The organism is Sediminihaliea albiluteola, from assembly GCF_014077625.1.
GTDB lineage: Bacteria > Pseudomonadota > Gammaproteobacteria > Pseudomonadales > Halieaceae > Sediminihaliea > Sediminihaliea albiluteola.
On record NZ_JACFXU010000013.1, the window covers coordinates 1,038,085 to 1,095,755 of the forward strand.

At 52.9% G+C, this 57,671-nt stretch carries 56 protein-coding genes and 1 riboswitch (2 of these 57 only partly in view); of the genes, 31 read left to right on the top strand and 25 right to left on the bottom strand.

Going from position 1 to position 57,671, the window contains the following annotated elements:
* The 3 genes in view from H2508_RS05680 to H2508_RS05690 are tightly spaced (at most 35 nt apart) and all read right to left on the bottom strand, a layout consistent with a single transcriptional unit that may run on beyond the window.
* Positions 1-777: the 5' portion of an enoyl-CoA hydratase/isomerase family protein gene (locus H2508_RS05680; RefSeq protein WP_182169915.1), read on the bottom strand. The gene continues 6 nt to the left of window position 1, outside the view; the window shows 777 of its 783 coding nt (coding positions 1-777); its start codon is at positions 775-777; its stop codon lies off the left edge, out of view.
* A 35-nt stretch (positions 778-812) separates the two neighbouring features.
* The gene (locus H2508_RS05685) at positions 813-1,943 is read right to left on the bottom strand and encodes a CaiB/BaiF CoA transferase family protein (protein WP_182169917.1); all 1,131 of its coding nucleotides are present in this window, start codon (positions 1,941-1,943) and stop codon (positions 813-815) included.
* 20 nt (positions 1,944-1,963) lie between these two features.
* Positions 1,964-2,737, bottom strand: coding sequence for a 3-hydroxyacyl-CoA dehydrogenase (locus H2508_RS05690; protein ID WP_182169920.1), 774 nt, complete (start codon positions 2,735-2,737; stop codon positions 1,964-1,966).
* Between the two features lie 321 nt (positions 2,738-3,058).
* Here H2508_RS05690 and H2508_RS05695 point away from each other — a divergent pair, with 321 nt between their 5' ends.
* Both H2508_RS05695 and H2508_RS05700 read left to right on the top strand, forming a co-directional pair.
* Positions 3,059-4,060, top strand: a complete 1,002-nt coding sequence (locus tag H2508_RS05695; RefSeq protein ID WP_182169923.1) for an AraC family transcriptional regulator — start codon at positions 3,059-3,061, stop codon at positions 4,058-4,060.
* A 75-nt stretch (positions 4,061-4,135) separates the two neighbouring features.
* On the top strand, positions 4,136-7,015 hold the full coding sequence (locus H2508_RS05700; protein ID WP_182169925.1) for a DUF748 domain-containing protein: 2,880 nt from the start codon (positions 4,136-4,138) through the stop codon (positions 7,013-7,015).
* A gap of 11 nt (positions 7,016-7,026) precedes the next feature.
* Here H2508_RS05700 and H2508_RS05705 read toward each other — a convergent pair whose 3' ends face one another.
* Positions 7,027-7,554 (bottom strand): SprT family zinc-dependent metalloprotease, encoded by a 528-nt coding sequence (locus H2508_RS05705; protein WP_182169928.1) that lies wholly within the window; start codon positions 7,552-7,554, stop codon positions 7,027-7,029.
* Between the two features lie 9 nt (positions 7,555-7,563).
* The gene (locus H2508_RS05710) at positions 7,564-8,478 is read right to left on the bottom strand and encodes a LysR family transcriptional regulator (protein ID WP_182169931.1); all 915 of its coding nucleotides are present in this window, start codon (positions 8,476-8,478) and stop codon (positions 7,564-7,566) included.
* Positions 8,479-8,589: 111 nt separating this feature from the next.
* Here H2508_RS05710 and H2508_RS05715 point away from each other — a divergent pair, with 111 nt between their 5' ends.
* Positions 8,590-9,363, top strand: a complete 774-nt coding sequence (locus H2508_RS05715) for a ferredoxin--NADP reductase (protein WP_182169934.1) — start codon at positions 8,590-8,592, stop codon at positions 9,361-9,363.
* A gap of 15 nt (positions 9,364-9,378) precedes the next feature.
* Here the strand turns inward: H2508_RS05715 and H2508_RS05720 are convergent, their stop codons facing one another.
* On the bottom strand, positions 9,379-11,076 hold the full coding sequence (locus H2508_RS05720) for a class I adenylate-forming enzyme family protein (protein ID WP_328799321.1): 1,698 nt from the start codon (positions 11,074-11,076) through the stop codon (positions 9,379-9,381).
* A gap of 192 nt (positions 11,077-11,268) precedes the next feature.
* Here H2508_RS05720 and H2508_RS05725 point away from each other — a divergent pair, with 192 nt between their 5' ends.
* Together H2508_RS05725 and H2508_RS05730 are read left to right on the top strand one after the other, a co-directional pair.
* Positions 11,269-12,285 (top strand): phosphotransferase, encoded by a 1,017-nt coding sequence (locus H2508_RS05725; protein WP_182169937.1) that lies wholly within the window; start codon positions 11,269-11,271, stop codon positions 12,283-12,285.
* A gap of 32 nt (positions 12,286-12,317) precedes the next feature.
* Positions 12,318-13,091: a crotonase/enoyl-CoA hydratase family protein gene (locus H2508_RS05730; RefSeq protein WP_182169940.1), complete on the top strand. Its 774-nt coding sequence runs from the start codon at positions 12,318-12,320 to the stop codon at positions 13,089-13,091.
* A gap of 221 nt (positions 13,092-13,312) precedes the next feature.
* Here the strand turns inward: H2508_RS05730 and H2508_RS05735 are convergent, their stop codons facing one another.
* From H2508_RS05735 to H2508_RS05745, 3 genes are all read right to left on the bottom strand, one after another.
* On the bottom strand, positions 13,313-14,959 hold the full coding sequence (locus H2508_RS05735; RefSeq protein ID WP_182169943.1) for a DUF3336 domain-containing protein: 1,647 nt from the start codon (positions 14,957-14,959) through the stop codon (positions 13,313-13,315).
* Positions 14,960-15,068: 109 nt separating this feature from the next.
* Positions 15,069-16,610 carry an acyl-CoA synthetase gene (locus tag H2508_RS05740; protein ID WP_182169946.1) on the bottom strand — a complete coding sequence of 514 codons (1,542 nt, stop codon included), beginning with the start codon at positions 16,608-16,610 and terminating at the stop codon, positions 15,069-15,071.
* 101 nt (positions 16,611-16,711) lie between these two features.
* On the bottom strand, positions 16,712-17,551 hold the full coding sequence (locus H2508_RS05745; protein WP_182169949.1) for an acyl-CoA thioesterase: 840 nt from the start codon (positions 17,549-17,551) through the stop codon (positions 16,712-16,714).
* A 138-nt stretch (positions 17,552-17,689) separates the two neighbouring features.
* Between H2508_RS05745 and H2508_RS05750 the strand changes: the two genes are divergently transcribed.
* The 9 genes from H2508_RS05750 to H2508_RS05790 all read left to right on the top strand — a co-directional run bounded on the left by H2508_RS05750 (position 17,690) and on the right by H2508_RS05790 (position 25,677).
* Positions 17,690-18,475 (top strand): putative hydro-lyase, encoded by a 786-nt coding sequence (locus H2508_RS05750; RefSeq protein ID WP_182169952.1) that lies wholly within the window; start codon positions 17,690-17,692, stop codon positions 18,473-18,475.
* 26 nt (positions 18,476-18,501) lie between these two features.
* Entirely contained in the window at positions 18,502-19,236 is a 735-nt protein-coding gene (locus tag H2508_RS05755; RefSeq protein ID WP_182169955.1) for a 5-oxoprolinase subunit PxpA, read from the top strand.
* Positions 19,237-19,240: 4 nt separating this feature from the next.
* The gene (gene pxpB, locus H2508_RS05760) at positions 19,241-19,921 is read left to right on the top strand and encodes a 5-oxoprolinase subunit PxpB (RefSeq protein WP_182169972.1); all 681 of its coding nucleotides are present in this window, start codon (positions 19,241-19,243) and stop codon (positions 19,919-19,921) included.
* Entirely contained in the window at positions 19,918-20,856 is a 939-nt protein-coding gene (locus tag H2508_RS05765; RefSeq protein ID WP_182169975.1) for a 5-oxoprolinase subunit C family protein, read from the top strand. The genes pxpB and H2508_RS05765 overlap by 4 nt, the downstream gene beginning before the upstream one ends.
* Positions 20,853-21,695 carry a glutamate cyclase domain-containing protein gene (locus H2508_RS05770; protein WP_182169978.1) on the top strand — a complete coding sequence of 281 codons (843 nt, stop codon included), beginning with the start codon at positions 20,853-20,855 and terminating at the stop codon, positions 21,693-21,695. Before H2508_RS05765 ends, H2508_RS05770 begins: the two co-directional genes overlap by 4 nt.
* A gap of 58 nt (positions 21,696-21,753) precedes the next feature.
* Positions 21,754-22,611: an aminotransferase class IV gene (locus H2508_RS05775; RefSeq protein ID WP_182169981.1), complete on the top strand. Its 858-nt coding sequence runs from the start codon at positions 21,754-21,756 to the stop codon at positions 22,609-22,611.
* On the top strand, positions 22,563-23,723 hold the full coding sequence (alr, locus tag H2508_RS05780) for an alanine racemase (RefSeq protein WP_235964883.1): 1,161 nt from the start codon (positions 22,563-22,565) through the stop codon (positions 23,721-23,723). The genes H2508_RS05775 and alr overlap by 49 nt, the downstream gene beginning before the upstream one ends.
* Positions 23,724-23,773: 50 nt before the next feature.
* Positions 23,774-23,959 (top strand): hypothetical protein, encoded by a 186-nt coding sequence (locus H2508_RS05785; protein ID WP_182169984.1) that lies wholly within the window; start codon positions 23,774-23,776, stop codon positions 23,957-23,959.
* A gap of 209 nt (positions 23,960-24,168) precedes the next feature.
* A complete protein-coding gene (locus H2508_RS05790; RefSeq protein ID WP_182169988.1) occupies positions 24,169-25,677 on the top strand; it encodes a Ppx/GppA phosphatase family protein in 1,509 nt (502 codons plus the stop codon).
* A 1-nt stretch (position 25,678) separates the two neighbouring features.
* On the opposite strand, the gene H2508_RS05795 is transcribed toward H2508_RS05790, so the two are convergent.
* A complete protein-coding gene (locus H2508_RS05795; RefSeq protein WP_182169991.1) occupies positions 25,679-26,665 on the bottom strand; it encodes an alpha/beta fold hydrolase in 987 nt (328 codons plus the stop codon).
* Positions 26,666-26,838: 173 nt separating this feature from the next.
* Between H2508_RS05795 and H2508_RS05800 the strand changes: the two genes are divergently transcribed.
* On the top strand, positions 26,839-28,236 hold the full coding sequence (locus H2508_RS05800) for an alkaline phosphatase (protein WP_182169994.1): 1,398 nt from the start codon (positions 26,839-26,841) through the stop codon (positions 28,234-28,236).
* On the opposite strand, the gene H2508_RS05805 is transcribed toward H2508_RS05800, so the two are convergent.
* The 3 genes from H2508_RS05805 to H2508_RS05815 form a co-directional block, all read right to left on the bottom strand.
* Complete coding sequence (locus H2508_RS05805) at positions 28,226-29,074, bottom strand: general secretion pathway protein GspB (protein WP_182169997.1); 849 nt, start codon at positions 29,072-29,074, stop codon at positions 28,226-28,228. The two genes, H2508_RS05800 and H2508_RS05805, sit on opposite strands and share 11 nt — an antisense overlap.
* 48 nt (positions 29,075-29,122) lie before the next feature.
* The gene (locus H2508_RS05810; RefSeq protein WP_328799323.1) at positions 29,123-30,712 is read right to left on the bottom strand and encodes an ExeA family protein; all 1,590 of its coding nucleotides are present in this window, start codon (positions 30,710-30,712) and stop codon (positions 29,123-29,125) included.
* A 127-nt stretch (positions 30,713-30,839) separates the two neighbouring features.
* A complete protein-coding gene (locus tag H2508_RS05815; RefSeq protein ID WP_182170003.1) occupies positions 30,840-31,394 on the bottom strand; it encodes a PadR family transcriptional regulator in 555 nt (184 codons plus the stop codon).
* A gap of 142 nt (positions 31,395-31,536) precedes the next feature.
* Between H2508_RS05815 and H2508_RS05820 the strand changes: the two genes are divergently transcribed.
* On the top strand, positions 31,537-32,502 hold the full coding sequence (locus H2508_RS05820; RefSeq protein WP_182170006.1) for an NAD(P)H-dependent flavin oxidoreductase: 966 nt from the start codon (positions 31,537-31,539) through the stop codon (positions 32,500-32,502).
* A 65-nt stretch (positions 32,503-32,567) separates the two neighbouring features.
* Here the strand turns inward: H2508_RS05820 and H2508_RS05825 are convergent, their stop codons facing one another.
* From H2508_RS05825 to H2508_RS05845, 5 genes are all read right to left on the bottom strand, one after another.
* Positions 32,568-33,389 (bottom strand): sulfite exporter TauE/SafE family protein, encoded by an 822-nt coding sequence (locus H2508_RS05825; protein WP_182170009.1) that lies wholly within the window; start codon positions 33,387-33,389, stop codon positions 32,568-32,570.
* 14 nt (positions 33,390-33,403) lie between these two features.
* The gene (locus H2508_RS05830) at positions 33,404-34,504 is read right to left on the bottom strand and encodes a DUF1214 domain-containing protein (protein ID WP_182170011.1); all 1,101 of its coding nucleotides are present in this window, start codon (positions 34,502-34,504) and stop codon (positions 33,404-33,406) included.
* A 25-nt stretch (positions 34,505-34,529) separates the two neighbouring features.
* Positions 34,530-35,684 carry a sulfotransferase family protein gene (locus H2508_RS05835; protein WP_182170014.1) on the bottom strand — a complete coding sequence of 385 codons (1,155 nt, stop codon included), beginning with the start codon at positions 35,682-35,684 and terminating at the stop codon, positions 34,530-34,532.
* A gap of 270 nt (positions 35,685-35,954) precedes the next feature.
* A complete protein-coding gene (locus H2508_RS05840) occupies positions 35,955-36,815 on the bottom strand; it encodes an LLM class F420-dependent oxidoreductase (protein WP_182170017.1) in 861 nt (286 codons plus the stop codon).
* Positions 36,816-36,956: 141 nt separating this feature from the next.
* On the bottom strand, positions 36,957-38,009 hold the full coding sequence (locus H2508_RS05845) for a 3-deoxy-7-phosphoheptulonate synthase (protein ID WP_182170020.1): 1,053 nt from the start codon (positions 38,007-38,009) through the stop codon (positions 36,957-36,959).
* Positions 38,010-38,127: 118 nt separating this feature from the next.
* Between H2508_RS05845 and H2508_RS05850 the strand changes: the two genes are divergently transcribed.
* Positions 38,128-40,518, top strand: coding sequence for a S9 family peptidase (locus tag H2508_RS05850; protein WP_182170023.1), 2,391 nt, complete (start codon positions 38,128-38,130; stop codon positions 40,516-40,518).
* A gap of 14 nt (positions 40,519-40,532) precedes the next feature.
* Positions 40,533-40,937, top strand: coding sequence for a nuclear transport factor 2 family protein (locus H2508_RS05855; RefSeq protein WP_182170026.1), 405 nt, complete (start codon positions 40,533-40,535; stop codon positions 40,935-40,937).
* 17 nt (positions 40,938-40,954) lie between these two features.
* Here the strand turns inward: H2508_RS05855 and H2508_RS05860 are convergent, their stop codons facing one another.
* Entirely contained in the window at positions 40,955-41,554 is a 600-nt protein-coding gene (locus tag H2508_RS05860; RefSeq protein ID WP_182170029.1) for an IMPACT family protein, read from the bottom strand.
* 36 nt (positions 41,555-41,590) lie between these two features.
* The gene (locus H2508_RS05865) at positions 41,591-42,112 is read right to left on the bottom strand and encodes a DUF501 domain-containing protein (protein ID WP_235964885.1); all 522 of its coding nucleotides are present in this window, start codon (positions 42,110-42,112) and stop codon (positions 41,591-41,593) included.
* Positions 42,113-42,139: 27 nt separating this feature from the next.
* Between H2508_RS05865 and cobS the strand changes: the two genes are divergently transcribed.
* The 9 genes from cobS (at position 42,140) to H2508_RS05910 (ending at position 50,586) form a co-directional block, all read left to right on the top strand.
* Entirely contained in the window at positions 42,140-42,916 is a 777-nt protein-coding gene (cobS, locus tag H2508_RS05870) for an adenosylcobinamide-GDP ribazoletransferase (RefSeq protein ID WP_182170034.1), read from the top strand.
* Positions 42,913-43,488 (top strand): histidine phosphatase family protein, encoded by a 576-nt coding sequence (locus H2508_RS05875; protein ID WP_182170037.1) that lies wholly within the window; start codon positions 42,913-42,915, stop codon positions 43,486-43,488. Before cobS ends, H2508_RS05875 begins: the two co-directional genes overlap by 4 nt.
* Before the next feature lie 21 nt (positions 43,489-43,509).
* Positions 43,510-43,683, top strand: a riboswitch (cobalamin riboswitch).
* Between the two features lie 112 nt (positions 43,684-43,795).
* Positions 43,796-45,679: a TonB-dependent receptor plug domain-containing protein gene (locus tag H2508_RS05880; protein ID WP_182170040.1), complete on the top strand. Its 1,884-nt coding sequence runs from the start codon at positions 43,796-43,798 to the stop codon at positions 45,677-45,679.
* A 22-nt stretch (positions 45,680-45,701) separates the two neighbouring features.
* The gene (gene cobO, locus H2508_RS05885) at positions 45,702-46,325 is read left to right on the top strand and encodes a cob(I)yrinic acid a,c-diamide adenosyltransferase (RefSeq protein ID WP_182170043.1); all 624 of its coding nucleotides are present in this window, start codon (positions 45,702-45,704) and stop codon (positions 46,323-46,325) included.
* A 41-nt stretch (positions 46,326-46,366) separates the two neighbouring features.
* Positions 46,367-47,389 (top strand): FecCD family ABC transporter permease, encoded by a 1,023-nt coding sequence (locus H2508_RS05890; RefSeq protein WP_182170046.1) that lies wholly within the window; start codon positions 46,367-46,369, stop codon positions 47,387-47,389.
* Positions 47,390-48,169, top strand: a complete 780-nt coding sequence (locus H2508_RS05895; RefSeq protein WP_182170049.1) for a heme ABC transporter ATP-binding protein — start codon at positions 47,390-47,392, stop codon at positions 48,167-48,169.
* On the top strand, positions 48,166-48,681 hold the full coding sequence (gene cobU, locus H2508_RS05900) for a bifunctional adenosylcobinamide kinase/adenosylcobinamide-phosphate guanylyltransferase (protein ID WP_182170052.1): 516 nt from the start codon (positions 48,166-48,168) through the stop codon (positions 48,679-48,681). Before H2508_RS05895 ends, cobU begins: the two co-directional genes overlap by 4 nt.
* Positions 48,678-49,715, top strand: coding sequence for a nicotinate-nucleotide--dimethylbenzimidazole phosphoribosyltransferase (cobT, locus tag H2508_RS05905; protein WP_182170055.1), 1,038 nt, complete (start codon positions 48,678-48,680; stop codon positions 49,713-49,715). Before cobU ends, cobT begins: the two co-directional genes overlap by 4 nt.
* Positions 49,702-50,586, top strand: a complete 885-nt coding sequence (locus H2508_RS05910) for a cobalamin-binding protein (protein ID WP_328799324.1) — start codon at positions 49,702-49,704, stop codon at positions 50,584-50,586. Before cobT ends, H2508_RS05910 begins: the two co-directional genes overlap by 14 nt.
* A 72-nt stretch (positions 50,587-50,658) precedes the next feature.
* Here the strand turns inward: H2508_RS05910 and H2508_RS05915 are convergent, their stop codons facing one another.
* Positions 50,659-51,366: a YIP1 family protein gene (locus H2508_RS05915; RefSeq protein WP_182170058.1), complete on the bottom strand. Its 708-nt coding sequence runs from the start codon at positions 51,364-51,366 to the stop codon at positions 50,659-50,661.
* 227 nt (positions 51,367-51,593) lie between these two features.
* On the opposite strand from H2508_RS05915, the gene H2508_RS05920 reads away from it, so the two are divergent.
* Both H2508_RS05920 and H2508_RS05925 read left to right on the top strand, forming a co-directional pair.
* Positions 51,594-52,817 carry a hypothetical protein gene (locus tag H2508_RS05920; RefSeq protein ID WP_182170061.1) on the top strand — a complete coding sequence of 408 codons (1,224 nt, stop codon included), beginning with the start codon at positions 51,594-51,596 and terminating at the stop codon, positions 52,815-52,817.
* Between the two features lie 12 nt (positions 52,818-52,829).
* Positions 52,830-53,216, top strand: coding sequence for a SirB2 family protein (locus H2508_RS05925; RefSeq protein WP_182170064.1), 387 nt, complete (start codon positions 52,830-52,832; stop codon positions 53,214-53,216).
* On the opposite strand, the gene H2508_RS05930 is transcribed toward H2508_RS05925, so the two are convergent.
* The 3 genes from H2508_RS05930 to H2508_RS05940 all read right to left on the bottom strand — a co-directional run bounded on the left by H2508_RS05930 (position 53,206) and on the right by H2508_RS05940 (position 55,542).
* Positions 53,206-53,715 carry a thioesterase family protein gene (locus tag H2508_RS05930; RefSeq protein ID WP_182170067.1) on the bottom strand — a complete coding sequence of 170 codons (510 nt, stop codon included), beginning with the start codon at positions 53,713-53,715 and terminating at the stop codon, positions 53,206-53,208. The two genes, H2508_RS05925 and H2508_RS05930, sit on opposite strands and share 11 nt — an antisense overlap.
* Positions 53,715-54,917 carry a serine/threonine transporter SstT gene (gene sstT / locus H2508_RS05935; protein WP_182170070.1) on the bottom strand — a complete coding sequence of 401 codons (1,203 nt, stop codon included), beginning with the start codon at positions 54,915-54,917 and terminating at the stop codon, positions 53,715-53,717. Before sstT ends, H2508_RS05930 begins: the two co-directional genes overlap by 1 nt.
* 85 nt (positions 54,918-55,002) lie before the next feature.
* A complete protein-coding gene (locus H2508_RS05940; protein WP_182170073.1) occupies positions 55,003-55,542 on the bottom strand; it encodes a winged helix-turn-helix transcriptional regulator in 540 nt (179 codons plus the stop codon).
* A gap of 95 nt (positions 55,543-55,637) precedes the next feature.
* Here H2508_RS05940 and H2508_RS05945 point away from each other — a divergent pair, with 95 nt between their 5' ends.
* Positions 55,638-56,855: a M24 family metallopeptidase gene (locus H2508_RS05945; protein ID WP_182170076.1), complete on the top strand. Its 1,218-nt coding sequence runs from the start codon at positions 55,638-55,640 to the stop codon at positions 56,853-56,855.
* 201 nt (positions 56,856-57,056) lie between these two features.
* Positions 57,057-57,464 carry a nuclear transport factor 2 family protein gene (locus H2508_RS05950; protein ID WP_182170079.1) on the top strand — a complete coding sequence of 136 codons (408 nt, stop codon included), beginning with the start codon at positions 57,057-57,059 and terminating at the stop codon, positions 57,462-57,464.
* An 81-nt stretch (positions 57,465-57,545) separates the two neighbouring features.
* Here H2508_RS05950 and H2508_RS05955 read toward each other — a convergent pair whose 3' ends face one another.
* On the bottom strand, positions 57,546-57,671 hold the 3' end of the coding sequence (locus H2508_RS05955; protein ID WP_182170082.1) for an isocitrate lyase. It continues 1,473 nt past the right edge of the window; 126 of the gene's 1,599 nt are visible here — the last part of the coding sequence; its start codon lies beyond the right edge, outside the window — the gene reads right to left on this strand; it ends in the stop codon at positions 57,546-57,548.

Sequence of the window (57,671 nt, forward strand, 5' to 3'; positions counted from 1 at the left end):
ACCCTGCCACTTAGGCTCGCGCTTTTCGACGAAGGCAGTCACACCCTCTTTGGCATCTGCGCTATTAATGCAGATATGTTGTAGCTCTGCTTCACTGGAAATGGTATCGGCCACACTCTCTTCCATAGCGCTGTTAAGTGCCTGCTTAGCGTAGCGCAGGGACAAAGGCGCCTTGCCGGCTAACTCTTTCGCCCAGTCCATCGTGGCGCTAAGCAGCTCATCACTAGGGACCACTCGATTACATAAGCCCAGCTCCAAACACCTTTCGGCACGCAGCTTCTCCCCCGTTACAATCATCTCGTAAGCGCGTTTACGGCCGATTGTTCGAGCCAAGTGCCAAGTAGCCCCGCCATCTGGCACCAAGCCAATGGCAGTAAAGGCTTGATAAAGAAAAGCATTCTCCGCCATGACCGTCAAATCGCAGACCATAGCAAAAGCACTGCCAATACCCGCCGCAGCACCATTCACCGCACTGATCCAAGGCTTGCTGGACTCGTTGATAGCGCTCAATACGGGCTTGTACTCTTCCAGTAACTGGCGGCGCACATCAAAGTCATCACCCTGCACTTCCAAGAGGTCGGCACCGGCGCAAAAGGCTCGGCCACTACCTGTTAGAACTGCCACGCGCAGGCTGTCGTCGGCATTGACCTCAGCCACCGCCAAACCCAGATCACGGCGCAGCTCAGCACTGAATGCATTCAAGCTATCGGGGCGATTGAGGGTGAGCAGTGCCACGCCATCGCGGCGCTCCAGCAGCACGGTTTCATAGTCGGACATAGTTGTTTCCTTGTGAGTAAATAATCCCGAGCGACTCAGGCAATACTGCCAGCCGCTCGGAGCTGTTCGATTTCCTGCTCAGCAAAGCCCATTGCCGACAGTACTGCGTCGGTATCTTCACCGATGCCTCGAGCACCGTGACGCACCTCACTCGGCGTGCGACTAAAGCGCGGCGCAGGTGCCGGTTGGGTCACGCCATCGAGCTCAAAATAAGTTTTGCGAGCCACATTAGCTGGGTGCGAGGGAGCTTCGAGCATAGACAGCACCGGTGCAAAACATACATCACTGCCCTCCATCAGCTCACACCACTGGGCACGAGTTTTCTGCTTAAAGATCTCGGCCAGCTTAGTGGTCAGTGCCGGCCACTGGCTTTGGTCGTGCTGCTCGGCAAATTCTTCTGGAAGCTCCGCCAGCTCTCGCAGCTGCGCGTAGAACTGCGGCTCAATAGAACCGATCGAAATGTACTCGCCGTCAGCACACTCGTAAGTGTCGTAAAAATGTGCGGCGCCGTCCAATATATTCGCGCCACGCTGGCTCGCGTCCCACACCCCCAAAGCTTCAAAGCCATGGAACATCCACATCAACTGTGCCGCGCCATCGACCATCGCTGCATCGATAACCTGCCCCTTGCCGGAGCTTGCGGTCTCTAGCAGAGCGGCCAAGATGCCGTTGACTAGCAGCATACCGCCACCGCCCATATCGCCCACTAAGTTGAGCGGGGGCACCGGTTTTTCACCCGCACGACCAGTGGCATAAAGCGCCCCTGTCAGTGAAATATAGTTGATGTCGTGCCCCGCCGCGTGGGCCAGTGGGCCATCTTGGCCCCAGCCGGTCATACGTGAAAAAATCAGACGTGGATTGCGCGCCATACACTGCTCTGGGCCAATGCCGAGCTTTTCACAGACCCCAGGACGATAGGGGTCAATTAAGACATCGGCATTCTCCACCATCCTCAACAATGCCTCAACGCCCGCCGAGTCTTTGAGGTTCAATACCACAGACTTTTTACCGCGAAAGCTGACGTCTTTCATCTGACGCGGGTCGGGGGCATTAGCCCGCTCAATCCGAATCACTTCTGCCCCCATGTCAGCGAGAATCATGCCCGCCATCGGGGCGGGGCCAATACCCGCCAGTTCTATCACCGTAAAGCCGTTCAGTGGTCCCATACTATTATCTCCCTTAACTCTTAACGCGGCTGCATACGAATGGCGCCATCTAAGCGGATGCACTCGCCATTGAGGTAATCGTTTTCTGCTATAAATACGGACAGGTGAGCAATTTCTTCAGGCTGACCGAGCCGTCTGGGGTAGCACACGCTGTTTTTTAGTGAGTTATAAGCTTCTTCTGGGATCATATTGAACAGCGGCGTATGGATTAGACCCGGCACAATCGTATTGACGCGGATGCCATAGCTAGCCAAATCGCGGGCCATAGGCAATGTCATGCCAACCACCCCGCCCTTACTGGCACTGTAAGCCAACTGCCCGACCTGGCCTTCATAGGCCGCTACAGAAGATGTATTAATGATCACACCGCGACCACCATCATCATTGATCGGCTCGTTATTGGCCATTTGCTCAGCCGCATAGCGAGATACGTTAAAGGTACCAACCAAGTTGATATTGATCACTGCCATGTACTGGTCCAGCGGAAACACGCCTTTTTTACTGAGTGTTTTCACCGCATTGCCGATACCGGCATAGTTATTACAAATATGTAGTGCGCCAAATTTTGCAACTACCTCAGCCACCGCATTTTTAACCTGCTCTTCATCTGCTACGTTGACGCTCCAAAAAGCCACTTTATCTTGACCCAGCTGTCCGATGACCTCTTTGGCGTTACCTTCATTGAGGTCAAAGATGGCGACTTTGGCGCCTTTAGCTACGTAGGCTTCAACCGTCGCCCGCCCGAGCCCAGAAGCACCACCAGTAACAATTGCAACTTTTCCTGCTAGATCCATAATTATTCTCCAATATATTTTTAAAGCGTGCTTGTTGCTAAGTTCAATTCTCTGTAAGACCTGATGAGCACGATAAGTGCTCAAGCGATTGCCTCCTGCCTCACAGCGCCCATCTGTGGCACAATCTCTACCGCATAGAGCGCTGCAAGCTTGCCTTCTTCGCCACCACCGTTGCAGATCATGTGGCAGGAAGTGCTGCAGCCGAGCCCCAGCCTTAAGGGCAAACCAGTATGGTGAGTAAGTAAAAGTCCAGCAATGACCTGTGCCGACAATAAAATTGACTCAAACTGACAGCAAAAACAAGCTAGCGTCTTAAGCACTATGCGAAACCAATCGATCTCTGTACATTTTGCTCGGGCCGTATTGAAAAACACCGTCAAGGTCGGCCTGGACCCAGCTGAAATATTGCGTCGCAACCGCATATCTCCCCGTTTATTACAGGAAGAGAATGCCCGTATCTCTATCGAGCGTTTTGCCGATCTACAGGTTAGCACTATGCGCGACATGGACGATGAATCACTGGGCTATGCCAGTCGCCGCCTCCCTCTAGGCTGTTGGTCAATGATGTGCTATGCCCTTATCGGCAGTGACACCTTAGGGCAGGCCTTGCACCGTTATTGTCGCTTTTATCAAATGTTCGACCTTGAGCTAGAACCCGAGCTTGATGTGAGCCAAGACAGGGCCACTCTGCGTCTGCGACAACAGCGCCAAAGTGCAACAATCGAACCCTATATGGCCGAGCTGTTCCTATTTAATGCTCACCGCTTAGGTAGCTGGCTAGTGCAGGAACACCTATCAATTCAAACGGTCCACTTGAGCTATGCAATGGCAACGGCGGCCAGCGATTACCGCCATATGTTTCTGGGCCACCCCGTCGCTTTCAATCAGGACGAATGCGCGGTGGTAATGCCCAGCGCATTACTGGACAAAAGCATCGTCCAAAACGAGCAATCACTGCGGCACTTTTTACGCCACCCCGCATTACTGATGCTCACCCAGAACTACGCCCGAAGCAGTTGGACCAGCAAAGTCAAAACACTGCTGCTGCGCAATATGCTCAGTATGCCCGAGCTGCCCGAGGTCGCCGCTCAGCTAGAATTGCACCCCCAGACCTTGCGCCGGCGACTGTCTGGTGAAGGCACCACTTTTAAGGAACTTAAGAACCAACTGCGGCGCGACACAGCGCTACACTATCTCGGCAAACAGGGTTTAAGTATTGAGGAAATCGCTCACCGCGCGGGCTTTTCTGAATCGAGCGCCTTTATTCGCGCTTTCAAGAGCTGGACAGGAGTGACTCCTTACAGTTATCGCAAAGGCATTTAATCGAGCCCTTCGTAAAACTGCCAACTTAGCTATAGTGTAAGCAGTATATTTTATTTGATTATCGAGAGGTTGTTAGTGAAAACTGCGTTGCGCATTATCGCCGCTTTGTACCTAGTCTATCTTGCCTTGAGCATTTTACTCATCATGCCACTGCTCAACACTTTGCCGCATTGGTTTATCAAACAACAATACCAGCGCGACTTCAGCAGCGAACTCGTTATTTTCAACCCCTTTAAGCTGTCACTGGAAGTCCATAAAGCTAAGCTAGATGAAGCCGATGGCGGCGACTTCGCCAGTATCGATCGCCTCAGCCTTAACCTATCCACCAGTGGCTTATGGCGGGAAGGTTGGGTCTTAGATGAGCTCTCCCTACTCGGTCTCAATCTTCATCTGCAGCGCTATACCTCAGGTAAACTCAATATCGATGATTTTCTGCCCCAGCCAGCGGAGCAAGATGCCCCTTCCGCCCAACAAGAAGACCCCTCTGCCATACCTGGCCTTAGCATTGAGCTCTTAGAGCTATCCGCCGAGCGTATACGGCTTAGCGATGCCCAGCGGCAGACTCCCTACTCCACCTACTGGGATGCACTGCATATTCGAGCCAAACACTTGTCAACGGTCGCCGTAGCGGATGAGCCCTATCAAATAGAACTTCAAGATGAGAGCGGCGGTAGCCTCAAGTGGCATGGCGAGCTCTCACTACCAGCAGCCCACAGCAGCGGTCGCATCACACTCTCTGGGGTCGCTTTACAACCTTTCTGGCGCTATGTGCGCGAACAGCTCGACTTTGAACTGAACAGCGGCCAGCTCTATCTCAGTGCAGATTATGACTTGAACTGGTCCGAAGCACTGCGTTTCAACATCGATCAAGGCAGTCTCGAACTCAAGCAACTGAACTTAGAGCCCAAGGATGCAGCGCAACTGCCTGATACCGCAGTATCATTTAGCAGCCTAAAACTCGATGAGATCAGCGTCAACAGTAGCCAAGAGCTGCTCAATATCGCCCGGGCATCACTCAATGGCTTGAGCGTCTCAGGCTGGCTCGAAGAACAGCAGCTCAGCCTCATGACGATGTTTAATACTCGCTTCTTTGCAACTACGGAGAACGACAGCGATAGTGAGGATAGTCCCAGTACTTGGCAGTTCGCAGTGCAAACAGCCGCTATCGAAGAGGCAGAAATCTTCTGGCGCTCAGCCTACACCAGCCCCGAGCGACTTCATGTTGCGCCGCTCAACATCAAAGTTGATGCCATTCATTGGCCGGCTCAAGCCGACAGTCATCTGAGCCTAGATCTCCAGATCAACGAAGAATTTAGCAGCGAAGTACTCGGCAATATCAATTTAGCTAGTGGCGACGGCGAGCTAAGCTTTAATCTTAAGGATTTGCCAATACCTTGGTTTGCACCCAATATCCCCGCGCAATTTACCGCACGACTCAGCAGTGGCTCAGCAGCCCTGAATGGCGCACTGAGTTTGCAAGCCTTTACTCCCCAAAAAATCCAAGTCGATGGTCAGTTGCAAGACTTAGCCATTGCCATAGATGATGCAGAGCAGTCTGTGACCAGTTGGGACATGCTGGAATGGAAGGAGCTGGTGCTCGACCTGCCCTCGCAGCGGATTGATTTAGCGCAACTACATCTCGATGGCTATGCCGGCCGCATTCACATTCGTGAAGACGGCAGCCTAAATCTGCAGCATCTAATCAGTGAACAAGCCCAAGCCTCAAACACCGAGGAAGCGAGCGAGCAGCACACTGCCGCCTCAGCTGAACAGGCAGCAGATAGCGAAGCCAACTCCGGCTGGAGCTTCGCAGCCCCCGCAATTCATCTTAGTAACAGCGAAGTGGACTTTATGGATGAGTCACTTCCTATTCGTTTTCGCACTATCATTGGCGACCTAAGTGGCTCGATTATTGGCCTCGATAGCGACCCGGATAAAAGCCTGAGCGTGGACATCAAGGGCTCTGTGGACGGCTACGCCCCAGTAGTATTAAAAGGCAGCGCATCCCCGCTACACCAACCTCCTATACTGGATCTGGCGCTTAATTTTCAGGGTGTCGACTTAGCTCGTCTAACACCCTACTCCGGCACTTATGCCGGCTATGCTATCGACCGCGGTATCCTCAATCTGGATTTAAAATACAGCCTAGAAGATGAACGCCTACAGGGCGACAACAAGGTCCTGATCAAGCAGCTTAAGTTGGGCAAGAAAGTCGATAGTGACAAGGCGCTAAACATTCCCTTACAACTGGGCCTAGCACTACTGACTGATGCCAATGGGGTGATTGATCTAGATGTGCCTGTCAGTGGCAACGTCAAGGACCCCGAATTTGGCCTTGGCAGCGTGATCTTCGGCGCCTTTGCCAACCTGATCACTAAAGCCATTAGCTCGCCATTCACTCTATTAGCCAAGCTAGTCGGCACTAAGGATGATCTGCAGCAAATTCGCTACGCTGCTGGCAGCAAGGTACTCGATGAGCATTCTCAGGAAAAGCTCTTAGAGCTAGCTCAGGCACTACAACAACGACCGGCACTGAAATTGGTCATTAAAGGTCGTATTGAACCCCAGACCGATCGCGCCAAGTTACAGCAGGAGCTACTGCGTGCCGAACTAATCGCGGCGGGCCTGAGCGCAGCTGAGATCGACGGCAAAAGTGAAGCTTGGGCCGCCGCCATTGCCAAACGTTTCGCAGCCTTAGCCAGCAACTCTAACAGCGAAAGCGATCAGCAAGACGTCACCAGCCCCTCCGCCACGGTGCAAGCACGTAAAGTGCAAGAGCAGATCAACGTGCCAAGTGCAGCCCTGAAAGCTTTAGCTGAAGAGCGCGCTGCCAGCACTAAACGCTTTCTGGTCACCGAGGGCGGCATTGCTGCTGACCGGGCGGTCATTGAACCAAGCGACCCGATGAATCAAAACAATAGCTTCAGTGGGGTGGAAATGTCAGTTGATACCTGAGTTGCCCCTAGTTATTCGCTAGCTTGATAAACCAAGAGGCCTCGGCAGCGGCGACAGTGATAGCGCCCGAGGCCCTTGAGTACCCGGTGGTGTCGAGTGGTGGATAGGGCGTGGTCCTGGCAGCCACAGTGATAGTGGTGTCGCTGCTGACGGCGCTGGGGTACTCCACTCAGGTCTAGACTGAAGGTCACCTCTGGCTCCGCCCCAAAGACCCGCATCACCTCCCGCCACTGGGGACCATGGGGCCTAATGCGATGCCGAGTGTAGAGCACATCTACAATATAATGCGCCACTTCGTGAGGAACCGTGTTAGCGAGATTCTCCTCAAAGAATTTACTAAAAATCCAAGGGTTGTAGCGAATCCAGCGGCGCTGTCCGGCGACGCGAAACATACCAGCACTGCGACCACTGAGATCAAAGCTCACTGGAATGGTTTCAAAAGGGCGCTGCCAATGCTGCTCAGCAAGCGCAATATACTCTGCTGTCGCAGCAATGACCTGCTCACGCTGCTGCGCTCCAATTGGCTCAACTTCTTGCAACTCTAACCTCTAAGTGGCACTGCTTTGGGCGGGCAGTATATCGGACCAGCTCTCCTCACACAGCCGCAACCACTGCGACAAAGCCGCACTATGGAATTTTCGTCGGTGGATAATAAGGTTTAATTGCCGGCGAAAGTCCCGCCCCGGCACCTGCAGGGGCACCAAGGATCCGCGCTGAAAGGCCTCTACCAAACTAATTCGCGACAAACAGCCCACGCCCAAACCCGCCTCTACCGCGCGCTTAATCGCTTCTGTATGTTGCAACTCCATGGCGATGTGAATATCCGCCAGGATGCCGCGCAGTGCTCGATCGAAGGTTTGACGGGTGCCCGAACCCGGCTCTCGAAGGATCCACTGCATGGCCAATAAGTCGCTATCGTCCAGTAGCCCTTTAGCTGCCAGTGGGTGACTGGGCGCGACAAACACCTGCAGCTCATCAGAGCGCCAATGACGCGTTTCCAGATCTGGATGATTTAACTCACCTTCAATAAGTCCCATATCCAGGGTAAAACTCGCTACTCGCTCCGCAATATTTTCTGTGTTGGCCACAGAAAGAGCGACATCAGTCGCTGGATACTGGCGGCGGAAATCGGCAATCATTCTGACTGCCAGATAGTTACCGATGGTCAGTGTGGCGCCAATATTCAGTCGACCCGCAACCTCGCGCCCCGCTAGAGCCTCCTCCAGTTCCCGCGCTTGGGCCAAAAGATTTTCAGCCCGTGGCCGCAGCTGTGCTCCGAGCTCATTCAGATGAAGCCGCTTGCCGACACGATCAAAGAGCTGTACCGAAAACTGGCTTTCCAGTTGTTTCAAGGCTCCGCTAGCCGCCGACTGAGACATCGCTAAATCATCAGCTGCACGACTGATATTTTGATGACGAGCTGCGGCTAAAAAGACCTCTAACTGACGAAGACTATAGCGCATAGACAATACCTTATCGGTTTTTCCGATATAATATATCCATAATTACTGATTTACCAATATATAGATAGGGCATAAGCTGTCACTCATTCATTCCATCAGGAGATTAGTAATATGGCTAGGCTGCTTACCGAGCAGGTCACTGAAGTTCATCACTGGACTGATAGCTTGTTCAGCTTCAAAACTACTCGCGACCAAGGCTTTCGCTTTAAAAACGGTCATTTCACTATGATCGGTTTAGAGCGCGAGGGTAAGCCTTTGCTGCGTGCATACAGCTTGGTCAGCGCCAACTACGAAGATGAGCTGGAGTTCTTCAGCATCAAAGTACCCGATGGCCCACTGACCTCAGAGTTACAGAACATTGAAATTGGTGACCAGCTGTTGATCAACAGTAAGGCCACCGGCACTCTGGTGATGGACAACCTACTGCCTGGTCGCAACCTCTACCTCATAGCTACAGGCACCGGCCTGGCGCCCTTTATGAGCATTATCAAAGACCCGGAAATCTACGAAAACTTTGATCGCATCGTATTAACTCATGGCTGCCGTTTTATTGAAGAACTCGCCTACCAAGAGTTCATTACCGAGGAGCTCCCACAGCATGAATATCTCGGTGAAGATGTACGGGAAAAGCTAGTCTATTACCCCAGCGTTACGCGCGAGAAATTTCGCAACAATGGGCGCCTAACCGACTTGCTAGCCAGTGGCAAACTACCCAGTGATGTGGGTTTAGATGCAATAGATCCGGAACACGACCGCTTTATGATTTGCGGCAGCCCAAGCATGCTCAAAGATATCTGCACATTACTCGACGAGCGCGGCTTCAAAGAATCACGTCACGGCAAGCAAGCCCACTACGTTATAGAGCGGGCCTTTGTCGAGAGCTAAGCGGCCTCAACGTAATCAACAGGCCTCTGCCACGGCGAGTGACTCACGCAATTGGCGCTTGAGAAACTTGCCGCTGGCATTGCGCGGCAAAGGCTCCTCTAAGAGCCATAGATAACGCGGTACTTTGTAAGCAGCCAATCGGAGCGCGCAGTGATCTCGCAGTTGCTGCGCACTCAGCTCCTGGCCAGGCTTGAGATACAGCGCAGCACCGACTTCCTCGCCAAGGCGCTCATCGGGCACAGCAAACACCGCACACTCAGCGACCGCGTCGTGTTCAAACAAGGCATTTTCTACTTCGCTGCAGTAGACGTTTTCGCCCCCACGCAGCACCATATCCTTAGCGCGATCGACTAAAAATATAAAACCATCCTCATCCATGTAGGCAATATCGCCAGTGTGCAACCAGCCTTCGGTAATGGCCTCTGCAGTGGCCTCAGGACGGTTCAGGTAGCCCTTAATAACCGGTGCACCGCGCACCCAGAGCTCACCAATTTCCCCCGGAGCCAGGGCCTCACCTAAAGGATCGACGCATTTTGCCTCAAAAGTAGGTAAAGCTGGCCCGACACTCTCTGGTTTATTACTGAAAAACACCGAAGACAGCGCCGCAATAATGCCGCAGGTTTCAGTCAAGCCGTAGCCTGTATTGGGACTGGCGGCGCCATCCATCTGGTTGATTTTATCAACCAAGTCAGGTTGAACGGCAGCACCACCGCCACCGAGAGTTTTGATTGATGAGAGGTCATAGTCCGCTACTTTAGGGTGGATCAGCATCTCACGGACCATCATTGGCACCGCATTGAAAGTTGTTACCTGCTCGCGCTCAATCAGCTGCATCGCACGCTCTGCATCCCATTTATACATATGCACCAATTTGCCACCAGCCAAGGTTGTGGCCTGAGCAACACAATTATTCGCAGTGACATGAAACAGGGGCGTCACCACTAGCGACGAGGGCGGCGAGGACTGTGCCTCAGTGGCGTCAATGTTGCCGGCCCGAGACAGGGCTAGTTGTTGAACAGTATTGATAAAAGCGACATTGAGCAGATTGTTGACACATCCGCGGTGTGTCAGGCGCGCACCTTTAGGCCGCCCGGTAGTGCCTGAAGTATAAAAGATACAGGCATCATCATCTGGCGCAATGCTCACTTCGGGCAGTTCAGCGCTTGTGGCCAACACCTCACTCCACTCTGTGACCCAATCCGGCGCAGCTTGCTCTAGGCGAACAGCGCTAACACAAAGCTGCGAAAAGTCTGATCGAATACTGGCGAAGGTATTTAATCGCTCCTCATCACAGATCAGTGCTTTGGGCGCAGAATCTGCCAGGGCATAGTGCATTTCCTTGGCGACCCACCAAGCATTCATACCGATCGCTACCGCGCCCATCGATGTCACTGCCCAATAACTCAGCATCCACTCGGGATAGTTGCGCATAGCAATAGCCACGCGATCGCCCTGTTTCACTCCTTGGCGATGTAACCACTGAGCAATTGCAGCCACCCGCTGATGAGCCTCAGCATAGCTGTAACGCTCGTCGTCGTAGACTAGGTAGTCGGCCTGATCATGCCCAGCCGAGGACAGCCAAATTTCACGCAGAGAAGGTGGTGCATGCACATAGCTACGTACTGGAGCGCCATTGACCTGCACGGTTTCCACGTCGAACATTTGTCCGGGCGAAGTTAATTCCTGCCAAGCTTGCTTAAGTTCCTGATACACCGGCCACACCTGTTATAGTTTATTTATATTTAGGTCTAAGCAGCATAACCTGTGTTTCAGTGGCACTCAATGAATGACAAAAGACTGTCACTTAAGGTCAATTTTTTTGTCCGGTGCCGTCATTGCCCAAGCACACTAGAGCCCACACACTGAGCTGCGCTACTAGCAGCAGCATCCTATACAGGAATAGTCATGAGTATCCAACAACTCGACACCACTCGCTTAGCAGAGTATTTACAAGAACATCTACCAGGCTTTGCAGGCGACTTACAAGCTGAAAAATTTGCCGGCGGTCAGTCCAACCCGACTTTCAAACTAAGCGCCAATGGTAAGTCCTATGTATTGCGCCGCAAGCCACCCGGTAAGCTGCTGCCTTCAGCTCATGCCGTCGATCGAGAATATCGGGTGATTTCTGCATTAGCTGATACCGCTGTTCCAGTACCCAAAACCTATTTACTCTGCGAAGACGATAGCATCATCGGCTCGATGTTTTATGTGATGGAGCACCTTGAAGGCCGCATCCTTTGGGACCCCCTGCTCCCTGAAGCCAAAAGCAAGGCTGAGCGCGCCGCTTATTACGACGCCATGAATGAAACTCTGGCCGCCCTACATAAGGTCGACGTCAATGCTGTTGGCTTGGCCGATTACGGCAAACCCGGCAACTATTTTGAGCGTCAACTAGCTCGCTGGACGAAGCAGTACCGCGCTTCGGAAACCGAGCGTATTGAAAACATGGAAACTCTGCTGCAGTGGTTGCCTGCGAACATGCCCCAGGATGATGGCACGCTTAGCCTAGTACACGGCGACTATCGCCTAGACAATATAATGTTTCACCCCAGCGAAGCACGCGTGCTGGCCCTATTGGATTGGGAGCTCTCCACCCTAGGCCATCCTCTGGCCGACCTCGCCAATCAATGCATGGCTTGGATGCTACCCCGGGACAGCAGTATGAAGGGCTTAGCGGGGGTCGATCGCAAGTCACTCGGCATTCCCAGTGATGAAGAATATATTGCCCGCTACTGTGAGCGTACCGGCCGCGACGGTATTGATAACTGGGATTTTTATCTAGTGTTCTCACTCTTTCGTTTGGCGGCTATCGTACAAGGTATTCGCAAGCGTGTAGAAATCGGCACCGCCTCCAGCGACGAAGCAGACTCCCGTGGCAACCTCGTACACCCACTAGCCGAAATGGCTGTCAATTTAATTTAAGCGCCTCTAGAAGCGCTCAACAGGAGCTAAACATGTCTGAAGCAGAACAAGCCGTATTGGTCGATGTTAACGAAGGCATCATGACCATCACACTAAACCGCCCCAAAGCCAAAAACGCCGCCAATAAAGCAATGGCTGATGGCGTCGCCGCAGCACTCGATGAACTGGATAGCAACGATGAAATTTTAGTTGCCATAATCACCGGATCTGGCGGCACTTTCTGTGCCGGCATGGACCTTAAAGCCTTTGTCAGTGGCGAACTTCCTATTGTTGAAGGCCGCGGCTTACTTGGACTCACTGAGCGCTCTCCGCGCAAACCTATAATTGCTGCAGTAGAAGGCTACGCTCTAGCTGGCGGCTTAGAGGTGGCAATTTCTTGTGACCTCATTGTGTCAGCTGATAATGCCCAATATGGCATCCCAGAAGCTAAGCGCGGCTTAGCTGCCGCCGCTGGTGGCCTGATGAAGCTGCCACAGCAAATTCCGCCGCGCCTAGCCATGGAGTTAGCCCTGACTGGCGACCCAATTGACGCCGCGCGAGCTTTGGAGTGCGGGCTGATTAACCGTATCGTACCTGCCGGAGAAGCCTTGCAGGCCGCCCGTGAATTGGCGGCCACTATTTCTGCCAACGGTCCACTAGCAGTGGCCGTCAGTAAACAAGTCATACAAGAGTCAGCTGATTGGTCGCAGCAAGAAATGTGGCAAAAACAACAGGAGTTAGTTATGCCAATTTTCAGCAGTGCCGACGCCATAGAAGGTGCCACTGCATTTGCTGAAAAACGCAAACCCCAATGGACTGGCAAATAAATCTAAGTAAGTAATAAAAGCCTAGGCAGAACAAAGGGACTGGGGCTTTGCATTGATAGAGCAGCAGCCATCCCTTGCGAGCCCCTTACACTGTATCGATACAGAGCTAAGGGGCTCTCACAGGCTAGCGGAGACATCTGCAACAGATCAGCTAGCACTATATCTGGGCATTCAGCTAGCCAAATAACGGGATACTTTCAATACCGCGCAGCAGTCACTATTTAAGCTGCCTCAGTCCTGCCACCCTTTTTATCATCCACTTTGCTGTTAGTGCTCGCCACGGTTTTTTTAGCCGCCGCTTTGCTCTGGCTAGTTTTGCGCTGGGGAACCTTTACCGCATGCTCACGCAGGGCTAGACGGTCAGAGCGAGTGGCTGTTGGGCGCCGACGAGAACTGCGCGGGCGGCGGTATTCAGCCTCGGTTGGACGCAGATCGCCGTATTCAAAGCGCTGCAAAATCTCTTCCATCGTGCGGCTGATTTTAGTGCAAATCCTAATCGATTCGACGTGTGGGTAAGTGGAGCGCACACCTGCATCGGTCAGTTCCATGAGCTCCTTTTCACTTAGATGGGACAAAATCTTAGTTGGATTAAACCAACCAAAGGACGGCACAATATTAATATCTCCGCTGTACTCCTGATCCATCAGGCTATGAATGCTGTTCAAGACAAGATTTAATCGAGGCCAATTCTCATTTTTCTTTTGAGCTAGGCTGCGATAGAAATTGAGTACTTCGCGCCCCATACCAATCCCCAAACCGCCTAGTGAGGAGCTCAACTTGCCGCGCTTGCCATCTCGATTCAGGAAAGGCGTAGCAATTGGATTGACCATGCTGACTATGAAATGATTAGTGCTGTAAAGCCGAGACAGGCGCTTAGCTGGCAGGTCGTCAGCAATAGAGCCATCGACCCACTTTCGGGTGGGAAGGTAAGGCTGCTTTTCACCGTGAACGTTTTGCGCCATCAGCATCACCGGTGGGAAGACCCCTGGCACGGCACAAGATGCCATCACGGCAGATCGCACATAAACATTCGGGGAAGTGATAGCGTTCAGTAGCCGTGAGCGCTGATGTGTTTCTGCCGGAGCGACGGTGATGCTAATTTGCCGACCAGTTTTCTCGTAGGCTTCCTGGAAAGTCATATCGGGTATTAAGCGCTCGATAATTTTTTCCAGGTCTCGCACATCAATCTGCGGATTGCGGCCAAAAAACATGCGAGAAAACACACTAGCTTCCCGCTCAGCTTCAAATAACAGGCTAGATGGCTCAAAAAAACGTTCCAGTTCGGTATCGCTATGGCAACCGACGACGCCGGCCACCAAAGAGCCGGCACTAGAGCCTGAAATGACCGGCGGTAAAATCCCTTGGTGTAATAAGGTTTTAACCACCCCCATATGATAAAAACCCAACACACCACCACCGCTAAGCATCAAGGCTGAGCGTCCGAAGCAGATGTTAGAGCGGTAGAAAAAGTCTAGCTTGTCTTGGGTGCTAATTTCTTTGCATTTGAGGTCGGCTAGAAAGCGCAGCGCGTCATCAACCTCATCGATATACTGTTCAATCAGGCGCTTGGTGCCAAATTTAGCTCGGCGGTACAGCGTGCTGCGCCCCATACCCCCCATATTGCCGTGTATGCCTTCATTGAGGGCAAACAATAAGCCCTGATAGTCGTGGCGAGAACGCAGACTGCGCAATCGATCGAGGCGCAGACGGATTTGGGCGTAGTCATACTGATTACTCTGGTCGACTTCGCGCCAACGCTTCTCACCCGAAAGCTCATCATGCTGCTGAGCGGCTTCACACCACTCCTCGTATGACGTACTGGTATCCATCGCTTTTTCAAGCTGGCGGAGCTTGCGAGATTTCCTCACTCGGATTCCTTTCACTCAGGGACAGGCCACTAGGATAAAACATCTACGGCTCTACGCACAGCCCATCTCCAGAATCAATCGGGGCCCTTATCGGGCCCCGCTGGAAGACTTACTGGTCTTTTACTTGGCTTTTGTACTTTTCAACCAGTTGCTTTTTATACAACTTGCCATTGTCCATCCGTGGTAATTTTGGGTCAAAATCCAGCGAACGCGGCACTTTGATATGCGACAGCCGCTCTCGCAGCCACTCGAGTAGCTCAAAAGCCACTTCATCAGTGGCATCAGCCCAGTTCATCGGCTCTACAACGGCTTTGACTTCTTCGCCAAACTCCTCATTAGGAATGCCAAAGACGGCGACATCTGCCACCTTGTCATGAGAAATCAGCAGATTCTCAATTTCCTGTGGGTAGATATTCACCCCGCCAGAAATAATCATGAAATTCTTGCGATCAGTCAGGTACAAGAAGCCCTCTTCATCCACATAGCCGACATCGCCAGTGGTAGCCCAACCCCGGTCGTTAAATGCCTCGGCGGTTTTAGCTGGTTCGCCGTGATACTCAAAGCCGGTGTGATCACCCGAGAAGTAGACTGTCCCAATCTCGCCCGGGGGCAGCTCATTGCCATCGTCATCCACAATATGGATTTGCCCCATTACTGCTGGCCCTACCGAGCCTTTGTGCGTCAGCCAAGCGGCAGAGTCGATAATGGTGATGCCAATACCTTCACTGGCGGCGTAATATTCGACGATAACTTCGCCCCACCACTCAATCATTTTCTCTTTGACATCTACTGGGCAGGGCGCAGCTGCATGAAGAGCAAACTGCATACTACTGATATCGTAGCGCTTGCGGACTTCATCAGGGAGCTTGAGCATGCGAATAAACATAATCGGCACCCACTGACTGTGGGTCACGCGATGCTCCTCAATCAACTGCAAGGCGCGCTCGGGATCAAACTTTTCCATCACTACGGTAGTGCCGGCCTGATACAACGTCATCATGTTGTAGTGCAGCGGAGCCGCATGATATAGCGGGGCCGTTGATAAGTAGACGGTTTCCTCGCCAAAACCAAAAAATGCGCCCAGACTTTCAGCCAAGCCCATCGGGGCTAATACATCATCACTAGGCGGAGGTATAAAGATCCCTTTGGGCTTACCTGTAGTGCCCGATGAGTAGAGCATTGCTACGCCATTGGCCTGGTCTTCGATCGGCTCCTTGGGCTGTCGGTCTACCGCTTCTTCCCAAGACTCAAACCCTTCGCAAATCCCGCCGACCATAAGAAAATGCTCGACAGCCTTAGCTTCTGATAACAATTTGCTCGCCACATTGCGCAAGTTATAGCTGCCAATAAATAAGCGCGCGCCACAGTTTTCAAGAATATAGGCGGTTTCAGCCTGTTGCAGATGGGTACTGATTGGCGTAAAGATGATCCCGGCCCGCTGAGCTGCCCAGCATATCTCCAAAAACTGCCGATTGTTCTCCATCATCATGCCGATGTGATCGCCCTTTTTCAGCCCCAGAGAGCGGAATAAGTGCGCACCTTGATTACTGCGCTCATCCAGTTGTCCATAGGTCACTATCTCACCACTGTTGGCCATAATAATGGCGGGCTTGTGGGGGTAGGTTTGAGCGGTAATGCTGGGGTGGGGCATAAGGTAAATCCTCCGTAAAGACGCTGTGCAGCATATGGGCTGCATTTATGATTATGTTATAAAAAATATACTATAGTGCTCAGGCTAAGGCATTAGCAATCTTAACGATAACGCATCAGCCCCTGCTGTACAGAAGAAGCCACTAACTCGCCACTGCGAGTAAAAAAGCGCCCCCTCGAGAGACCGCGGCCACCCATCACACACTCAGCCTCTACCGTGTGCAATAGCCACTCGTCAGCGCGAAATGCTTGATGAAACCACAGCGCATGATCGAGACTGGCAACCTGTAGATCATCCTGCAAAAAAGACTGTCCGTTGGCAATGAGGCAGGCATCTATCAGTAGTGAATCCGACATATAGGCCAATAGCGCCTCGTGCAAGCCGGGCTGATCCTCAATCGGACCCCGCGTCTTGAGCCAGGCATGGAACACCGGTTTTCTGGCAACAGGCTGTTTCCAATCCACCGGGTCGAGCAAGCGCACATCGAGATCCTCTCCGGTCAGGATCATAAAGTCTTCGTTAAAGCTGTTATCCGCGATACTGCGCTCACGCTCGTTAGGTAAAGACTCAGGTGGGGGAATATCCGGCATCGCTTGCTGAAAGCGCTCGCCCTCGCCATCTAGCATAAACGATACCGAGCACACTAAAATCGGCTTGCCTTGCTGTAGAGCGACCACTCGCCGAGAACTCAAGCTCCCGCCATCAAGTGCATGCTCCACTTCAAACACGATCTCTTCACGCGGGTTACCCGGCCGCAGAAAATAGGCATGCTGAGAGTGTACTGGTCGATCCTTGTCTACGGTTGCTGCCGCTACTCGCAGCGCCTGCCCCAGCACTTGGCCACCGTAAACTCGCATCGCCCGCGGGTGCATATTCTGAGCAAGAAAGGATTGATCCGCTTGCTGTACGGGTGATAAGACATCGAGTAACTGGTTAAGCATAGGGGCTATCTACTAGAATGTGTTACCGATACATTATCCGAATTCACGCCGCTCGGCCAAGCGTCGCGATGCTAGAAAGCATTTTTATTGCTTGTCGGCACAGCTAATTGGCCCCCACCATCACTAGAGGTATGTCCGATGCCACAACTACTCAGCCCCGCGCAACTGCGCCAGCGCATTCGGAGTGGTCTATATACTGGCCACACCTCAGGGCTGGCCCAAGGCTACGTACAGTGCAACCTGACTATTCTGCCGGCGGATTGGGCCGGCGACTTTTTGCGTTTTTGTCAGCTCAATCCGCGGCCCTGCCCCCTAATTGCCATGGCCAACAGCCCCGGCGATATCAGCTTGCCCTCTCTGGGGGACATTGACATCCGCAGCGACGTATCTAGCTACCGAATATTTCGCCATGGCCAACTCGAAGATGAAGTGGCTGATATCCGTAGCTTATGGCGCGATGATTTGGTCACCTTTGCCCTGGGCTGCTCATTCTCATTTGAGGAGGCACTGCTGGCAGATGGCCTAGATGTACGCAACGTCAGCGAAGGTGTTAACGTCCCCATGTACCGCAGCAATATTCCCTGCCAAAGTGCCGGAGACTTTGCCGGCAACATGGTGGTAAGCATGCGACCTTTTAAGGCAGCTGACGCCATCCGGGCGATACAAATCTGCACCCGCTTCCCCTCAGTACACGGCGCCCCGATACATTTCGGCGACCCCAGAATCATTGGCATAAAAGACCTCGAGCAGCCGGATTACGGTGACCCAGTTAGCATTAAGCAAGAGGAAGTGCCAGTATTTTGGGCCTGTGGCGTCACTCCCCAAGTAGCTCTGGAGAAGGCCCGCCCACCCTTTGCTATCACCCATAGCCCTGGCTGTATGCTGGTTACTGACCTGCGCAATAGCCAACTGGCTATCATGTAAAATGTTCTACATCGCGAGTACCTAGCATGCAATTGAACTGTGATCTTGGCGAAAGTTATGGCAGCTGGACCATGGGTATGGACGCCGCCGTCATGCCCCATATTCATCAGGCCAACATAGCCTGCGGTTTTCACGGCGGCGACCCTCTCACTATCCGCAAAACTCTGGCACTAGCAGCTGAACATGGCGTGGCAGTGGGTGCCCACCCAGCCTACCCCGACTTAGTGGGCTTTGGCCGGCGCTCCATGGATTTAAGTAGCGAAGAAATCATCGCCACTTTGCTCTACCAAATAGCCGCACTCGATGGCATGGCCGCCAGTGAAGGTCTACAACTGACTTACGTCAAACCCCACGGTGCGCTCTACAACGACATGATGGCCAAGACTGAAGTCCGTGCAGCAGTAATGGCTGCACTAGCCAGCTATCACCGACCACTCAAGCTGATGCTACTGGCCACCCCCCAAGCCCAAAGCCACCGCGATGAAGCTGCAGCGGCTGGACTCAGCGGCCTATTATTCGAGGCCTTTGCCGACCGCTGTTACGACGATAAGGGGGCGCTGTTATCCCGTCGGCAAGCCGGCGCAGTGCTCAACCAAGAGCAAACCCTTGCCCAGGTCACCCAACTGAGCCGCAAAGGCAGCGTCACCACTGTCAGTGGCCAAGAGCTACACTTGCAAGCCGACACACTCTGCGTCCATGGCGACAACCTCGAAGCGGTCAACATCATCGCAGCGCTCCGCCAGATCGTCGAGGTCGCCTAGGGTCATGGAGCTCGTCACAGCCGGGGAAAATGCCCTGATACTCTATCTTGGTAGCAGCACCAGCCCTGCAGTCTCGGCCCAGGTGCAAGCCGCAGCTGAGGCGCTGTCAAAGGCTCTCGGCGAGGACTTGGTTGACCTAGTGCCTTCTTATGCCTCCTTGCTGGTTATTTATAACCCACTGAGAACAGATCATCTCGCTGTGCGCAAAGCCATCCTAAGAGCCACCGCCCAACTAGATACTGGCGCAGAAGATAGCCACAAAACTGTGGTTTTGCCGGTGTATTATCACCCCGAGGTTGGCGCGGATTTAGAAGCCCTGGCCCAAAATGCAGGCCTTTCGGTCGAGGATGTAATCAAACTGCACAGCCAGTGCGAGTACCGCGTCTACGCCATTGGCTTTGCGCCGGGCTTTGCCTACTTAGGCGAAGTTGACGCCCGCATTGCCGCCCCTCGCAAGGCGACGCCCAGGCAGCGTGTACCGCGCGGCGCAGTGGCAATCGCCGATCGCCAAACAGCAGTTTACCCAGCAGTCTCCCCTGGTGGCTGGAACCTTATCGGTCGCTGCCCCACGCCCATGTTCAACCCTCAAGCCGAGCCCACCATGCCCGTTGCAGTCGGCGACCGAGTGCGCTTTGAAGCGATCACTCGAGAGCGTTATCTTGCATTGGGAGGTGAACTCGAATGAGCATGGAAGTTTTACAGCCCGGTTTGCTAAGCCTATTACAAGATACTGGACGCTTCGGTCAGCAAAGAATTGGCCTCACTACCGGCGGCCCACTGGATCCCGAGGCTTTTACGCTGTGTAACCGCTTGCTGGGCAATGAGGCCAAGGCGACTTTGATTGAAGTTAGCTTTGGTGGTTTGGTCCTACAATCCAAGGTTAATACCTACATTTGCGTCACCGGCGCCGAACTGCCGCTGCAAATCAACGGCCGAGAGGCAGCGCTGTGGCAGGTACACAAAGTCTGTGAAGGTGATGAGATTAAGCTGGGCTTTGCCGTATCAGGTTGCCGCGCTTATCTCGGCGTAGCCGATGGCTTTAGCATCCCCGAGCAGTTTGGCAGCACCTCAACTGTCAGCCGTGAAAAGGTCGGCGGACTAGAGGGTGACAAGCTCCAAGCCGGCGACCTGCTGCCCTGCCCTACCCACCATCATAGAACACTGCGTTACTTACCCGAGGCTTGGATACCCAAGTATGCACGCGACATCACCGTGCGAGTGATTCTGGGATATCAACAGAAGCATTTTAGCCCTTTGCAGCAACGGCGTTTTTTCAGCAGCCAATACCAGGTCAGCGAGCGCTGTGATCGCATGGGCTACCGTCTAAAGGGTGCTGCTATACACTGCAGTTTAGACGGTATTTTATCTGAGGGTATCTGCTTTGGCGCCATACAAATTCCCGCAGACGGGCAGCCCATCGTGTTACTAAACGATCGGCAAACTATTGGTGGTTATCCTAAAATAGGCTCTGCTCTGTCCCTAGATGTCGCGCGACTGGCCCAGTTGACTCCCGGTGCAACCCTTAACTTTGAAGCCATCACAAGTTATGCGGCACACAATGCGCTGCACTTGGAGCACTATCGACTGCAGCACCTGCCCCTACTGGAGGGACAAGCATGAGCGAATTGCACCTGAGTATTGATATAGAAAATTTGCTGGTCTCACGCAACCTGCGCCATATGCAGCTGGCCCAAGCCGCCCTGCAACCCGGCTATTACCTACGAGCCGCACAAGTCTTGCGCGCTTGCGATGGCTGTGTATTGATCGGCACGGGTTTTCCGGTAGCTGACACCTTTGAAACAGATGGCCCAGTCGGCGCTATTGCCCTCTACGAAGCCCTCTCGGCACTGGGAGCAGAACCGATACTGGTGTGTGCCCCGCCCTTAGCCACTGCCTTAGAAAAGGATTTCAGAGTGCACAGCTTAAGTGCCCGCTCATTGCCCCAAGCACGTCAAGATGCGTTCGACGCGCTGTCTTCATTAGCACCGAATGCGGTCATTTCTATCGAGCGCCCCGGGCTCTGTGCCGATGGCCGTTACTACAATATGCGCGGCGAAGACATCAGTGCCCGCTGCGGCATTTTCGATCCCTTTGTTGAGCTCGCTCAGTGCCCGACTATTGCCATTGGCGATGGCGGCAATGAAATTGGTATGGGTAAAATCGCCCAGGCCATCAGTTCACTGGATATTCGTGTATCGGTCACTAGCTGTGATGAACTACTCGTTGCGGATGTGTCTAACTGGGGAGCTTATGGCCTGATCGCCTTCCTCGGGCTCTGGGCGCGCAAGGACCTTCTGGGACAAGTTTCCCCCAAGATCATCCTCGACTATCTATCAATTCGCGGCAGCGTCGATGGGGTGACCCGAGAAAACACCCCCACCGAAGATGGCTTGGCTGCTTCCACAGGCTGCGAAGTCATTGAACAACTGCGCCAATTAACAGGCTTTGCTAGTAGCTAAAGCAGAGCTTTATACTTTTATTGCTCCACTCACCAATAGTGATTTTAAGGTAACCCCCATGAGCACAGTCTATTTAAACGGCAGTTTTATGCCGATGGCAGAAGCCAAAATATCTCCCATGGATCGTGGCTTTTTATTTGGCGATGGCATCTACGAGGTTATCCCCTCTTATGGCGGCAAACTGGTGGGTTTTGGGCCCCATATGACACGCATGCAAGACGGTCTGGATGCCCTGGAAATCCAAGTGCAGATAGATCAGGATCACTGGCGCGACATCAGCCAGCAATTAATAGAGCGTAACGGTGGCGGCAACCTCGGAATCTACCTACACATTAGCCGCGGCGCCGACTCACGGCGCCACCACGCTTACCCGGAAAATATTGCACCGACCCTCTTCGCTTTTGCTTTTGAGATCCCACCCGCGCCACAAGCCGACAAAGCGCTAGCCAGCACTTACAAAGTATCCACCACCGAAGATCTGCGCTGGAAACGCTGCAATATCAAATCCACAGCACTGCTTGGCAACGTGATGCACTATCAGCAGGGCTACGCCAATGGCCACAACGAAACCATTCTCTACAATGCCCAAAAAGAGCTAACCGAAGCAGCTGCCTGCAACGTGTTTGTGGTCAAGGACGGGGTAGTTGCCACGCCCGACTTGGACTATCAGAAACTGCCCGGCATCACGCGTTTTATGGCTATCGACATCCTGCGCCGCGATGGCAACATCCCAGTTGAGGAGCGCACAGTGAGCTTGGCAGAATTACGCGATGCCGACGAAGTGTGGCTGTCGAGCTCCAGTAAAGAGCTAGCGCCGGTAGTCGAAATCGACGGTGCCCCAGTGGGTGATGGTAAGGTCGGCGATGTATGGCTCGCAGCTCAAAGCCTGTTCGTCAAACACCGCTACGACTACTAATGGCGCGCCCCACTCAAGCGCGGCTGAATCTCGATGCACTGCGCCATAATGTCAAGCTGGCACAGTCATTGGCGCCGCAGTCCCGCTTAATGGCTGTCGTTAAAGCCAACGCTTACGGCCACGGCGCGCTGGCAATGGCCAGCGCGCTGGAGCCCTACAGTGACGCCATGGCTGTCGCTTGTATTGAAGAAGCACTAGAGCTCAGAGAGTCTGGGATCAAGGCACCACTGCTGTTGCTAGAGGGTCCATTCGAGCCGGCAGAATTAGCTGTTGCCGCGGCCAATAACTTTTGGCTGATGATCGACAATGAGCGACAACTCAAGTGGCTAGAACAGGCACGCTTAACAGCAGCCCTGCATTGCTGGCTGAAAATAGACACTGGCATGCACCGGCTGGGTTTTGCACCACAACGCTGCGCCGAGCTTTTCCACCACTTAAGCAATATGCCACAGCACCGTGGCAGCCCAGTACTCTGCACGCACTTTGCCTCTGCCGACGAAGTGGATCCCCGCGGCACCGAGCAGCAACTGGCCTGCTTTGCATCAGCTTGCGCTGGGCTCAAGGCAGAGCGCAGCGCCGCCAATTCACCGGGCTTACTCGCCTGGCCCCAGTCACACTACGAGTGGGTTCGCCCGGGTTATATGCTGTGGGGTAACTCACCCTTTGGCAGCCGCTCACAGGTCAATGCCGATCAATTGCGTCCGGTAATGACCTTAGAGTCGGCCATTATCTCGCTGCGCGATGTCCCCAGCGGCAGTGCTGTTGGCTACGGCGGCTCCTGGGTGGCACAGCGCCCCTCTCGTATTGCCACAGTGGCCATTGGCTATGGAGATGGCTACCCGCGCAACGCAATGAATGGCACGCCGGTATTAGTGAAAGGCCAGCGTGCAGCGCTGGCTGGACGGGTGTCTATGGATATGATTACTGTTGACGTCAGCGATATTGATGCTGTAAACATTGGTGACCCCGTCACCCTCTGGGGTGAAGGCCTGCCGATTGCGGAGGTTGCCGAACACGCCGCCACCATTGGCTATGAACTCCTCACCCGCATGCCGCTGAGAACCCCCCGAGTTGTCACCGGCTCTAGCACAACAGGGGCGCCGAACAATTAATTGCCAGATCGGCTATACTGTATGGCCATAAATAGCAAAGGAATAAAGGAATGGCCGCTAAACCGCATCGCGCTCCAGCTAAAAAGAAACAGCCAGCAGCAGTAGAAACATCCTCTTCCATTGAAGAACAAACCGCGGCCTTTTTGGCCTCAGGTGGCAAAGTTGATCAGATTCAATCTGGTATCAGCGGCCAGCAAGGAGGTTATTATGCCCGCTCTAGCCAAAACAAGAAGTAAGATTTGACCCACCTGGGACGCCACGCGTCCCCAAGCGCCCCTCTATCCATCTGAATCTTAAAACGCCCAACAGCAAGCAGCCTAGCGTCAGACTTATGGCGCGGTTACTTGAGCAATATTGTTATAACATTCAGCGTGGGATTGATCTGGCATCAAGTCAAAAAACCAGTACTATAAACTGCCACTAAGCACTCAGGAACAATACGCTTTTGGATACCCAAGCACTGGAACCAATAGCCGAGGGGAGCTTACTGGCTGCCATCGATCTGGGCAGTAACTCCTTTCACCTGGTCATTGCCCGTGTAGAGCACGGTGAAATCCGGCCAGTCGAAACACTGGCCGAAAAAGTACAGCTCGGCGCCGGCTTTGAAGATGAGCTATTGAGCACTGAAGCCATGCTGCGCGGTCTCGACTGTCTCGCTCGCTTCAAACAATTACTCGATACTCTCAAACCCGACCGCTTGCGTATCGTCGGCACTCAGGCACTGCGAGCAGCCAAAAACCGCCGCGAATTCACCCGGCCAGCAAAAGCCCTCTTAGGTAGCCCAGTGGATGTAATCTATGGCCGAGAAGAAGCTCGCTTAGTGTATCTAGGTGTGGCTCACAGCCTTGCAGATGACGCGCATTCGCGATTAGTGGTGGATATAGGAGGTGGCAGCACTGAGTTGATTATCGGCCAGCGCTTTGAGGCACAGCGGCTCGATAGTTTACAAATGGGCTGTGTGACCTATAGCCATGAGTTTTTTCCCGACGCCCAGATCACTCAGGAACGCTACCAGCGAGCCTATAATCGAGCACGCTTGGAGCTTTCATACCTGCGCCACCACTACCATCACAGACACTGGGAAGAATGTGTGGGTTCCTCTGGAACCTTGCGAGCGATTGAAAGTATCCTGCTGCAAAATGGCTGGAGCAAGGCAGGGATTTGTGCTGCTGGACTACAAAGACTAGAGCAAACATTGCTCGAGTTTAGCGACTTCGATCAAATCCAAGTCGAGGGTTTATCCGAGCAGCGCCGCAGCGTCATTGTCAGCGGGGTGGCGCTGAGTCGTGCTGTATTTGATGTACTGGGTATCGATCAAATGCGCATTTCTAAAGGCGCACTGCGCGAGGGCGTTATTTACGACTTAGACGGCCGCCTTTTTCATGAGGATGTACGAGAGCGCACTATCAATGCACTGATGCAGCGCTACAACGTCGACGATCAAGCTGCAGTCATTGTTGAGAAACGAGCGCGCATGCTGTTTGAGGCCACGCGCGATAAATGGCTACTCAATAGTGCTGACTGGGACCTGCTGCACCGAGCTAGCTGCACCCTTGATATAGGCATGGCGATTTCTCACAAACACTACAACCGCCACTCAGCCTATCTATTAAAAAATGCTGACCTGCCTGGGTTTTCCCAAGAAGAACAGGAGCAGCTAGCGTTACTAGCGCGCTACCACCGCGGTAAATTCGATGAACAGCAATTTAATGAGCAGAACGACAGCGAAAGTTTAGCTCTCTTACGCCTGATCATCCTGCTGCGCCTAGCCTTTCTTTTTAAGCACGTGGAACAGCAGGAACTGTTGCCAGAGTTTGCTATTGAAGTCGAACAGCGCTCACTGCACTTAAGCTTCCCTGATGAATGGTTAGATCAGCACCCACTGACCACTTGGGAGCTTGAGCAGGAGCAAAAGCTGCTGCAAAAGCAGGATTTTAGCCTGCTAATTCACTAACTCAATCGCGCTCAGACTCTGCTTGGCTAATCTCCTCAAGATAGGCCAGCATCAGACTATTCACCTGATCAGAAGCTTCTAGCTGCACCATATGTCCAGCACCGGGAATCATCTCAACACGGCGCAAATCGGGAAAAATAGCCCGCATTTGTGCTATTGGATCATCGCCGTGAAAACCCTCTAAGTCGACATCGTTTTCACTGCCGATAAAGTAGGCCGGCACAGCGCTCTGCACACCTTCATAAGGGCGACGCTGCTCCCACTTTAAATCGAATGAGCGGTACCAGTTGAGCCCACCGGTAAAGCCGGTGCGACTGTATTCACTGACAAAAAACTCTAGCTCCAGCTCTGACAACCAGGGCCAAGGCAGCGCTGGCGGCTCTTCCATAGCATCGAGATAAGAAGTTCCGGGTGGGTAGTTAAACATCTTAAAGAAGTCACAGTCGCCGCTGAGGGTGTAAAACACTTTATGTAAGAAAAGTCGGGGCTGCGCTGCTAACTCGCGATCGGCCCGCGGCGGCTCGCGAAAGTACTCAATATGCAAAAAGTGCTGCTCAGCGATTCGGCGGTACTCAGTCAAAGGCGGCTCATCCGGGTTGTGGGGTGCCGCAGGGTTTTCCAAACCGATCACTGCAATCACCCGCTCCGGATGCCGCAGAGCTAAGTCGTAAATAGCAAAGGCACCAAAATCTAAGCCGGCGAACACTGCTCGCTGCAAGCCCAGATGATCTAATAGGCCGACTAAATCCCCAGTGATGTGATCGATATCATAGGCCTTTACCTCAGCTGGTGCGTCAGTCTGACCCATACCCCGCATATCCGGTGCGATCACTCGATAACCCGCATTAGCCAGTGCGGTAATTTGTCGGTGCCAACTAAACCAGAGGTGGGGAAATCCATGGCAGAGCACGATCGGCAGGCCACTGCCCTGCTCTACGTAGTGCATGTTGATGCCATTAATCTTGGCGTGGTGGTGTTGCCATTGCATAAGCGACTTCCTCATAACTCATAAAGCCTAGGGCCATCCTGCCACAAGCAGATACAAGCTGCAGGCCTGATACATTGAACAGATACAGTATCTCAAGAGGGGCCTGTAGAATGCAGGCTAGTCAAGTTCACACTATCATGCTTCACTAACATTTTTTGCTCGGAGCTTTTTTTATGTTTCGTTTCAAAACACTTATGTTGGCACTTATTCTGGGCCTTTGCAGCAATATGCTCCATGCCGCCAATGTGATTCTTATTATTGGCGATGGTATGGATGACCATCAAATTAGTATCGCCCGCAACTACCTCAAAGGCGCTCAAGGTCGTTTACTACTCGATGACATGCCACTGCGAGCAGCGGTCCAGATCCTCACCGTCGAAGATAGCACTGAGCATAAACCGGTCTATGTCGCCGACTCCGCCAATACTGCTACCACCCTCGCCACCGGCGTTGTCACCAGCCGCGGGCGTATTAGCACTGCTGCAGGCAGTGATGAAGACCTGCCAACCATTGCCGAGTTAGCCAGCGCAGCGGGCCTGCGCAGCGGTATCGTGACCAGCGCCAGCGTTACTGATGCTACACCAGCTGCTTTTGCTGCTCATGTCAGCCTACGACTGTGTGAAAACCCGAACAAGATGCTAGATATCAATTATCGCGGGATTCCCTTAGGCAACTGTAAGCAAGACCTAAAAGCCGCAGGCGGGCCCGGGTCTATCGCCGAACAACTTGCAGCATCATCCTTAGATATCTTGCTTGGCGGCGGCAGCAAACATTTCAGCCCAGAGATTGAAGGTGGCAATATCAGCGTGGCCGAAGCTGCCCAAGCTAATGGCTTTACCCTCGTACACAACCTAGAGCAACTACACAATGCCCCAGCTGATGCACGTCTGCTTGGCCTTTTCGCACCGGGCACCTTGCCCGTGCGCCTCCAGGGCGAGGGGCAGCGCAGCGCCGAGGCCGCAAAGCCCAGCTTGCTTAATCGATTACACCCCTACCTAGGGAGCGTGAGCTACCCGGATGTCATGCGCTGCGAAGCTAATCCACAGGCTGAAGGCATTCCCACACTTAAGGCCATGACCGAAGTCGCTCTGGAATATTTATCGCGCGATAACCCCACAGGCTTCTTTTTGATGGTCGAATCAGCCTCGATTGATAAGCAGGCCCATGAACGCAAGCCCTGTGGCTCGATTGGCGAAATGGAGCAACTCGAAGAAGTCTTGGCCACTGCAATGGCCTTTGCCGAAAACCAGCCCGATACGCTGATCTTAGTTACTGCCGATCACGCTCAAGCGGCACAGCTGGTACCCGATGGAAGTATGTACAAGGACTACAACATACCGGTGTATTCGCCGGGTATGGTAGCGCGAATTGTTACTCCCGAAGGTGCCATCATGGGCGTTAACTATGCTACTAACAACTACCCCTACGAGGAACATACTGGTGCTAACGTGCCCTTATTTGGCAACAGTGAAGCCCAAGCCTATGTGCCAGCTTTTATCCAACAAAGTGATCTATTCAACATTATGCGCGATTACTTAGGCTTAAAGCCTGAGGTAGAACTTAGAGATTGACCCAACTGCTGAGCGCCGGCAGACGAAAAGACTGACCGGCGAAGCTCAGTACTACTGAGTCCGGCAAAATCTCTTCAACGCGCAGGCCTTTACCAATACTGCTGCCTGCACTTGCGCTCTGACCATTGATCAACACCTTTGAGCGAGTGGCATCTGCATGATAGTCATGAGCGCTGTACAAGACAGTGGGAATGGCGTCCTTTTGCTGCTGAGACAAATCCGCAAGAAAAGGCGCCGCGTGTTCTACTGCTTTAGCCTGCTGCATCTGCGACTGCGCTTGACGCAGCAGGGCGTCGACATCAAGCACCGTCTGTTCTTGCCCCTCAGTATTGCTTTGCTGAGCCTCCACCTGCTGGCTAGCACTCGAGCGAAGCGGCTCAGCTTCTGCAGGCTCATCGAGCGACAGCTCAGCGCTTTCAGACATGGAGCCTTGAGTATACAAAGCAGCCACTTCAGCGGGTGGCTGGGGCTTCGCATTTGTGCTGTCGATCAACGCCGGTCTCAGCTCTGGTGCAGCAACACGATGGGATGATTCGAGCACCACTGGCTGTGCCGCAGGCTTAAGCGCGGGGCTCGAGGTCGCGCTATTCGCTATAGAAGCCACAGGCGCTACATCAAGGGGGCTAGTGTTTACTGGACTAGCAGCCTTGGGCGCCAGCAACAACCAAGCGATCAGCGTCAAAGCCAGCACCAGCGCCAAAGCCAGCAAGCCTTGAGACCAAGAACTTGCTGCCGGCACAGCGCTATCACTGTAATGCTGAGTGGCAATACCTGGCACCTCGCCGGGATTGGCGCGCTCACGATTGGAGCGATTAATCGCGTCTAAAATTAGCGACATAGCGCAAACCTCTGCTAGACCTGAACACCGTCTACGAGTACTCCTAAGTCAGTCATTAGCACGGCCTAAAAGCAGTGTCTTGGCCTGGGCGCGGGTGGGGTCGATACCGAGCTGCTCGTTTAACTTTAGCAGGGTCTGCAGCCCTACTACTCCGTCGGCCTCCAAATGATTCGCCTGCTGGAACAAGCGCACCCGCGTTTCCAGGGTCGCGCTAAAACCTGTGGTCGCCAAGGGTCTTTCCTGCCCATCCAGCTCTGCTAGCATTTGAGCGACTTGTGCCACTACAGGACTTTTATCCCCTATAGAAAGCGGCTTAGCAAAACCCTCAGGGGGGCGCCACAATAGATAAAACTCACCCTGCCAGAGTTTGGCCAAATGCGTCAGCGGCACATTGACCAATCCTTGAGAGCTCGCCAACACGGCCTCTTGCCCCTGCACTGCAATCAATAGCGCAGCGGCGCTAAAACGCTCCTCCGTAACCAGCTCTAGCACCAGTGGACGGTCATAAGCCTGCAGTGCATCCCATGTTTGCACCCGCTCGCGATAGCAAAGCAGTCCCTCCTGTACTTGAGTACTGCAGACCTCAGCGGGCACTGTAATGGCGGAATGCAAAGCCCACAAATACTCCCCAGCTTGCCTTGGCGGCAATAACCAGCTGCGATTAAGCGCTGGAGGCCCAGCTGCTGCCAGTGCTGATACGGCCTCCTCTTGCTCGCCTTGTTGCAGCGTAACTACCGGCAAGTTGTGTCGCTCGCTCACTGCAGCCACAGCAGCGGGACTTGAGTGCTCACTGAGTACAGGCTGTTGTGGCCAATAAAACCATAGCAGCAAGCCGGCAATCAGCAGCAAGCACAGTGGCAGCAACAACCAGGGCCAAACTTTGGCCGCCGGCCTCTCGCCCATGACTTCCCGGGCGGCAACTTCTACCATGGCGCGATCAGCTCGCGCCTTATTGCGGCCATAGGCGCCGAGTAACACACGATCACATAAAACATTAATCAATCGCGGAATACCCCGGGTACGCCGATGAATACGCCGCACTACCGCATCGGGAAAGAGCTCCCGGTCCGGGGCTAGACCAGCCACCTGTAAACGGTGGCGAATATAGGCCCGCGTTTCTGCTAAATTAAGTGGCTCTAGATTGTAGCGCGCTGTAATTCGCTGATTTAATTGACGCAGCTCAGGGCGCTGTAATAAGGCCGCCAGCTCCGGCTGACCAATAAGGATAATTTGCAGTAACTTTTCGCTATTAGTTTCTAAGTTTGTCAGTAAGCGTATCTGCTCTAGCACCTCAAAATCTAAGTGCTGCGCTTCATCGATCAGCAGGACGGTTTTGCGGCCGCGGGCGTGATTGTCCAATAAAAAACGCTGCAGCTTATCAGTCAGCGTTTTCAGACTGGTGTTATCCGGGTCATAGTCGATACCCAGCTCATCGCAAGCACTGGCCAAGAGCTCTAAAGCATTCAGCGCGGGATTGAGAATGATTGCGATGTCTGTGCTGTCGGGCAACTGCTCCAACAGACAGCGATTGATAGTGGTCTTACCGGTACCGACTTCACCTGTCAGCAGAATAAAACCACCGCTACCGGCCACACCATAGAGTAAGTGGGCCAGTGCATCTCGGTGGCGCGCGCTCATAAAAAGATACCGCGGGTTCACCGCGATAGAAAATGGCGCTTCCTTAAGCCCAAAATATTGATGATACATACTGGCCTATGTTTGCCCCGCAAAGAGATGACATTATGCCCAAGGCACTGCCTCGCGGCTATGGCGATGAAGGGCTATCAATATTTGAGAGCATACTAAGAGCCTCATCGCACCAAGCCAGAAACTGCTCTCCCTGCCTAATGCCGGCCAGCAGGGCCAAGTAAACGCCTTTGCGGCGCAGCGGTAAGCTATCGGGCTCAGCGTAATGGCGCCGCCTGATTTTTTCATAGAGATAAAGTCGCTGCATCATTTCATCGCGGCGCTGCCGCAGCTCGCCGCTGAGATGAGCCAAGTTGGCCTCACTCAAGTTATAAAGCTTGACCCACAGGTCATCTTTAGCTTCTTGCACACGGCTGGGACCAAAGACCCACTGCGCCAATTCCTCTCGTCCCGCCTCAGTCAGGCGATAGAGGATTTTATCGGGCCGACTGCGCTGCACAACGGTTTCTTTGTCCAGCAAGCCCTGCTCGGCCAACTTATGCAACTGCTGATAAATTTGCTGATGGCTGGCATGCCAAAAAAAACCCAAAGACACATCGAAAGCTTTCGCCAACTCATAGCCAGACATGTCGTCTTCTAACAGAGCGGTCATAATGGCGTGAGACAATGCCATGAGATATTCCTATTCCAAACCTGCGGCAAGCATAGCCTGACGAGCCCTCATATACAAAAACTTGCATATAGAGCAATCATGCAATAAGTTGCATAACCTAATCTATTTATATTTCATCAGCTCAACCCACAAGGAGCTCCTTATGGCCCTACCTGACTCTCTAAAGCACAGCCTGCAACTACCAGTAATCGGCGCACCAATGTTTATTGTGTCTAACCCTGAACTGGTTCTGGCCCAGTGCAAAGCGGGGATCGTCGGTTCTTTTCCCGCTCTCAACGCGCGTCCAGCTGAAGAGCTGGAAAATTGGCTGATAAAAATCACCACAGAACTTGAACAGTACAATAAGCAGAATCCTGATAGCCCCGCCGCACCTTTCGCGGTCAATCAGATAGTGCACAAATCCAATGATCGGCTGCAGCACGACCTGGAGCTCTGCGTAAAGTACAAGGTGCCCATCGTCATCACTTCCCTCGGTGCGCAAGAGTTTGTCAACGATGCGGTGCACTCCTACGGTGGCATAGTGCTTCACGACGTCATCAACGACCGTTTTGCGCGCAAAGCTATTGAAAAAGGTGCCGATGGCTTGATTGCGGTGGCAGCAGGTGCCGGAGGGCATGCCAGCGCCATCTCCCCCTTTGCCTTAATACAAGAAATTAGAGAGTGGTTTGACGGCCCGCTGCTACTTTCCGGCTCAATCGCTACCGGTGATGGCATCTTGGCAGCACAGGCCATGGGCGCTGATTTGGGCTATATCGGTTCGGCGTTTATCGCTACCGAGGAAGCCAATGCCGAGCAGGCCTATAAGCAGGCTATCGTAGACAACTTCTCCAAAGACATCGTCTATACCAATCTCTTCACTGGGGTCCACGGCAACTATCTACGCCCCTCGATTGAGGCGGCGGGGTTAGACCCCGATAAGCTCCCAGAGAGCGATCCTTCGGCGATGAATTTTGGTTCTGGCGGTGCCTCGGCGACCAAGGCCTGGCGCGATATCTGGGGCTGCGGACAAGGTATCGGGGCAGTCAAAGCAGTGGTCCCCGCCGCTGAGCTGATAGCTCGACTAAAGCGTGAATATCAGCAAGCTAAAGAGCGATTGTCAGCCCTTTAAAGTCGCGACATCTAGGCTGAACAGTCAATGCTCCTGAAGGGCTGGCCCTGATTGGGCCAGCCTTACTAAGCCAGTGCGCGATAAATCATGCGTCCGGCAATCAACACTAAGAACACACCAAAGGCGAAAGACAAATGCTGTTGCGATAATCTGTGGGAGAACTTTGCCCCCAAAGGCGCTGTTAAAACAGTCATTGGCGCGATTAGAGCCAAGCCTATCACGCTGACGTAGCCCAAGTTGCCAAAGGGCACACGCGGATCATTCCAGCCGGTAAGGACATAGGCTAAGGCTCCAGGCAAGCTGATCAACAAGCCAAACAGGGCCGAGGTCCCCACAGCGCGATGCATGGGGGTACTCATCATCGTCAAGGTCGGCACACTCAGGGTGCCACCGCCAATACCAATCATGCTCGACAGTGCGCCAATCGCAACTGCTGGCAGCTTGCCAAGCAACCCAGCTGGCGGGCCATCACTCAAGCGGAGATTAGTTAGAGGCAAGGCCATCTTGACCGCCACCAACAAGGCCACAGCGGCAAACAGCAGCGATAACACGGTGCTATCAACTCGACTGGCCAGCAAGGTGCCCGCGACAGAACCCAGTAAAATATAGACTCCCCAGGAACGCGCCAGAGCAAAATCTACTGCGCCGCGGCTATGATGGGCCCGCACTGAAGAGAGCGAGGTGGGTACAATCGTTGCCAGTGAAGTTGCCACTGCGATATGCAGCGTGAGGGAAGGGTCAACCCCCGCGCGACTCAAGGCGATATCCAGCATCGGCACGATCACAATACCGCCACCTACCCCGAGTAAGCCAGCCAATATACCGCCGATGACGCCAGTCAGTAACATGGCAAAAATTAAAGGCAGCAGTTCCACCCATTCCGGCATGCAATTTTTTCCTACTATAGATCAGTAAATTTAACGACTTTTGCCGCAATGGGCGGATGCTCGCTAGCACCAATCCAGCGCCAGCACATCGTGCCCCGATTGTGGCCAGCAGTTTCAAGCCAGTTAGGATGGTTTGGCTTACTGTGCGACACAATAATTTTAAGCGATCCGTCCGCCTCATAATGCGCGCTATGCTTGTTGAAATGAATCCTGTGGTAGCGATAATCCAAAGACTCCATCCACCAGTTTTGCAACACGAAATTCCAAGTCTGACAATTCGGCACTGTAGCCGCCTCGACTACTAGGGCCTCATCATCAGCTAAGTCCCAAGCGCTATGAAAATAATAAATATTGGGATCACCGCCTATAGCCTGACAGTAAGCTTGGTCGGCAGGAGCCACTTGGTTGGTCGTGGGCAAGAAACTTGAGGCCCAGTTGTCAAACAGAGCTGTTGTGTTTTTAAGAAACTGAATCGCCCCCTGCAGACCGCGGTCAAGTTTTTCAGCTGTCAGTGCTTCAGGGCGCTCATGTTCAGCGCCGATACGCTCTAAGACGATCTCGGCGCGGGTTTCACTCTGTCTATCCTGAAAGGTTTGACGAACATTCAAGGAGTTGGTGTCAGGCCCCATAGGGAGCCAATTACCGGGCTGCTCGCGCTGACTAATAATTAGCTCAAAACTACCATCTTCATTGACCAGCATATCTCTGGAGTCTAAGAAACCGTCGGTCTTCATACCACCGCCACTGCTGTAGCGGTTAATCACCGTAGCAAAGCCCAAATAGTCCACTGTGCCACGACTACCTTTTAGCCGGTAATCATAGTCAGGATTCAAGGCTGCAGTCTGGTAGTAATTATCCGGGTTATCGGCACCTAATTTAATCGTCTCATGGGCTGGGCAGCGCAACACAGGAAAAGCAGCATCTCCGCCTTCGACAAAACTCTCTAAACCAGCGCGCAACATACGCGTGAGATAGCGATAGCCCTCGGCACGATCGAGAGCTGTGGCCGGTGCATTGGGAGAAAAAACCAACTGCCCCGCCTCTTTTAAGCCATCACAAAAATCATCCCAAGCGCGACCATCCATTACTCGCGCAGTGCTGTCATTATTATTCATAGTGATTCCTTATCATCGCTGCGCCTTAGCCTAGACTAAGCTCGTAACGCAGGATGTAATCGCCAAATAAATCAGCCACTTCAGTCTGGCTGATACCATAATCTTCCAAGCGGTACTGGTGACGACCGTGCTTACCCTTAGGGTTCTGCTCAAGCCATCTAGTCATAGCAGCTCGGCCGGAATGGCTCAGTGGCCTTCCCCGAGCGGCATAAATTGCCTCAATCGCCGGCCAGGGGTCAGCGACAAAGTCATCGTGTTTTATATCTAAAAATTGCCCCGGATAAGTGCTCTCAAGCGCTGCGCGATCCGCTTCAAATGTGCGGGTGTAAATTGCCAGCATCGCCATCCAGTCTCGGCCAATCTGCTGCCGATCAACGGCGTCTGAGCTACTGCGCCGCAAAAACTCACTAAAACTACAGCCAGAGGCCACAAAGGAAAGCGGCGCCCGATGGGTCTGTACAATAATGGCATCGGGGTAGTAGTGCAGAATTTGCCGCAAACCGAGCTGATGAAAAGGTGCCTTCAGTACCCAGCTCCCGGGGTGTCGGTACTGCAGTAATTGTAATTGCCGCCGGTGACTACGATAGCAGTCACGCAGACCCAGCTGCTCATAGAGCCAATTGGCATAGCTGGGTATATGAAACATTGCCGAATACTCAACCGACATAAACTCGCGGTTAAATAGCATATAGCACTCGTCGGGAGCTTCGGCATCAATCAAATGCCTGTTTAAAAAACCGGGCAAAAAGGTCTCGGTAAGAGCCACGCTCTCAACCTGCTGCGCGATGCGCGGGTCGCAATGGTAAGTCGCAGTCTCTGGGGGCGGCACCGGGGACTGAGCCTCCCACAAGCGCAAAGTCCGATTTGTTTCATCCTGGTTGAGCATGTGGTGCAAGGCAGTGGTACCAGTGCGCGGCAGGCCAACAATAAACACCGGACGACTAATTTCCTGCTGCTCCACATCCGGATTCTGCTTAAGATAATCGACGATTTTTAGCCGGTTCACCAAACCCGAGTCAATAGTCATTTGAGCTCGCAGCTGACCAAAATCGTTGAGCTTAGCTTCGCTATTAAGCGCGTGTATTAATCGCTCTAGCGGCTCATGAAATGCCTCATCGCCAAAATCCCCCAAGCCCGTTTGTTCTTGGGCCGCCGCCAACATCTTATTCTTATCTAGCACGCTCAACTCCGCTGCTCTGCTTTTGTAGGCAGACTACTCAGGCCAGAGCAGTCATTCAATTGAAACCTTAGACTGTCATAGGCAAAGACCCAGACAAGCTATGAATTGCCTCAACTCAGTTCAAAAACTAATACTTTGCTCGAGCTAACAGTCGACGTATTAACTACTGCTACGCTGGGCTAACTCAAGTCACTCCAAGCATATCTGGCGTTTTAATTTGGCGAAAAGCTGGCCCAGCAATGGACATACCGAGCCAGCTTGGAGGAAGGTTTATTTAAGTGCGGGAATTAAGGCAGAGAATTCTTCAATCATTGGCATGATAATTTCTGGGCGATCCCAGTTTTCCACGCCAACGCCGATATTGCAGCGGTGCACGCCCAAATCGCGATAAGATTTCAACAAATCTGCAGTAACTGGCGACATCACCACTAGCGTAATCTCAACATCATCTGGATTGCGCCCTGCCTCCTGAACTAATTTACGGAAGTCAGCAATACCTTGCTTGACATCAGGCATTGCCACATCCACTGGCATCCAGCCATCAGCCCAGGCCGCCGCATGCTTAACACCCAGTGGCCCCATGGCGCCAAAGGTTACCGCGGGCCCACCAGCCTGAAGTGGCTTGGGCTCAAACCAAACTGGATCAAAATCAATTAATTCACCGTGGTACTCTGGCTCTGACTCTGTATACAAGGTGCGCTGCGCTTCAACCAACTCTCTCATAGCCAAGTAGCGGCGATTCCAGGGTAAGTTAGTGGCGTTGTTGAACTCTTCTTCGTTCCAACCTACACCACAGCCGATAATCACTCGGCCATTGCTGAGGCGATCTAAAGTAGCAATGGTTTTGGCTTGAGAAAACAACTCCCGCTCCAGCAGCAGTGCAATGCCAGTTCCTAACTTGAGCTTTTCGGTCGCTGCCGCTGCTGCCATCAAGGAGACATAGGGGTCCATCATTTTCTTATAGGGTTCAGGCAATTCACCACCGGCAGGATATGGGCTGCTGCGGCACACCGGGATATGGCTGTGCTCGCCATACCACAGTGATTCAAAACCAGCCTCTTCCAGTGTTTTGGCCAGTATTTCCGGCGCCGGGTCATCGGCGGTATTCATTGAGCTAAAACCTAAGTGCATTAAGCCGTCCTCTTTATTGAGTAAGTTAACTCTGAATGTACCCTCACAGAATCAGATACGCCACAATGACAGCACCAGCGACTGGCTTGGTTCAGATTAATGAGCCTGACAGCGTAGTTAAATACAGCACCGCACTAATAATCACTCGCGACGCTTGCGCACCGCAGTGGCCAATTCTTGTAGAACCTGCTCTGTATCCTCCCACTTGATACAGGGATCGGTAATGCTCTGACCGTAAATCAAGGGCTGACCAGGCACCACGTCTTGGCGACCTTCGATCAAATTACTCTCAATCATTACGCCAAAAATACTCTGACTACCGCGAGCCACCTGAGTCGCAATATTTTGCAACACATCGATTTGGCGGGCGGGTATTTTTCGGCTATTCGCGTGACTAGCATCGATCATGATACGTGCTGGCAACCCACTTTTGGCCAGCATAGCGCTGGCGTCATCGACCGAGAACATATCGTAGTTAGGATGCTTGCCACCGCGCAAAATCACATGGCAGTCGTCATTGCCAGCAGTTTGGAAAATTGCCGAACGGCCCTGTTTAGTTACCGATAAAAAATTGTGGGGTTGTGAAGCGGATTTAATGGCATCAATAGCCACCTGTACATCGCCATCTGTAGCGTTTTTGAAACCCACCGGACAGGACAGGCCCGAAGCAAGCTCTCGATGCGTCTGACTTTCAGTGGTTCGCGCACCAATCGCCCCCCAGCTCACTAGATCTGCCAGATACTGAGGGCTAATGAGGTCTAAGTACTCGGTTCCTGTAGGCAGTCCCAGCTCAGCCATATCTAACAGCAACTGTCGCGCCAGGTTGAGGCCCTTATTAATCTGGAAGGTATTGTTCAAGTCCGGATCATTAATTAAGCCTTTCCAGCCTACCGTGGTACGGGGCTTTTCAAAATATACCCGCATCACGATCAATAAATCGTCGGCCAGCTCCGTAGCCAGCTCTTTCAGCTGAGTCGCATACTCTCTGGCCGCTGCAGGATCGTGAATTGAACAGGGGCCGACTACCGCCAATAAGCGATCATCTTCACCACTAAGGATATTGTGAATACCCCGCCGAGCATGCTCCACGGTCTGTGCCGCAGCATTGGAAACAGGGATATCACTAATCAGTTTTTCAGGTGAAATCAATTCATTGGTTTTCAGAATACGCAGGTCATCGGTGCTAGTAGTCATGTTGTGGAAACCTTGAGTGTAAGAGAGCGAATACTATACGCTTAGCGCGGAATAACTGACTAATATACCATCGGCCGTCCTGCAATGCAGGGTCTCAAGAGCTATGCGGAGAACAGCTGTGAAATCAAAATTTGTCGCTTTCGGCCTGATCTTGGCCGCCGGCTTGGCCACTGCAGCCGAGCAACCGAGCCTCGAACTGATCATGTCCGATCCAGACTGGATCGGGAATGCGCCACAATCACCCTATTGGTCGGATTCAGGCGACAGTATTTACTACTCTCAAAAACAAGTCGGCGAAGATTTTAGCCAACTGTTTCGGCTGACACTGCCCGGTGGCGAAACATTAGCAGTTGATGAAAGTCGCAGCCCCGCCGATAGCGGCCGAGACAAAATATACAACTCAGATCGCTCCGCAGTGGCCTGGTTAGAGCGAGGAGACATCTTTCTTAAAGACTTAAAGAGTAAGCAAAGCCAACGAATTACGGCCACCGTCAGCGATGAAAGCCACTTGCAATTCAGTGCCGATGACAATTCCCTGCAGTTCTTACGTGACGAGCAGTTTTTCAGTTTTGACTTGCAGCGCGGCAGCCTGCGACAGCTTACTGATATCAGACTAAGCGATGACCCAAAAGCAGAACAAGCTCGCTTTGATGTGCTGCGCGCACAGCAGGCTCGCACTTATCGCAGCCTGGTAGAATCAGCACAGCGCAGCGAGCGACGAGAAGCCGCCGAACAGCTCCGTGCCCAGCATCCGAAGGCTCTGTACCTAGGCAAAAACATCCGAGTTTTAGCGCGCAGCTTATCGCCTAATGGTGAGCAGCTAGCCCTGGTGGTAAGTGATGCCTCAGACGACACAGGCCGAGCAGGCAGCATGCCAAACTACCTGACAGCCGACGGCTATGTCACTGTCCGCGAGGTGCGCAGCAGAGTCGGTCGCAATACTGAGCGAGCACAAGATCTATTGATAGTGGATTTAAGCAGCAACAAAATAAGCAAAGTAGATTGGTCTAGCTTGCCTGGTATCGACCAAGATCCTCTGGCCAAGCTGCGTCTCTCGGCACTGAAATGGCACCTTGAGCAGGGCGCTAATGAAGCCGAAGTAAAACAAGCACTGACAGCCCCTGAGCAACGTGGGCTGAGTGTGACTCAGCTCAAATGGAGCCCCAATGGCCAGCACTTAGCCCTGCAATTATTAGCAAATGACTTTAAAGACCGCTGGCTAGTCAGCTACTCTCCCGCTGCAGCAGGAGCCCAGCTCAAGCTGCAGCACCGGCTCAGTGATGAAGCCTGGATCAACTGGGAATACAATGATTTTGGCTGGTTGAGTGACAGCCGAAGCCTGTGGTTTTTATCGGAAGAGTCAGGCTATTCCCATCTCTACCGCAAAGCCTTTGACGAAAAGCGCGCCACTGCTCTAAGCTCTGGGCAGTTTGTGGTGCGTGAGCCAGCTATTGCTCCTGCTGAAGATTATGCATACCTAGTGGCCAACCGAGCGCATCCTGGCAACTACCATGTCTACCGGGTGCCGCTAAGCGGTGGCGCCCTTGAGCAAGTTAGCGATTTAGACGGCGTCAGTAGCTTTGTGCTGTCCCCCAATAGCGAGCAGTTACTTATATCGCGCTCATGGTTCGATAGACACGAGGATTTATACCTTGGCGCCAGTGATGGTAGCCAAGGGCTTAAGCGCCTGACCGACACCGTCTCAGCGCGCTACCGTGAGATTGACTGGATCATACCCAAGATTGTTGAAGTGCCCTCTTCACATAGTGAGCGGCCTATTTACTCAAAGCTCTATTTACCCGCCGACCACGACCCCAATAAGCGCTACCCTGCGCTGATGTTTGTGCACGGCGCCGGTTATACCCAAAACGCTCATTTCGGTTGGCCTTATTACTTCCGTGAATTCATGTTTCACACAGTACTGAGTAATGCGGGTTACGTGGTACTGGATATGGATTACCGCGCCTCACAGGGCTACGGTCGCGACTGGCGTACCTCGATCTATCGCAACATGGGTCAGCCAGAACTGGAAGACTTCCTTGATGGCATTGACTACCTAGTAGAACAGCAGGGTGTCGAGCGCCACCGAGTTGGCATTTATGGCGGTTCTTACGGTGGCTTTATGACTTTTATGGCGCTATTTAAAGCACCTGAGGCCTTCGCTGCAGGTGCCGCCCTACGCCCCGTCGTCGACTGGATGCACTATGAAAATGACTATACTCAACGTATTCTTAATACTCCCTTAATAGACCCTGAAGCCTACCAGCGCAGTTCACCAATCAATCATGCAGCCGGTCTGGAGAAGCCTTTATTAATCACTTCTGGCATGCAGGATGACAACGTGTTTTTCCAAGACTCAGTGCTGATGGTGCAGCGCTTGCTGGAACTCAAAAAGCCGGATTTTGAAATCGCCATCTACCCGCTAGAGGGTCATGGTTTTAGCAATCCCGAATCTTGGCTGGACCAATACCGCCGGATTTTTAAACTGATGCAGAAGCATCTGCAATAAAAGGAAACAATAAAATGGATTCAGATATTCCCCGCCTGCTAGCAGCCAAATATGCTCAATTCGCCGATGACAGAACCTTCTCCCGGATGGCTGAAATCATGTCCGATGACTTTACTCAAACAGGGCCTGGCTTTGGCTCCAACAGTTTGCAAGAGTTCATCGACAACCTGGAGTTACTCAAAGATTACTCGGCCACTTTTCACCTTGTTGGCAATCAAGTGGGTGAATGGCACAACGAAATTTATACTGGCGAAACATGGTCCGTGGCCGCTCATATTTACGAGCGCGATGGCGTAACGCGCAAATTGGATATGGGTATTCGCTATCAGGATGTGATTGAGAATGTGGAGGGGCGCTTCCGCTATACTTCAAGGAATCTCAATGTTGTCTGGACTCAGGACCTGCCCTGCCAAGGATAGTTATACAGGGCTAGGGCTTAGGATAAGTCTGTTAATACGACTTGGTGAGCAGCGCACCACTGGGTCAATTGCTCTGATAGTTCAACTGGCAAGTGTAAGTCGACACAGACCTGCTCACTGTAGTGCACCTCGTCAACCTCGCCCCCCTGCTCAGCTAACCAGTGACGCAGGGGCTGCTCGCAAGAAAAGTCACCGCAAGCTCGCCAGTAATCGTAAGCCACAAGCCGCTGGCTAGGGGCTTGATCCACGGCCAGCTGTGCCGCTGCACTGTAAGCCCGAACCAAGCCCCCAGCGCCCAATTTGATGCCACCAAAATAGCGGATCACGATAATCAACACATCGCCTAGATGGCCATGCTGAAGCACGTTAAGAATGGGTCTGCCAGCGGTTCCCGCAGGTTCGCCATCATCGCTCATCCCCGCACTACCGGCATCCTGCGGCTTACCAAGTAAATAGGCCCAACAGTAATGACGAGCATCGGGGTAATCTGCCTGTGCCGCACTCAGTGCCGGCTGAACATCGGCACGGCTCTGAATAGGTAAAATCCGCGCGATGAAACGGCTTTTTTTAACCAGATGCTCAACCTCCCAGCTACCTGCAGGCACCTCATAGGACATCGTCTTACACCATCTCCTTTCAGTATCGTTCCATGTTCAGCTCGACCAATACTGATCCAGCATGCTACCCACGGTATTGGGCACCACAAGGTGAGCCGCATACCAAGTATGAAGGCAGCGAATACGCTTAAAGTCTTCAATGCCGCCTATACCACGGCGCGCCAGTACCTCAGTAAAACCGAGCCGCCCTAAACGCTCCCGTAGGGGCTCACTAAGGTAACTGTCACGCAGTGCAATATGAGCCTGGTGATCAGCGCGCATTGACTGCTGAAGACTCTGATCCTGATCGATGCGCAGTTGAAATTCAGCGATTAAGCCCTTCCCTTCAGCGCGATCGATGCGGTATATCAAATCGGGATCAAGCAACCAAAATAAGGTCGGAAAAGGTTTATCATCTACCAGTGAAGCGACCCGCAGCACCAGCGGTGCCCCCTGAGCATCGCTCACCGCCACCGCCTCTAAGCCCCTCGGCTCTCGACCTAGCAGTTCAGTAATATGGGCGATCTGTGTTGCATTCGGCTTCACGGTGTTGTGCTCTACTGCTAAAGTGGCGCCCAATTTTACGCCAGCTGTAGAGTGAACACCATGTCCGGCCCCAAGCCCTCCGTCTTGCAGCGAGAGCTGCATAGCCTCGCTAGCGCGATAACTTTTCTGACTCGCATTCCGCTTCCCGGTTTTCAATATGATCAACAAAGCCAAGGCCGAGCTATTTTATACTTTCCGCTCGTCGGCCTACTCGTCGCGCTCCCAGCTATCGCGATGTATTACTTTGCTCTGACTCTATGGTCTCAGAGTGTGGCGGTAGTGCTCGCCATGGCGACCACTATCTTACTCACTGGCGGCTTTCACGAAGACGGCTTAGCCGACAGTGCCGACGGGCTTGGCGGCGGCTGGCAAAGGGCTGACAAGCTGCGGATCATGAAAGATAGCCGTCTGGGGACTTACGGCGCACTAGCTCTAGTTATGTCGCTGTTACTGAAGTTTACGCTGCTAAGTAGCTTGCCCCACGAGCTAGTTCCTGCCGCGCTGTTAACGGCTCATATTGTAGGGCGTTGGTCGACTCTGCCCCTGCTGTATTCAACGCCGTATTTAGGCGGCTCAGAAGCCTCCGGTACAGCGCTGCTGCAAGACCAGCAACAGACTCGCTTATGGCTTGCCACTGGCTTCTCATTCGGTGCCATACTGCTGCTGCAAAGCGAATCCTTCTGGCTTTTGCTCACTGTCGTAGCCATTTTACTGTTTCTCTGGCGCCGGCACTGCCTGCGCCAACTTGGTGGTATTAACGGCGACACCCTAGGCGCTGCCAATCAAATGGTAGAGCTGTCCATCTACCTCTGCCTGGCAGCGACATTAGCGCCATGACTGTAAGCGGCCCCGTCCTATTGCGGCATGCCAGCACTGTCGAGCCTGCCGGACAATGCACCGGGCAAATGGATCTGCCCCTAGACGCCAGCGGCAGAGCCTGCGCATCGAGTATCTCCTCACGCTGGGTCGGCCCAGCACCAAAGCGGATTTTTAGTAGTGATCTAGTGCGTGCTCGCGACACCGCAGCCGCTCTACCGCGGCGGCCTGATAGCACGACCATCTATGACCCGCGTTTGCGGGAAATCAGCCTGGGCCAGTGGCAGGGCCAAACTTGGGATAACTTATACCGAGAAAACCCTGAGCAACTGGAGCACTGGGGACAACATTGGCTAGACAGCCCGCCACCTGGAGGAGAAAGTGGCCGCCAGCTATTTGCACGGGTGCAGCAGTGGTATCTAGAGCAGCGCCACTTACTTGATGCCAACACAGTGGTAGTCGCTCACGCTGGATCGCTGCGCGCGCTGTCCTGTTTGTTGCAGGGTCTAGCTGCAGAATCCATGTTCGAGTATCAATTTCATCACTGCGCTCCACTGCAGTTGCTCAATCAGCGCCCAAACAAAGTTATTTGACAGGACCGCGCCTTCAATTTACAGTTCGCGCCCTTATCAGGTGCCTGCCGCTTTTCTTTCTCATGGAATTGCTGGGTAGGTTAAATGGGAAGTGAGGACATGACTCCTGCAAAAGAGTCATAAAACTCCGCTGCCCCCGCAACGGTAATCAGCTTAGGCTGCTAGCCCGAAACCTGCCTGATAGTAGCAACGATGGAGCGGAGGGCTTCAGAAAAGGTTGCCTAGCATCACTATCTACCACCCGATGCTGCGTTCCCTAGATCCCCTCCCTCAATCGCCACCCTGTTTTGGCAATTGAGGAATATCAATGAAATACCTAGTCCCCCTTACCGCACTGGCCCTAGCGCCAGCGACCCATGCAGCCCTTGAGGCAGCGCAGTCCACTGACACAGCAAACCGCTCAGAATACAGCATGGAAGAAACTGTGGTGACCTCGTCTCGAGTACCCATGCCGCTGCGCCAAATAGGTACTTCTGTATCGGTAATAACTGAGCAAGAAATCGAAAATAAAGGTTTCAATTCTCTGTTCGAAATTCTGCGCAGCCAGGCTGGGATCGCAGTCAGTAACACCGGCGGTATGGGTAAAGCGAGCGCCCTACGAATTCGTGGTGAGGAGGGCTTCCGCACTCGTGTCTACCTAGACGGCATCGATATTTCCGATACCACTGGCACTCAATCCAGCCCTAATTTTGAGCAAATTCTCAGTGCTGGCATACAGCGTGTAGAAGTCTTACGCGGCCCTCAGGGGCTCATGTATGGCGCCGATGCAGGCGGCATCGTCAACATCTCCACCCGTCCGGCAGAGCCCGGTCTTAAGGGCCAAGTCAGTGCCCAAGGCGGACGTTTTGGCACATCTCAATTGGCCGCCGATGTCAGTGGCGGTAACGAGCAGGTCGATTTCGCGGTGTCAGCTACAGAGTATGAAACGGATGGTTTCAATACTCGCAGCACTGACACTAAGCTGCGCGATGACGATGGCTACAACAACAGGACTTTACATGGCCGCTTAGGTTTCAATGCCAGCGAAAAGTTACGTTTTGAGCTAGTGGCTCGCAGCACTGACAGCGACAGCGAATATGATGGCTGCATGACCAGCGATACTTTCGCGCCCACCGATCGCTGTACTAGCGACTACCAACAGGATGCTTGGCTAGCCTCAGTAAACTATCAAGAGGGGCAGTTTGGGCACCGAGTGTCTTACAGTGGCAACAATACAGAGCGTCAGGACTACTCCGAAAAAATCGCCAGCTTTGGCGCAGATGGCAGTCTAGAAAAATGGGCTTACCTAGGTAACTTTGTCAGTGGCGACAAGCTGCGCTTAATTTATGGTGCAGAAAAACTCACTGAGTCCATAGATGATGGCAGCTTTGATCACGAGCGAGATCAACAGGGTTACTTTGTTGAATATCAAGGTGGCTTTGCTGATCAACTATTCTTTACCGCTGGAGCTCGCTACGACGACAATGACGACTTTGGCTCTTATACCACCTACCGTCTCAGTGCTGCCTATCTCATCAACTTGGATCATGGTGAGCTGAAATTTAAGTCGGCTTATGGCACTGGTTTCCGCGCTCCTAGCCTCTATGAAATCGCCTACAACACAGGGCCCTTTGCCTATGCACCCGCAGCAGAGGTATCGCTCGATGCAGAGGAAAGCGCTGGCTTTGATCTTGGCGTAGTTTGGCTGTCAAAAAACGGACTCTACCTAGAGGCTAACTACTTCGACCAGAAAATCGAAGACGAAATCTATTACGATCTAGCGACTTACTCTGGCTACTTACAAGACGGTGACAAAAGCAAATCTCGCGGTCTTGAGTTGATTAGCGAAGTCCCTTTGACTGAATCACTCGAGCTGGCAGCAAACTATACCTATAACGATACCGAAGATGCCGAAGGTTCGACTCGCGTGCGTCGCCCGCGACACTTAGGTAACCTAAGCTTCAATTGGCGCGCCTTATCCGATGATCTAATGCTCGGCCTGCACTTGCGTGTGGCCCGGGATACTGTAGATATCAATGGTGCTAAATTAGACAACTATGAAGTCTTCGACCTCAATGCCAGCTACCAGCTACTGCCCAGCTTGCAGGTCTTCGGGCGCATTGAAAACTTGTTAGATGAGGGCTACCAAGAAGTCCCCACTTACAATACCAGCGCTAGAGCGCTCTATGCCGGCGTTCGCTATTCATTCTGAAACAAAGTGGAGCAATAACACGATGAGCAACAGCGACGAGCAAACACAACGCAAGGACGCCAAACACAAGGCGGCTATGGAGAAACAGAAATCCAAAGTGGATGCCAACATCGAAGCGGCAGATACCGAGCGCGGCGTCGCTGTTCTCATTACCGGCAACGGCAAGGGCAAATCCAGCTCGGCCTTCGGCATGGTATTGCGCGCCCTCGGCTACGGGATGAAAGTTGGCGTCGTGCAGTTTATCAAGGGTGAACAACTCTCAGGTGAAGAAATCTACCTGCGCGACAAGCTGCCAGACATTGATTTCCACCAGATGGGGACCGGCTTCACTTGGGATACACAGGACCGCAGTGGCGATATCGCTGCGGCTCTGGCCACTTGGGAAAAAGCCCGTCCGATGCTGGAAGACCCCAGCTATGATCTCGTGGTGTTAGACGAATTAACCTATATGATCGCCTTTGATTACCTGCCTGAGCAGGACATCATTGATGCGATTGCCAATCGCCCTAGAGAACAAAGTGTGGTGGTCACGGGCCGCGGTGGTGGCTCTGCCCTACAAGCGGTGATGGACACTGTTTCCGAAGTCAAAGAAGTTAAGCACGCTTTTCGCGCCGGTATCAAAGCACGGCGCGGTGTTGATTACTAACTACGATGACTAAATTGCATGATGACTTACCTTAAGCTGCCGTGAACTCCTCTGCAAAGAAAGTCATCTTGCTGCTGTGCTGTTTGTTACCGCTGAGCGCCATCATCGCGATCGGCAGCGGCGCCGTCAGCTTATCAGCAAGCGCTATCTTCAAAGGCATGCAAAGCTGGTGGCACAATGAACCCAGCCAAGCCGGCCTGATTATCATGCAGATTCGTTTGCCCAGAGTGCTTCTAGCAGGCTTGGTTGGAGCGATTTTGGCCACTAGTGGTGCCGCGATGCAGGGCTTGTTCCGCAACCCACTGGCAGATCCTTCCTTGATCGGCGTTACCGCCGGCGCCTCACTAGGCGCCAGTCTGGTTATCGTCTCTGTTGGCATGGGTCTACAGGGCTTTAGCGCTATCACCCTAGTCTCTGCTGGCGCATTTGTCGGGGGCTTATTGGCGGTCATCCTAGTCTACCGCTTGGCCTCCTCCGCTAACGGTACCTCGGTTGCCACAATGCTACTGGCAGGTATTGCTATCACAGCGCTAACGGGCGCTATCGGCAATTTGCTCGAGTTCCATGCTGACAGTGAAGTTCTGCGTCGTATTAGTCTGTGGCGTATGGGGGGCTTAGACGGTGCCGACCTAACGCGCCTAGCCTTTGCTGCCGTGATCTGCCTATTCGTGCTGGGAACGCTACCGTTATTTGCCGTACAACTGAATGCGCTCTTGCTCGGTGAATCTGAAGCGCGCTATCTGGGCATTAACGTAGAGCGTAGCAAGGCCTTGCTAGTTGTTATTGTTGCCATTGGCGTTGGCGCCTCGGTGGCCCTTGCCGGTAGCATTGCCTTTGTCGGACTGGTGGTGCCACATATTATGCGCATGATCACCGGCCCTGATCACCGCAGCTTATTGCCAGCCTCAGCCCTTGCTGGTGCGCTGTTACTGATTGTTGCTGACATGCTTGCCCGGGTGGTGATTGCACCGACTGAGTTGCCGGTGGGTATTGTAACGGCACTTATAGGTGTGCCTTTTTTCATCTCTCTTTTACGACAGCGTTCACACTACGGTATGCAATAAATGGCGCTACTATCTGTTCACAATGCAAGCGCCGCGCCCTGGGGGAAACCCCTACTGAGCGACATCAATTTTACGCTCAGTGCTGGCAGCATACTGAGCATACTAGGCCCTAATGGCGCTGGAAAATCCACGCTCTTACACAGCTTGGCAGGCGGCATTGCCCTGAGTGAAGGCCAGATTCTCTTACAAGATCGCCCTGTGTTGGAGTGGCCGAGGCTAGCTCGTGCCCGGGCAATTGCGATGCTGTCACAGCAGTCCACACTTAATTTTCCATTCCTTGTCGAAGAGGTCATCCAACTGGGCCGCCACCCACACCAATCAGGCCAGGCCGAAGATCAAAGAGTGATAGAAGAGGTCATGCAGCTCACTGACACCCTGTCTTTACGGCAACGCCTCTATACCCAGTTATCCGGCGGAGAACGACAGCGTGTGCAACTGGCTCGCGTATTAGCCCAACTCTGGCGAGCACAGGATAGTGATGTGCGACTCTTACTCTTAGATGAGCCCACTACAGGCTTGGACTTAGAGCATCAACAGCTGCTCATAAACTCCGTGCGACAACTGAGTGCTCAGGGCTGTGCCGTGGTCATGGTGGCCCACGACTTTAATCTCGCAGCGCGCCTGTCTCAGCATATTTTAGTGCTCGAAGCAGGTCATCAGAGCTATTACGGCAGGCCCGCAGAAGTATTTAGCGAGTCAATGTTCCGCGATGTATTTAAGGTAGAAGTCGTACTAGGCAAACATCCAGTACAGGGCTCGCCTATGGTGGTTCAATTATGAAGCATTTAGTTCTTGGCGGTGCTCGCAGTGGCAAAAGTCGCTATGCCGAGAGCTGCGCCGAAGCCACAGGTAAAACACTCTTTTACCTTGCTACAGCACAAGCGGGTGATCAAGAAATGAGCGAGCGTATCGCCCATCATCGCCAGTCCCGCAGCAGCCACTGGCAATTAATAGAAGAGCCGGTCGCTCTGCACGAAGCCCTCGCCACAATGAATCACAGTGAGGCCTGTATATTAATAGACTGCCTCACCCTCTGGCTCAGTAATTGCTTGCTGCTAAACAACTGGGAGACTATGCGCGAAGCATTTCTTAGCGCGCTGGACAGACAGTCAAGCGATATTATTCTAGTCAGCAATGAAGTGGGCCACGGCATGGTTCCCCTTGGCGAGCTTAATCGTCGCTTTGTCGACGAGAGCGGACGCCTACACCAAAGCCTCGCTGCACACTGTGACAAGGTCACTCTAGTGACAGCGGGACTTGCGCAAACCTTAAAGGAAGCAGCAACGCCATGAACTGGTACCACCAGGCCTGCCCAGCGCCAAGTGCTGTGCACCGACAGCTAGCGCAGCAACGACAAACAGAACTCACTAAACCACTCGGCTCACTAGGCCGCCTGGAAGAAATTGCCGTAGATTTTGCTGGATGGCAGGCCACTGCCCTGCCTGAGTTATCGCGTATTGCCGTGCGCGTATTTGCTGCCGATCACGGTATCAGTCGGCGTGGTGTCTCTGCCTACCCGCCGGAAGTCACTACCCAGATGATCGCTAACTTTGCCAATGGCGGTGCGGCAATTAATGTGCTGAGCGCCGCCCAACAAGCCGATTTTGCAGTGGTCAATATGGGCACCTTCAGCGCTGCTGTAGCCTCTCCCAAAGTCTATAACTTACAGCTCGCCGCGGGCTCCGCTGACCTCAGCAGCGCCCCGGCCCTGAGTCCTGAGTTAGTAGAAGCCTGCCTTGCGGCTGGCCAAGCACAGGTCGACGGGCTCGATTGCCAGCTATTTGTCGCCGGTGAAATGGGTATTGGCAACACCACTGCCGCCGCCGCCATTTACGCCGCTCATTTAGGTCTGCAGGGCATTGATGTCACGGGTCGTGGCACCGGCATTGATGACGCGAGCTTAGCGAAGAAAATCGCTCTGATCGATCAGGCCCTGGCATTGCATGCCGACCAGCTTGACTCCGCACTAGGCATTTTACGCTGCCTAGGTGGCTTAGAAATTGCCGCCATTTGCGGTGCTTATATCCGCTGTGGCCAGCGCGCTATACCTGTTCTCATCGACGGCTTTATTGCCAGCGCGGCAGCTTTACTCGCTGTAGATATCAACCCCAGTCTGCGCCCTTGGTTGATGGCCTCCCATCGCTCCAGTGAAGCGGCCCATGAGCTAGGCCTGCGTGCCCTGCAGTTGCAACCACTCTTGGATTTAGGTCTGCGCCTCGGTGAGGGTAGTGGCGCCATGGTGGCCACCCCGTTACTCCAATCGGCGCTGCAATTACACAGCCAAATGGCAACTTTCGCTCAGGCAGCTATCAGTGAAAATACTTAAACGCTTCATCCCCTTTCTGGCTCTTTTAACTTGCTATCACTGCAATGCCTTAGCCACTGCCATTGAAGTGAGCGACTCCACCGGGCGCAAAGTACAGCTCAAGCAAGCCGCTGAGCGTATTGTGGCGCTGTCGCCCCATAGCGTGGAAAACGTGTTCAGTGCCGGAGCGGGCGCCAAACTAGTCGGGGCTGTCTCTTACAGTGACTACCCCGAAGCTGCACGCAATGTGCCACGCGTTGGCAGCTATCAATCTTGGAGTATCGAAAGCATTATTGCCCAGCAGCCCGATCTCGTGCTGATGTGGGGCTCAGGCAATAGCTTAGAGTCTCTACCTGCTCTGGAACGTCTGGGCATCACTGTGTACATCAGTGAGTTACGCACACTGCAGGACATTCCTCGCACACTGCGCGCCATTGGCACTCTGGCTGATACAGTCGAAGCCAGCGAACGCAGTGCACAAGAATTTGAGCAGACCCTCGCCTCACTTAAATCCACTTACCGCCGGCAACATCAGCTAAAAGTGTTTTACCAAGTATGGAATAGCCCGCTACAAACCTTGAGCGGTGAGCATATGATCAGTGATGTCATTGCTTTGTGCGGAGGCCAGAACCTCTTTTTTGATGCAGCGCAACTGGCGCCCCGAGTGAGTCTGGAGTCTGTACTAGAGCGCAACCCCGATGTCATTGTAGCCAGCGGTATGGACGCCGCGCGCCCCGAATGGCTGGATGAGTGGCGTGCCTATCCAAGCATCGAGGCGGTAAAAAATGAAGCGCTATTCTTCATTCACCCAGACTTGCTGCAACGACCCACTATGCGTCTACTACAAGGCGCCCAGCAACTCTGTGAACAACTCGCTACCCTAGCTCAGTAAGCCAGTAGATTGGCTATTGGCGCTATTAGCGCAGTCGCTCTGGAGTCCAGAGCGACTGCGCAGTTAAACAACTTACTCACTTTCTCCATTCTGTTTGATGGCTGAGCTGCCCTGCTCAAAACCCTTTAAGAATTCGCCCATTTTACGTCCGGCTTCCTCTGGGCTCATCTGATCAAAATCCTCAAACTGCTTACTCATCTCAGAAAAACGGTCTGCCGCTTGGCGACTGGCATACTGACTGCCGATATTGGAGATCAAGAAAAAGACCGCCAGGATGCCAAAAACTATTTGCGCAGTTTTTCGTTTACGCTCATGCACAGAGACACTGGCTTCAATGATTAAGTAAGTACTCCAAAGAATACTGACAATGGCGCCAATGTAGGGAAAGATCGACAAGATCGCCGCAATTGGATAAAGCGCGGTAGTCGCTGACCAACAACGAAATGCGCTTTCATAATTTTGTTGTGAGCCCATTAACTTCCAGATCACAAACAATACTGCCGAAGCAATAAACCCAACAATCACGGCAGCAATCGGATAGAAAATAATACTGCCTAAACCAATAGCAAAGCTCCCTGAGAACAGCGATAGGAAGGCTGTCACTAGACCTGTGACAAGTGCCATTGCTGCAACAAAAATGACAGGGTTAGCGAAGCCACCACTGCGCGGCATAGTCTGATAAAACCCTCGCGGGTTGCTTAAAACCATTTTCGCCTGGGCAATAACTTTCTCTACATCAAAGGTTTGATCTGCCTCTGGCTGTTGTTTGTGCTCATCCATAACAATGCTCCCTGTATATCACTCTATGATCATCCTTGACTGCCGCTTTTTGCGGCCACCCAAGTGCTAGTCTATGACAAACTTAAGACCTTAGACATAGCGGCCATTACCGAGCATCAACTCTAGCACTGTGCCTAATCCCTACTATCTCTCGCGGGGACTGCAGTCTAAGACTTTGGCTGCTATCCTAGACGCCGCAATTCAAGGGCATATAACGGGAGAGTCCATTGAAGCTAATACCTTTTATTTGGCTGACAATAATACTGGTGACACAAGCGGCAGCTGCTGCCCCCTATGATATTGATTACCAAGTATCAGTAGACCCGCAGTCCGGCCTGGCACAGGTCACAGTGGCCTTGACTGGTAAGGAGCTGCCCTCTCGGCTAACTTTGCATATTGATCCGCAGCGCCACCTCAATTTTGCCAGCGAACAGCCTTTTGAAAGCGATGATGATGAGCTTGTCTGGCGTCCACAAGCGCCTACTTCAAAACTGCGTTACGACTTTGTTATCGATAACAAAAAAGGCCGCGACAGTTACGACTCCATGATCACTGCGGATTGGGCAGTACTGCGCAGCGACAAGTTGATCCCCCCTATTGCAGCGAAAGCCAAAAGCGGCCTCAAATCACGCGCCACCCTGCTATTTAAAATGCCCGACAGCTGGTCATCTGCGGCCCCCTATGAAGCCCTGCAAGAGCAGGATAATCACTATCGTATCCACGATCCGGGACGGCGCTTTCTGCGCCCCAAAGGCTGGTTGATTTTAGGGGAAATTGCTAGCCGCCAGGACATTATCGCCGGCACTAATGTACGTGTTGCCGCACCCCGTGGACAGGATATTCGCCTGCAGGATACTTTGGCTTTCATCAACTGGACCTTACCGGCCATCAAAAAACTATTTCCTCAGATCCCATCCCACCTACTGATTGTAAGTGCGCCGGATCCGATGTGGCGCGGTGGCTTATCAGCTCCCAACTCACTCTTCATGCACGGCGACCGGCCTTTAATCAGTGGCAACCGCACCAGTAGTCTGATTCACGAACTAGTGCACGTGGGCACCTCCATCCACGGCACTCAATACAGCGACTGGATAGTCGAAGGTATCGCCGAGTACTACGCTGTGCAAATATTGCGGCGCACTGGAGGTATCAGTAACTATCGATACGAGCAGGCACTCAGTGCTCTGGCCAAGTGGGGGGAAGAATCCGAAGAGCTACTGACTGGCAGCTCCTCTGGCGCCACCACTGCTCGAGCAGTTACCTTATTGCATCACTTAGACCTTGAGCTAAAACAGAAGTCTGATGGCAAAGTGGGCCTAGATAATATCGCCAAAGAATTGGCCGACAGTGGCGGCACTGTGACGGTCAAAGACTTTATAGCCATTGCCGAACGCTGGGCTGGTAGTGAATTAAAAGCGCTAGAGCCAATCAAAGTACGTATTGAAGACTAAAGGGCGAGGCTCATGCTCAGCTATGACAAGCTAAAACTGGCCCACACAATTTTTGCGCTGACTTCAATCGCAGGCTTCTGTCTGCGCGGATACTGGATACTCTGTCTGCAGCGACCAGTACAAGGACGGATTACCAAAACCCTGCCACACATTATTGATTCACTGTTACTGGCAGCTGCTTTGGGCATGTTATATCAGCTTAAGCTGTCACCCTTTGCCACTAGCTGGCTAACAGCGAAAATCATCGCCCTCTTATTCTATATAGGGCTTGGCATGCTGGCTCTGCGTTTTGGGAAAACTCGCAGACAGCGGAGCTTTGCTTACCTGCTGGCGCTATTTACCGCTGCCTATATCGTAAGTGTCGCACTAACGAAAAGTCCTTACGGCTTTATGGCTTAAGCCAAGTATTTTTCGGTGGGCGGATGGTGCTTCCCACGCCCTCGGGACGGGGCTGTGCTAGATGCGCTTTAACGATCTTGCGCAGAGACTGCTGTAAGTTATCTGGTATTGGACTAGAGCGACGCGCCTTCAAATCCATATGCACATCGACCTGCTCCGAGGCTGCCGCCCGAAAACCTTTGCTCAGATTAAACAGCTCATGAAAAAAATGCAGCCGCTTGTGGTCAATCGCTAACAACCACGAATGTACCTCAAGTTGATCGCCTTCGCTGACTTCGCGCTCATAAATCAAATGCGATTCCAGCACCGCCTTGCTGCAATGGCTCGCGTTGACGTAATCCTCGCCCAAGCCAAGTATTTCAGTGAGCTTTACATGGGCATCATAAATCACCAAACCGTAATGGGTGGCATTCATATGGCCATTAATGTCAATCCACTGCGAGGGTACCGTGACCTGCAAGGTGACAAATGGCGCCTCTAGCAGCGCATCAGTCATCATTACTGCTCCACTTTCGATAAGGGGTAATTATCAATCGCATAGGTATACACCACATCAGTACTGGAGTTCAGGGCTGTCTCAGCCGAATCCTGTATCACACTGATAATGAAACCTACTGCCACAACCTGCATAGCGACATCGATCGGAATGCCAAACAAAGAACAGGCCAATGGCACCAGTAACAAACTTCCCGAGGGCACACCACTAGCGCCACAAGCTGACAGCGCAGCAATAACACACAAGACCAAGGCAGTGACAAAGGACACTTCAATGCCCAAGGTGTTGGCCGCAGCGAGTGTCAACACGGTGATAGTGATCGCAGCACCAGCCATGTTTACTGTTGCTCCTACTGGAATAGTGACCGAGTACAACTCTTCACTGATACCCAGCTTGCGCGCCAAGTTGAGATTGACTGGGATATTGGCAGCCGAACTACGAGTAAAAAACGCAGTAATGCCAGACTCTTTGAGACAGGTAAACACCACCGGAAAGGGATTGCGTCTGGTCACCAGAAAGACAATCAAGGGGTTGACCAGCAAGGCCACGATTAACATACAGGCTACCAGTAAGCCGGCAAGGCTAGCATAGCCTGCCAGGGCTTCTAGCCCAGTGGTAGCCACAGTAACGGCCACCAAGCCGAAAATGCCCAGCGGGGCCAAGCGAATCACATAGATGACGATATCGCTGACTCCATTTGCTAAGGTTTGCAGATGCTCTTTAAACACGGCACTAGCTCGGCGAAAACTAATGCCCAATAGAATTGCCCATGATAAGCAGCCGAGAAAGTTTCCGCTCAGAATGGCATTGATAGGGTTGTCGATCAGTTTAAATAATACATCGGCCAAGACCGCTGTAACCGCCACTGGCGGGCTACCTTCAGCGACATCAGTCAGTGCAATGCTCTGTGGAAAGACTTGACTCATCAACAGCGCCACCACTGCGGCACTAACGGTACCTAATAGATACAAGGCCAAGGTCAGCAGTGATTTTTTTCCATCACTACCACTCTCGTGTCGGTTGGCAATAGCAGACATGACCAAAAGCATCACCAATAATGGCGCAACAGCCTTTAGCATCTCGACAAAAAGACGTCCCAATAAGCCCAGCGGCTCCGCCACATTCGGCAGCAACAGGCCCAGTAGGGCTCCGAGCACTACGCCAATCAGTATCTGCGGCACCAAGCCCAGCTTGAATGAATTCATTGAGCACTTCCCCAGCGATAATCTATTCGACAGCTATTGTATTTTATTGCTGCCGTGATGTATTGCACGGAGAGGATTTAACAGCCTAAGTCAGGCCTTCTGGCATTGAGCGACGAATCACTTCGGGAATCGGAGGCAAGCTGCCATCTGCCGCTTCTAACTCGTCGGCCAGTGCCTGCAGAGCTGGGCCAATCGTTGGTTTGACACCTTCAGGTCGCAGCACTTCACCGCATTCGCTGCAGCCCATAATCGGGATGGTTTTTTTACCACAGCCTTGGTGCAAATATTCTAAGGGGGCGCCTTGATCATCAGCCATCCATTCATCCCCCCAGCTGGCCAAGCTCATCAACACTGGGTAAAGCCCGAGACCTTTGCGAGTCAGCCGATACTCATAGCGTACGGGGCGGTCTTGGTAGGGCACTTTCACCAGCACTCCCTGCTCAACCAACTTAGATAAGCGCTCCGAAAGACGGTGTCGAGTAATGCCCAAGTTGCCCTGAAACTGATCAAAACGGCGGGTACCTAGAAAGGCATCGCGCAGAATCAACAGCGTCCAGCGCTCACCCACCACTGACAGGGCCCGCGCTACTGAGCAAACTTGTTTGTCGATATCTGTCCAGCGCATGTTATCTCCTGACTCATGGTATTCAGCACACAATTATTACCGCTATTGGGCTAAAATCTATCACAACCTAGAATTTTCTCTATTGAGGTAATTGTATGACGCTTGGTATTGGCGGTGCGACCACCGCAGAGGCATTAGCACGTTTATCAGATATGAGCGCTGGCGTCTCTGCCATTGAGGACGCTGAATTCAGAGCGCGTCTGCGCAAGGCTCAAGCTTTGATGCAAGATCAGGGCTTAGCAGCCATCTACGTCAATGCCGGTACCAACCTCTATTACTTCAGCGGCACGCCCTTTGGCGCCAGCGAGCGCATGGTGGGAGCCATAATTCCGGCCCAGGGCGAGTTACACTATATCGCACCTGCCTTCGAATTGGGCACTTTAGAGAGCTTTATCAAAATACCCGGCGAAGTGCACTGCTGGGAGGAGCATGAGAGCCCCTATCGTTTATGTAGCGATATCTTGCAAGATTTGGGCATTAGCTCCGGCAATGTCGGTATTGATGAAGCGACCCCATTTTTTATCTTTGATGGCCTGCGCCAAGCAGCGCCAAAGATTGAATTTGTCAGCGCCACAAAGGTCACTGCCGGTTGTCGGATGCACAAATCCACAGCCGAGTTAGCACTGATGCAACGCGCTAAAGACATGACTCTAGCGGTGCATCAGGCAGCAGCCAGTATTCTCTACGAGGGCATTTCAACCACCGAAGTGAGCGAGTTTATCGACCGCGCCCACCGAGCGGTTGGTGCAGCCCAAGGTTCCTATTTCTGTATCGTGCTATTTGGCCCCGACACGGCCTTCCCCCACGGGGTTGCTCAGCCTAAAACCCTGGAAAAAGGCGACATGGTTCTGATCGATACCGGCTGCGAGCTGCAGCGCTATATTTCAGATATTACTCGCAGCTATGTCTTTGGCCAGCCCACTGCTCGGCAACGGGAAATCTGGAATATCGAGCAGGCGGCTCAACTGGCTGCTTTTGAAGCAGCACAAATTGGCAGACCTTGTGGTGCTGTAGACGATGCCGCAAGAGAAGTCCTGGTAGCCCACGGTCTGGGCCCAGATTATCAACTGCCGGGAACTCCGCACCGCACCGGCCACGGCATTGGCCTTGATATCCATGAGTGGCCCTACCTTGTGCGTGGCACAAGCACAGCACTAGCACCTGGCATGACCTTCTCTAACGAGCCAATGATTTGTGTACCGGGGGAGTTTGGCGTGCGGCTGGAAGATCATTTTTATATGAGTGAAGAGGGCCCTCACTGGTTTACTCTACCCTCCCCTTCCATCGATGACCCCTTTGGCCTCGGCAGCTAAGGGGGCTCCGCCGCCCAAGACAAACTAGGCCACAAGCTATATGGCTGTAGAAGCAGCCCTCGCTCCGCGCAGACCTAGAGCAGAGCGCCTCAGTGACGCGCGAGTGAGCTCCCTCTGCCCAGCTCTATTGTTGGCGGGAATGTCCATCATCAACTAGCCTAAATGGATAGTCTGGGATTTTCCCAGAATGCGGAGCTCACCATGAAACGACTCAGCCTTAGCACCCTCCTAGTCTGTGCGACTTTTGTCACAGTGCCTGCGATCGCAGATCAGTCTGCGGATCGAGAAAAACTCATCGCCCTCGACAAGTCTTGGGGTGCAAAAATGGATACTGCCACACTGGAACAGTTACTCGATCCGCGACTCATTGCCATCAGCCCCGATGGTGTTGTCAACCGCGCCCAACAAATCGCCAGTGAAACAGGCCCCAACGCAGCCGATGGTCCCTACGAACCCAGTGACTACCACGTCACATTTATCAATGACGAGCTGGCAATCATGGTGCACAGCACTCAGGGAGCGGATCCCCATTACAGCATGCACCTCTGGGAACACGAAGGTGATAAGTGGCGAGTTGTGGCCTCGGCCTCAACACCTGTCAGTCGCTAAAAAAATGGGGAGCTGGCACAGGCCAACTCCCCACTAATTGTTCAAGCTGGGGCGCAAGGCAGTGCCCAGCGCCGTTTACGATCAGCCAAATTGATTCATTGTGTTGTCTTTACCACCGGCCTTCAATGCCGCTTCACCAGCAAAGTATTCTTTGTGGTCATCGCCAATATTGGAGCCAGCCATATCTTGGTGCTTAACACAGGCGAT

Bases quoted from the DNA above. Each gene is read 5' to 3' on its own strand.
- H2508_RS05810 (WP_328799323.1), bottom strand. From the start codon at position 30,712: ATGAGCGCGCGCCACCGAGATGCACTGGCCCACTTACTCTATGGTGTG.
- cobU (WP_182170052.1), top strand. From the start codon at position 48,166: ATGAAGCATTTAGTTCTTGGCGGTGCTCGCAGTGGCAAAAGTCGCTAT.
- H2508_RS05740 (WP_182169946.1), bottom strand. From the start codon at position 16,610: ATGCCCCACCCCAGCATTACCGCTCAAACCTACCCCCACAAGCCCGCC.
- H2508_RS05710 (WP_182169931.1), bottom strand. From the start codon at position 8,478: ATGCGCTATAGTCTTCGTCAGTTAGAGGTCTTTTTAGCCGCAGCTCGT.
- H2508_RS05750 (WP_182169952.1), top strand. From the start codon at position 17,690: ATGCCACAACTACTCAGCCCCGCGCAACTGCGCCAGCGCATTCGGAGT.
- H2508_RS05695 (WP_182169923.1), top strand. From the start codon at position 3,059: ATGCGAAACCAATCGATCTCTGTACATTTTGCTCGGGCCGTATTGAAA.
- H2508_RS05925 (WP_182170064.1), top strand. From the start codon at position 52,830: ATGCTCAGCTATGACAAGCTAAAACTGGCCCACACAATTTTTGCGCTG.
- H2508_RS05765 (WP_182169975.1), top strand. From the start codon at position 19,918: ATGAGCATGGAAGTTTTACAGCCCGGTTTGCTAAGCCTATTACAAGAT.
- H2508_RS05800 (WP_182169994.1), top strand. From the start codon at position 26,839: ATGTTTCGTTTCAAAACACTTATGTTGGCACTTATTCTGGGCCTTTGC.
- H2508_RS05950 (WP_182170079.1), top strand. From the start codon at position 57,057: ATGAAACGACTCAGCCTTAGCACCCTCCTAGTCTGTGCGACTTTTGTC.
- H2508_RS05895 (WP_182170049.1), top strand. From the start codon at position 47,390: ATGGCGCTACTATCTGTTCACAATGCAAGCGCCGCGCCCTGGGGGAAA.
- H2508_RS05715 (WP_182169934.1), top strand. From the start codon at position 8,590: ATGGCTAGGCTGCTTACCGAGCAGGTCACTGAAGTTCATCACTGGACT.
- pxpB (WP_182169972.1), top strand. From the start codon at position 19,241: ATGGAGCTCGTCACAGCCGGGGAAAATGCCCTGATACTCTATCTTGGT.
- H2508_RS05945 (WP_182170076.1), top strand. From the start codon at position 55,638: ATGACGCTTGGTATTGGCGGTGCGACCACCGCAGAGGCATTAGCACGT.
- H2508_RS05690 (WP_182169920.1), bottom strand. From the start codon at position 2,737: ATGGATCTAGCAGGAAAAGTTGCAATTGTTACTGGTGGTGCTTCTGGG.
- H2508_RS05880 (WP_182170040.1), top strand. From the start codon at position 43,796: ATGAAATACCTAGTCCCCCTTACCGCACTGGCCCTAGCGCCAGCGACC.
- H2508_RS05825 (WP_182170009.1), bottom strand. From the start codon at position 33,389: ATGCCGGAATGGGTGGAACTGCTGCCTTTAATTTTTGCCATGTTACTG.
- H2508_RS05755 (WP_182169955.1), top strand. From the start codon at position 18,502: ATGCAATTGAACTGTGATCTTGGCGAAAGTTATGGCAGCTGGACCATG.
- H2508_RS05860 (WP_182170029.1), bottom strand. From the start codon at position 41,554: ATGTCCTATGAGGTGCCTGCAGGTAGCTGGGAGGTTGAGCATCTGGTT.
- H2508_RS05830 (WP_182170011.1), bottom strand. From the start codon at position 34,504: ATGAATAATAATGACAGCACTGCGCGAGTAATGGATGGTCGCGCTTGG.
- H2508_RS05770 (WP_182169978.1), top strand. From the start codon at position 20,853: ATGAGCGAATTGCACCTGAGTATTGATATAGAAAATTTGCTGGTCTCA.
- H2508_RS05815 (WP_182170003.1), bottom strand. From the start codon at position 31,394: ATGGCATTGTCTCACGCCATTATGACCGCTCTGTTAGAAGACGACATG.
- H2508_RS05940 (WP_182170073.1), bottom strand. From the start codon at position 55,542: ATGCGCTGGACAGATATCGACAAACAAGTTTGCTCAGTAGCGCGGGCC.
- cobS (WP_182170034.1), top strand. From the start codon at position 42,140: ATGTCCGGCCCCAAGCCCTCCGTCTTGCAGCGAGAGCTGCATAGCCTC.
- H2508_RS05820 (WP_182170006.1), top strand. From the start codon at position 31,537: ATGGCCCTACCTGACTCTCTAAAGCACAGCCTGCAACTACCAGTAATC.
- H2508_RS05805 (WP_182169997.1), bottom strand. From the start codon at position 29,074: ATGTCGCTAATTTTAGACGCGATTAATCGCTCCAATCGTGAGCGCGCC.
- H2508_RS05845 (WP_182170020.1), bottom strand. From the start codon at position 38,009: ATGACTACTAGCACCGATGACCTGCGTATTCTGAAAACCAATGAATTG.
- cobO (WP_182170043.1), top strand. From the start codon at position 45,702: ATGAGCAACAGCGACGAGCAAACACAACGCAAGGACGCCAAACACAAG.
- alr (WP_235964883.1), top strand. From the start codon at position 22,563: ATGGCTCGCAGCTCAAAGCCTGTTCGTCAAACACCGCTACGACTACTA.
- H2508_RS05730 (WP_182169940.1), top strand. From the start codon at position 12,318: ATGTCTGAAGCAGAACAAGCCGTATTGGTCGATGTTAACGAAGGCATC.
- H2508_RS05795 (WP_182169991.1), bottom strand. From the start codon at position 26,665: ATGCAATGGCAACACCACCACGCCAAGATTAATGGCATCAACATGCAC.
- H2508_RS05915 (WP_182170058.1), bottom strand. From the start codon at position 51,366: ATGGATGAGCACAAACAACAGCCAGAGGCAGATCAAACCTTTGATGTA.
- H2508_RS05745 (WP_182169949.1), bottom strand. From the start codon at position 17,551: ATGCTTAACCAGTTACTCGATGTCTTATCACCCGTACAGCAAGCGGAT.
- H2508_RS05930 (WP_182170067.1), bottom strand. From the start codon at position 53,715: ATGATGACTGATGCGCTGCTAGAGGCGCCATTTGTCACCTTGCAGGTC.
- H2508_RS05785 (WP_182169984.1), top strand. From the start codon at position 23,774: ATGGCCGCTAAACCGCATCGCGCTCCAGCTAAAAAGAAACAGCCAGCA.
- sstT (WP_182170070.1), bottom strand. From the start codon at position 54,917: ATGAATTCATTCAAGCTGGGCTTGGTGCCGCAGATACTGATTGGCGTA.
- cobT (WP_182170055.1), top strand. From the start codon at position 48,678: ATGAACTGGTACCACCAGGCCTGCCCAGCGCCAAGTGCTGTGCACCGA.
- H2508_RS05840 (WP_182170017.1), bottom strand. From the start codon at position 36,815: ATGCACTTAGGTTTTAGCTCAATGAATACCGCCGATGACCCGGCGCCG.
- H2508_RS05855 (WP_182170026.1), top strand. From the start codon at position 40,533: ATGGATTCAGATATTCCCCGCCTGCTAGCAGCCAAATATGCTCAATTC.
- H2508_RS05875 (WP_182170037.1), top strand. From the start codon at position 42,913: ATGACTGTAAGCGGCCCCGTCCTATTGCGGCATGCCAGCACTGTCGAG.
- H2508_RS05775 (WP_182169981.1), top strand. From the start codon at position 21,754: ATGAGCACAGTCTATTTAAACGGCAGTTTTATGCCGATGGCAGAAGCC.
- H2508_RS05725 (WP_182169937.1), top strand. From the start codon at position 11,269: ATGAGTATCCAACAACTCGACACCACTCGCTTAGCAGAGTATTTACAA.
- H2508_RS05685 (WP_182169917.1), bottom strand. From the start codon at position 1,943: ATGGGACCACTGAACGGCTTTACGGTGATAGAACTGGCGGGTATTGGC.